This is a genomic window from Paenibacillus sp. GQ49, from assembly GCF_059759055.1.
In genome coordinates this window covers 57,672-115,342 of sequence record NZ_JCAXEL010000010.1, presented here as the reverse complement: position 1 = coordinate 115,342, position 57,671 = coordinate 57,672, and the positions used below count along the sequence as shown (strand labels likewise).

The 57,671-nt window shown below is 45.7% G+C and carries 51 protein-coding genes (2 of these 51 cut by a window edge); 39 read left to right on the top strand and 12 right to left on the bottom strand.

What is annotated here, in order from left to right; translation table 11 throughout:
- Positions 1 to 792, top strand: the 3' end of a protein-coding gene (locus tag AC6CIF_RS18460; RefSeq protein ID WP_498200940.1) for an ABC transporter ATP-binding protein. It extends 867 nt beyond the left edge of the window; 792 of the gene's 1,659 nt are visible here — the last part of the coding sequence; the start codon falls outside the window, past its left edge; it ends in the stop codon at positions 790 to 792.
- 252 nt (positions 793 to 1,044) lie between these two features.
- Here AC6CIF_RS18460 and AC6CIF_RS18455 read toward each other — a convergent pair whose 3' ends face one another.
- Genes AC6CIF_RS18455 through AC6CIF_RS18445 form a run of 3 tightly spaced genes read right to left on the bottom strand, consistent with a single transcriptional unit; the run spans position 1,045 to position 4,041 of the window.
- Entirely contained in the window at positions 1,045 to 1,824 is a 780-nt protein-coding gene (locus tag AC6CIF_RS18455) for a MerR family transcriptional regulator (protein WP_498200938.1), read from the bottom strand.
- Positions 1,799 to 2,725 (bottom strand): DUF2268 domain-containing putative Zn-dependent protease, encoded by a 927-nt coding sequence (locus AC6CIF_RS18450; RefSeq protein WP_498200936.1) that lies wholly within the window; start codon positions 2,723 to 2,725, stop codon positions 1,799 to 1,801. Before AC6CIF_RS18450 ends, AC6CIF_RS18455 begins: the two co-directional genes overlap by 26 nt.
- A gap of 59 nt (positions 2,726 to 2,784) precedes the next feature.
- Entirely contained in the window at positions 2,785 to 4,041 is a 1,257-nt protein-coding gene (locus AC6CIF_RS18445; RefSeq protein WP_498200935.1) for an MFS transporter, read from the bottom strand.
- A 274-nt stretch (positions 4,042 to 4,315) separates the two neighbouring features.
- Between AC6CIF_RS18445 and AC6CIF_RS18440 the strand changes: the two genes are divergently transcribed.
- Positions 4,316 to 5,617: a galactokinase gene (locus AC6CIF_RS18440; protein WP_498200933.1), complete on the top strand. Its 1,302-nt coding sequence runs from the start codon at positions 4,316 to 4,318 to the stop codon at positions 5,615 to 5,617.
- Between the two features lie 98 nt (positions 5,618 to 5,715).
- Here the strand turns inward: AC6CIF_RS18440 and AC6CIF_RS18435 are convergent, their stop codons facing one another.
- Positions 5,716 to 6,729 carry a DUF7309 domain-containing protein gene (locus AC6CIF_RS18435; RefSeq protein WP_498200931.1) on the bottom strand — a complete coding sequence of 338 codons (1,014 nt, stop codon included), beginning with the start codon at positions 6,727 to 6,729 and terminating at the stop codon, positions 5,716 to 5,718.
- 229 nt (positions 6,730 to 6,958) lie between these two features.
- Between AC6CIF_RS18435 and AC6CIF_RS18430 the strand changes: the two genes are divergently transcribed.
- From AC6CIF_RS18430 to AC6CIF_RS18410, 5 genes are all read left to right on the top strand, one after another.
- On the top strand, positions 6,959 to 8,293 hold the full coding sequence (locus AC6CIF_RS18430; protein WP_498200929.1) for a DUF2399 domain-containing protein: 1,335 nt from the start codon (positions 6,959 to 6,961) through the stop codon (positions 8,291 to 8,293).
- The gene (locus AC6CIF_RS18425; RefSeq protein ID WP_498200927.1) at positions 8,278 to 9,702 is read left to right on the top strand and encodes a hypothetical protein; all 1,425 of its coding nucleotides are present in this window, start codon (positions 8,278 to 8,280) and stop codon (positions 9,700 to 9,702) included. The genes AC6CIF_RS18430 and AC6CIF_RS18425 overlap by 16 nt, the downstream gene beginning before the upstream one ends.
- A complete protein-coding gene (locus tag AC6CIF_RS18420) occupies positions 9,692 to 10,399 on the top strand; it encodes a hypothetical protein (protein ID WP_498200925.1) in 708 nt (235 codons plus the stop codon). The genes AC6CIF_RS18425 and AC6CIF_RS18420 overlap by 11 nt, the downstream gene beginning before the upstream one ends.
- A gap of 6 nt (positions 10,400 to 10,405) precedes the next feature.
- On the top strand, positions 10,406 to 13,648 hold the full coding sequence (locus tag AC6CIF_RS18415) for an SMC family protein (RefSeq protein ID WP_498200923.1): 3,243 nt from the start codon (positions 10,406 to 10,408) through the stop codon (positions 13,646 to 13,648).
- Positions 13,649 to 13,856: 208 nt separating this feature from the next.
- On the top strand, positions 13,857 to 14,138 hold the full coding sequence (locus AC6CIF_RS18410) for a hypothetical protein (protein WP_498200921.1): 282 nt from the start codon (positions 13,857 to 13,859) through the stop codon (positions 14,136 to 14,138).
- 835 nt (positions 14,139 to 14,973) lie between these two features.
- On the opposite strand, the gene AC6CIF_RS18405 is transcribed toward AC6CIF_RS18410, so the two are convergent.
- Positions 14,974 to 15,225: a hypothetical protein gene (locus AC6CIF_RS18405; RefSeq protein ID WP_498200920.1), complete on the bottom strand. Its 252-nt coding sequence runs from the start codon at positions 15,223 to 15,225 to the stop codon at positions 14,974 to 14,976.
- Positions 15,226 to 15,380: 155 nt separating this feature from the next.
- On the opposite strand from AC6CIF_RS18405, the gene AC6CIF_RS18400 reads away from it, so the two are divergent.
- Positions 15,381 to 16,733 (top strand): lipase family protein, encoded by a 1,353-nt coding sequence (locus AC6CIF_RS18400; protein ID WP_498200919.1) that lies wholly within the window; start codon positions 15,381 to 15,383, stop codon positions 16,731 to 16,733.
- A 42-nt stretch (positions 16,734 to 16,775) separates the two neighbouring features.
- Positions 16,776 to 17,072, top strand: coding sequence for a hypothetical protein (locus AC6CIF_RS18395; RefSeq protein ID WP_498200918.1), 297 nt, complete (start codon positions 16,776 to 16,778; stop codon positions 17,070 to 17,072).
- 92 nt (positions 17,073 to 17,164) lie between these two features.
- Here the strand turns inward: AC6CIF_RS18395 and AC6CIF_RS18390 are convergent, their stop codons facing one another.
- Positions 17,165 to 17,698, bottom strand: a complete 534-nt coding sequence (locus AC6CIF_RS18390) for a hypothetical protein (RefSeq protein ID WP_498200917.1) — start codon at positions 17,696 to 17,698, stop codon at positions 17,165 to 17,167.
- A 139-nt stretch (positions 17,699 to 17,837) separates the two neighbouring features.
- Between AC6CIF_RS18390 and AC6CIF_RS18385 the strand changes: the two genes are divergently transcribed.
- Both AC6CIF_RS18385 and AC6CIF_RS18380 read left to right on the top strand, forming a co-directional pair.
- Positions 17,838 to 18,200 (top strand): hypothetical protein, encoded by a 363-nt coding sequence (locus AC6CIF_RS18385; protein ID WP_498200916.1) that lies wholly within the window; start codon positions 17,838 to 17,840, stop codon positions 18,198 to 18,200.
- Positions 18,201 to 18,634: 434 nt separating this feature from the next.
- A complete protein-coding gene (locus AC6CIF_RS18380) occupies positions 18,635 to 19,039 on the top strand; it encodes a hypothetical protein (RefSeq protein ID WP_498200915.1) in 405 nt (134 codons plus the stop codon).
- 134 nt (positions 19,040 to 19,173) lie between these two features.
- Here AC6CIF_RS18380 and AC6CIF_RS18375 read toward each other — a convergent pair whose 3' ends face one another.
- The 3 genes from AC6CIF_RS18375 to AC6CIF_RS18365 are packed head-to-tail and all read right to left on the bottom strand — an operon-like array spanning position 19,174 to position 22,929.
- Positions 19,174 to 20,337: a Ger(x)C family spore germination protein gene (locus AC6CIF_RS18375; protein ID WP_498200913.1), complete on the bottom strand. Its 1,164-nt coding sequence runs from the start codon at positions 20,335 to 20,337 to the stop codon at positions 19,174 to 19,176.
- The gene (locus AC6CIF_RS18370; protein WP_498200912.1) at positions 20,334 to 21,836 is read right to left on the bottom strand and encodes a spore germination protein; all 1,503 of its coding nucleotides are present in this window, start codon (positions 21,834 to 21,836) and stop codon (positions 20,334 to 20,336) included. The genes AC6CIF_RS18375 and AC6CIF_RS18370 overlap by 4 nt, the downstream gene beginning before the upstream one ends.
- Positions 21,808 to 22,929, bottom strand: coding sequence for a GerAB/ArcD/ProY family transporter (locus AC6CIF_RS18365; protein WP_498200911.1), 1,122 nt, complete (start codon positions 22,927 to 22,929; stop codon positions 21,808 to 21,810). Before AC6CIF_RS18365 ends, AC6CIF_RS18370 begins: the two co-directional genes overlap by 29 nt.
- A 194-nt stretch (positions 22,930 to 23,123) precedes the next feature.
- On the opposite strand from AC6CIF_RS18365, the gene AC6CIF_RS18360 reads away from it, so the two are divergent.
- The 20 genes from AC6CIF_RS18360 (at position 23,124) to AC6CIF_RS18265 (ending at position 45,466) form a co-directional block, all read left to right on the top strand.
- Entirely contained in the window at positions 23,124 to 24,017 is an 894-nt protein-coding gene (locus AC6CIF_RS18360) for an NAD(P)-dependent oxidoreductase (RefSeq protein ID WP_498200910.1), read from the top strand.
- A 277-nt stretch (positions 24,018 to 24,294) separates the two neighbouring features.
- Complete coding sequence (locus AC6CIF_RS18355) at positions 24,295 to 25,026, top strand: nuclease-related domain-containing protein (protein WP_253430802.1); 732 nt, start codon at positions 24,295 to 24,297, stop codon at positions 25,024 to 25,026.
- A 265-nt stretch (positions 25,027 to 25,291) separates the two neighbouring features.
- Entirely contained in the window at positions 25,292 to 26,185 is an 894-nt protein-coding gene (locus AC6CIF_RS18350) for a hypothetical protein (protein ID WP_498200909.1), read from the top strand.
- A 351-nt stretch (positions 26,186 to 26,536) separates the two neighbouring features.
- Positions 26,537 to 26,983: a tellurite resistance TerB family protein gene (locus AC6CIF_RS18345; protein ID WP_076253393.1), complete on the top strand. Its 447-nt coding sequence runs from the start codon at positions 26,537 to 26,539 to the stop codon at positions 26,981 to 26,983.
- A gap of 35 nt (positions 26,984 to 27,018) precedes the next feature.
- Positions 27,019 to 27,612: a TerD family protein gene (locus AC6CIF_RS18340; RefSeq protein WP_315938033.1), complete on the top strand. Its 594-nt coding sequence runs from the start codon at positions 27,019 to 27,021 to the stop codon at positions 27,610 to 27,612.
- A gap of 90 nt (positions 27,613 to 27,702) precedes the next feature.
- Positions 27,703 to 28,278, top strand: coding sequence for a TerD family protein (locus tag AC6CIF_RS18335; protein ID WP_062837432.1), 576 nt, complete (start codon positions 27,703 to 27,705; stop codon positions 28,276 to 28,278).
- 93 nt (positions 28,279 to 28,371) lie between these two features.
- On the top strand, positions 28,372 to 28,953 hold the full coding sequence (locus tag AC6CIF_RS18330) for a TerD family protein (protein ID WP_482072723.1): 582 nt from the start codon (positions 28,372 to 28,374) through the stop codon (positions 28,951 to 28,953).
- 30 nt (positions 28,954 to 28,983) lie between these two features.
- Positions 28,984 to 30,240 carry a TerD family protein gene (locus AC6CIF_RS18325; protein WP_498200907.1) on the top strand — a complete coding sequence of 419 codons (1,257 nt, stop codon included), beginning with the start codon at positions 28,984 to 28,986 and terminating at the stop codon, positions 30,238 to 30,240.
- Between the two features lie 119 nt (positions 30,241 to 30,359).
- Positions 30,360 to 31,580, top strand: a complete 1,221-nt coding sequence (locus tag AC6CIF_RS18320) for an HpcH/HpaI aldolase/citrate lyase family protein (protein WP_498201054.1) — start codon at positions 30,360 to 30,362, stop codon at positions 31,578 to 31,580.
- A complete protein-coding gene (locus AC6CIF_RS18315; protein WP_498200906.1) occupies positions 31,510 to 32,943 on the top strand; it encodes a phosphoribosyltransferase family protein in 1,434 nt (477 codons plus the stop codon). The genes AC6CIF_RS18320 and AC6CIF_RS18315 overlap by 71 nt, the downstream gene beginning before the upstream one ends.
- Positions 32,940 to 34,091, top strand: a complete 1,152-nt coding sequence (locus tag AC6CIF_RS18310) for a cysteine protease StiP family protein (protein WP_498200905.1) — start codon at positions 32,940 to 32,942, stop codon at positions 34,089 to 34,091. The genes AC6CIF_RS18315 and AC6CIF_RS18310 overlap by 4 nt, the downstream gene beginning before the upstream one ends.
- Positions 34,091 to 34,939 carry an HAD family hydrolase gene (locus AC6CIF_RS18305; protein WP_482074396.1) on the top strand — a complete coding sequence of 283 codons (849 nt, stop codon included), beginning with the start codon at positions 34,091 to 34,093 and terminating at the stop codon, positions 34,937 to 34,939. Before AC6CIF_RS18310 ends, AC6CIF_RS18305 begins: the two co-directional genes overlap by 1 nt.
- Entirely contained in the window at positions 34,940 to 35,989 is a 1,050-nt protein-coding gene (locus AC6CIF_RS18300) for an ATP-grasp domain-containing protein (protein WP_482072727.1), read from the top strand.
- Positions 35,990 to 36,072: 83 nt separating this feature from the next.
- Positions 36,073 to 36,825 (top strand): hypothetical protein, encoded by a 753-nt coding sequence (locus AC6CIF_RS18295; protein WP_340902427.1) that lies wholly within the window; start codon positions 36,073 to 36,075, stop codon positions 36,823 to 36,825.
- An 11-nt stretch (positions 36,826 to 36,836) separates the two neighbouring features.
- Positions 36,837 to 37,940 carry a toxic anion resistance protein gene (locus tag AC6CIF_RS18290; RefSeq protein WP_036606281.1) on the top strand — a complete coding sequence of 368 codons (1,104 nt, stop codon included), beginning with the start codon at positions 36,837 to 36,839 and terminating at the stop codon, positions 37,938 to 37,940.
- 134 nt (positions 37,941 to 38,074) lie between these two features.
- On the top strand, positions 38,075 to 38,641 hold the full coding sequence (locus AC6CIF_RS18285; protein WP_498200904.1) for a hypothetical protein: 567 nt from the start codon (positions 38,075 to 38,077) through the stop codon (positions 38,639 to 38,641).
- A 1,283-nt stretch (positions 38,642 to 39,924) separates the two neighbouring features.
- Entirely contained in the window at positions 39,925 to 40,983 is a 1,059-nt protein-coding gene (locus tag AC6CIF_RS18280) for a CotH kinase family protein (protein WP_498200903.1), read from the top strand.
- Between the two features lie 245 nt (positions 40,984 to 41,228).
- A complete protein-coding gene (locus AC6CIF_RS18275) occupies positions 41,229 to 43,037 on the top strand; it encodes an ABC transporter ATP-binding protein (RefSeq protein WP_498200902.1) in 1,809 nt (602 codons plus the stop codon).
- Positions 43,018 to 44,856 (top strand): ABC transporter ATP-binding protein, encoded by a 1,839-nt coding sequence (locus AC6CIF_RS18270; protein ID WP_498200901.1) that lies wholly within the window; start codon positions 43,018 to 43,020, stop codon positions 44,854 to 44,856. Before AC6CIF_RS18275 ends, AC6CIF_RS18270 begins: the two co-directional genes overlap by 20 nt.
- Before the next feature lie 274 nt (positions 44,857 to 45,130).
- The gene (locus tag AC6CIF_RS18265) at positions 45,131 to 45,466 is read left to right on the top strand and encodes a hypothetical protein (protein ID WP_498200900.1); all 336 of its coding nucleotides are present in this window, start codon (positions 45,131 to 45,133) and stop codon (positions 45,464 to 45,466) included.
- A gap of 93 nt (positions 45,467 to 45,559) precedes the next feature.
- Here the strand turns inward: AC6CIF_RS18265 and AC6CIF_RS18260 are convergent, their stop codons facing one another.
- Complete coding sequence (locus tag AC6CIF_RS18260; protein ID WP_498200898.1) at positions 45,560 to 47,164, bottom strand: bifunctional metallophosphatase/5'-nucleotidase; 1,605 nt, start codon at positions 47,162 to 47,164, stop codon at positions 45,560 to 45,562.
- A 258-nt stretch (positions 47,165 to 47,422) separates the two neighbouring features.
- On the opposite strand from AC6CIF_RS18260, the gene AC6CIF_RS18255 reads away from it, so the two are divergent.
- The 5 genes from AC6CIF_RS18255 to AC6CIF_RS18235 all read left to right on the top strand — a co-directional run bounded on the left by AC6CIF_RS18255 (position 47,423) and on the right by AC6CIF_RS18235 (position 51,621).
- Entirely contained in the window at positions 47,423 to 48,418 is a 996-nt protein-coding gene (locus AC6CIF_RS18255; RefSeq protein ID WP_440131253.1) for a phosphate/phosphite/phosphonate ABC transporter substrate-binding protein, read from the top strand.
- 177 nt (positions 48,419 to 48,595) lie between these two features.
- Positions 48,596 to 49,393 carry a phosphonate ABC transporter ATP-binding protein gene (gene phnC / locus AC6CIF_RS18250; RefSeq protein ID WP_062837418.1) on the top strand — a complete coding sequence of 266 codons (798 nt, stop codon included), beginning with the start codon at positions 48,596 to 48,598 and terminating at the stop codon, positions 49,391 to 49,393.
- A complete protein-coding gene (gene phnE, locus AC6CIF_RS18245; RefSeq protein WP_498200895.1) occupies positions 49,390 to 50,241 on the top strand; it encodes a phosphonate ABC transporter, permease protein PhnE in 852 nt (283 codons plus the stop codon). The genes phnC and phnE (AC6CIF_RS18245) overlap by 4 nt, the downstream gene beginning before the upstream one ends.
- Positions 50,238 to 51,044, top strand: coding sequence for a phosphonate ABC transporter, permease protein PhnE (gene phnE, locus AC6CIF_RS18240; RefSeq protein WP_139331943.1), 807 nt, complete (start codon positions 50,238 to 50,240; stop codon positions 51,042 to 51,044). Before phnE (AC6CIF_RS18245) ends, phnE (AC6CIF_RS18240) begins: the two co-directional genes overlap by 4 nt.
- A gap of 316 nt (positions 51,045 to 51,360) precedes the next feature.
- A complete protein-coding gene (locus AC6CIF_RS18235; RefSeq protein ID WP_498200893.1) occupies positions 51,361 to 51,621 on the top strand; it encodes a hypothetical protein in 261 nt (86 codons plus the stop codon).
- Between the two features lie 80 nt (positions 51,622 to 51,701).
- Here the strand turns inward: AC6CIF_RS18235 and AC6CIF_RS18230 are convergent, their stop codons facing one another.
- Both AC6CIF_RS18230 and AC6CIF_RS18225 read right to left on the bottom strand, forming a co-directional pair.
- The gene (locus AC6CIF_RS18230) at positions 51,702 to 54,488 is read right to left on the bottom strand and encodes a chitinase N-terminal domain-containing protein (RefSeq protein ID WP_498201052.1); all 2,787 of its coding nucleotides are present in this window, start codon (positions 54,486 to 54,488) and stop codon (positions 51,702 to 51,704) included.
- A gap of 222 nt (positions 54,489 to 54,710) precedes the next feature.
- Positions 54,711 to 55,187 carry an RNA polymerase sigma factor gene (locus AC6CIF_RS18225; RefSeq protein WP_498200891.1) on the bottom strand — a complete coding sequence of 159 codons (477 nt, stop codon included), beginning with the start codon at positions 55,185 to 55,187 and terminating at the stop codon, positions 54,711 to 54,713.
- A 215-nt stretch (positions 55,188 to 55,402) separates the two neighbouring features.
- Here AC6CIF_RS18225 and AC6CIF_RS18220 point away from each other — a divergent pair, with 215 nt between their 5' ends.
- The 3 genes in view from AC6CIF_RS18220 to AC6CIF_RS18210 are tightly spaced (each overlapping or abutting the next) and all read left to right on the top strand, a layout consistent with a single transcriptional unit that may run on beyond the window.
- Positions 55,403 to 56,116 (top strand): response regulator transcription factor, encoded by a 714-nt coding sequence (locus AC6CIF_RS18220; protein ID WP_036606313.1) that lies wholly within the window; start codon positions 55,403 to 55,405, stop codon positions 56,114 to 56,116.
- Positions 56,113 to 57,579, top strand: a complete 1,467-nt coding sequence (locus AC6CIF_RS18215) for a sensor histidine kinase (RefSeq protein WP_498200889.1) — start codon at positions 56,113 to 56,115, stop codon at positions 57,577 to 57,579. The genes AC6CIF_RS18220 and AC6CIF_RS18215 overlap by 4 nt, the downstream gene beginning before the upstream one ends.
- On the top strand, positions 57,576 to 57,671 hold the 5' portion of the coding sequence (locus AC6CIF_RS18210) for a hypothetical protein (RefSeq protein ID WP_498200888.1). The gene runs 1,068 nt beyond the window's last position; the window shows 96 of its 1,164 coding nt (coding positions 1-96); the start codon lies at positions 57,576 to 57,578; its stop codon lies beyond the right edge, outside the window. Before AC6CIF_RS18215 ends, AC6CIF_RS18210 begins: the two co-directional genes overlap by 4 nt.

Sequence of the window (57,671 nt, the reverse complement as noted above, 5' to 3'; positions counted from 1 at the left end):
TTAGGCAACCTTCAAGTCTACTCAACAGCTGGGATTACTATTCAACCAATACTTGTAAGCATTCGCAGAATTCAAGAATTTCTTAGCTATGGCGATGAAGGAGATGAAAGAGACAAGAGTCTTATTGGTGGTATTGAAAAAATTGAATTTATAAATGTTACTTTTAATTATGCAGACAAACGGGAAGTCATTAGAAATTTTAATCAGACAATTAACAAAGGGGAGACCATTTTGATTGTGGGGTCTAACGGATCAGGAAAATCAACTTTAGTTAAATTATTATTAGGTCTGTATAATCCCAGTGGTGGTCAAATTATGCTTAATGATGTTGATCTTACTAAAATTAAGCTGAATGAATTAAGGGAAAAGATAGGCGTAGTTTCTCAAAATATTCATTTATTTAAGGGAACCATACTAGATAATATACTTTTAGGGAGTGATGATTCTAAGTTGAGTTATTTAAATAAGCTCATTAATGATTATAACTTAGATGTATTCTTGAATTTCGAAAATAAGTTGGATACCGAGATAGGGAACGGAGGCAGTAATTTGTCTGGAGGGCAAAAACAATTAATTGGCCTCTTAAGAGCCCTTGTTTTACAAAAAGAAATTCTTATTATGGATGAGCCAACTTCGGCTTTAGATACAGCAGTCAAGGAATGTGTTATCGACATTATAAAAAATAGATCCATCGCAGATATTACCATAATTATTTCTCATGATCCTAGTTTTTATTTTATTGATCATATAATTTATATGAATAAGAACTTTGAAGATATGGTGGCGAAATAAAGGATCAAACTAACAATCAGAAGGTTGATCGATATAGGTCAACAAATTGGGTGGTCAGAGGGATTCTGGAGCAAAGAAATAACTTTTGATCTACATTACATTAACGATTTTAAAAGAGAGGAAAAGCAAAACGTTGGAACGTTTAAGTCTTGGAAAAACCTTTGGATGCATTCCCGGATCCATGAAGAATACAATCAAAGGTTCTTTGTTTTGTTTGGAATCACCGATATGCTCTCACGTATTTCGTTAAGACTAGAAGAATCTTATGCCTTCCCGACCCTCCACATAAACCATAATCGCTTGATACAAAAACCTCAAAAATTCCTCATCACCAAACTGATCAAAATAACCCGCATAGCGACGATCCGTCGTATAGGCTTCAGCAATACACCTCAGAATCTCATCATCACAGACCATGAACTGCTCCAGACAACTTTTCCATTCACGCACTAGCGCTTGTACCTCAGCAGAAGCAGGAGACAGATCCTGATGTTTCGCCAACTCCCGAAATACCTGCTCTATGTTGACCGAGAACTGCTGGTAGGCTTTTTCTTGCTCTTCCGCAGACAGCTTGCTCACATTAGCTTCAAATTCCTGATATTTATCGGTGTCTCCATATACAAACCTCGCCTCGGATTCATATTGTTCTTGAATGGACAGAATGGAAGAGTCGTCAAACAGATTAAGATGAGAGATATCCGTCCCATCTACATACTCATCCAATTGATGGATGATGGTTTCGAGCTTTTGTTTTCGTTGAACGAGTGTACTGCGGTGCTCTCTTAGGATATCCTTCTGTTCTTTTTTGGAGAGTTGCATCACGGCTGCAATGTCTTTCAATGAGAAATTCATTTCTTTGAACAACAGAATCATTTGCAGATTCCCCAGTGCCTCTTGATCGTAATACCGATAGCCATTGTCCTCGACTTTGCTCGGTTTTAATAGATCCGTTTTATCGTAATAATGTAATGCGCGTTTGGTGATGCCAGTAATCTGAATAATATCTTTAACGGTGAAATAGGGTGTCTTCATTCCAAAAGTCCTTTGTTTCAGCAAGGATGACACTTGCCGGAGTAATGGTTGCTTCGGTAATCGGTGTACCTGTTTTGTTCAGATAATATTGGATTAGGTGATAACCGCAGGCATAGCCAGCCGCATAGGGCATACCTACGGGCGTGAAGTTTTGCATGATGGCAAGTTCATCGCCGTATAGATACGGATTAATTTGGTCAAAACCGGTGACATGCAGCTGGTCTTTCATCTTCGGTTTGATTACGGTATTCAATGTCTCCATGTCCGTTTTGGCTACCCAGGGGCCTAGCAACTTTTCTCCATACAGGGATGTCGCAAAACTCTCGGCCAGCCCCTCGCTAACAACCATCTCGCCAAGCGTAATCTGAGGATTCCACTGGATATATTGATATCTCACATTATGATTGCATTCATGGGCTAACACGGATTGGATACGAGGTAGAGTATACCCATTGGGGATCAGGTTCGCAATAATATAACCCGGGATTCCACCATCTCCGCTGATACCTTCGTTCATCATGAGTGAGGGGCTGTTCTTATCGCCTAATAAAATCGTATATAGATACTCGGAGACTGATAGCTCAATCCCGTGATCTGTAAAGGTCGATAGACTCCTACGGACAGCTTCATGACACTGTTGCCAAAATGCTTCAGACGAGATCGCTGCTAACGATTGGTTAATCTCAGGTGTGATATCTGCGGGAGCGATATTCATAAAGTTATTCATCATAATCACATCGAAGCCGTGAGGCTCTTGAGAGCGAAACGGGATCTGTTGAATGTTCCATTTGTTCATGAATGGACTCATCATTCGCTCGCGGTATAACTCCAATTTCTCATCAGGTGCAGCCTGGATGATCTCCTCATAGATTTGATCTGAACGTAACGCGGTAATCTTCATCCTTAATCTCTCCTTCATGTAAGCTTGAGATCATTATCAAGTATGACCTAACGTAACAGTCAAGTGTTGATGTTACGCTGCTGGCTCTCTGAGTGATTCTTCATCTTCATTGCGAATATCAGAGCAGACAGGATATAGATCAGGCTTAACAAGAGATAAGGGAGTTGCAGCGAGAATACGCGATCAAAAGTCGTTTCACTAACCCGCACCAATAATCCGCCGAGAAGCGTACCAATAGCACTAATCCCAAAGGACAAAAAGCGAAACACACTTCCGACCCTACCAAGTAGCTCATTAGGAACGGAACGTTGCAGGATGGAGGAACGGGTAACATTGTACACAATAATGAAAAATGCAGCACAGAAGTACAGGCCGCCTACCATATACGCATTTGTAGTTAGACCCACCACACCGTAGATCATTCCCATGCACAGAATGGAGGAGATAATTAATTGTTTTGTACTCCATTTCTTACGCATATATGCAACAGCCTGGCTCCCTACAATGCTGCCGATTGTTGCAATGGAGATGAGAATACCAAATGCAAAAGCATCCAACTGAAGCACATCTCGTACAAAAAAGATCTGAGTAGCCAGGATAATCGAATACATCAGCGTAATGGTGACAGATAGAATGGCTAATCCGCGGAGAAAACGATCATGATAGACATATTGAATACCGGACCACATCTCGCGTTTCCAATTTTTCATCGGGCGAACTTCTCTCTTAGTTGTTTCCGTATCCCCTGGATAGAAGTTTCCCTTCAAACTGATCAAAAAGAGTAGAGCAATAACAGCTGTTACGGCGTCTATGGCAAAAGGAAAAACAATATGCAGGGTTATGATGAACCCTCCCAGGGCAACGCCCAGAATATCACTTGTGATTAACTGTCCGGCGGTGAACTGCCCATTTGCTTTCTCCAACTTACTCTCATCTACCAGTTGTGGGATCACCGTCTGTACTGTACTGTCGAATACAACTCGGCTCAGGCCAATCCCAAACATGAACAGTGCCAGAATCGGAATGCTCACCCATCCTCCCCAGATACATAACGTCAGGACAAGCAGTAGGATCATTCGCGTAAAGCCTGCCCCAATCAGCATATGTTTGCGTGAGTAACGGTCGATGAGGACACCTACAGGCAGACTGAATAGTAGCCAGGGTAAACGAAGTGCCGTCATGGTGACAGAGGCATACAGCGTATCGCTCGTAAGTGTTGATATGAGCCAAGGAACCGCAGCAAGTGTAAGTCCATCACCCAAAAATGTAAGAGAAAATGCACCAAATAACTTGGTATAGTTCGACTTAATTTTCATCGTTCCCTCCACCAATAAGATGTTAAGTATACCCACTTTGAGGTTGGAAAATAATGTGTTTTCACTTAAACCCAATTTAAGTTATTACAAAATGGTTTTCAATCCTATTTTTACATTAAATAACTTCACAAAACGCTTACAAACTTTCAATTCTACCCTACCTTTTCCGCTAGGAAGCTGAGATAATGGGAGAGGAATAAGGCATGAAATAGACGCGACAACCATGTTCACCAACAGCCAAAATAAAAGCTGCATATTCATAGGAGGATTATTAATGACGACACAACCATCGAATCTGATCCAATCCACGGAGGGCCAAGCATTGCTTGCCCAAATGTATGGACAATCACAAGTAGAGGAACAGACTTCACGTTACACAAAGCTGAACGCAACATTTGAAGAGTACTTTGGCGCGCAAGAGGGAAGCAAGTTGTTCAGCGCAGCAGGACGCAGCGAGATTGGCGGCAATCACACGGATCATAACCATGGTAAAGTGCTGGCGGGCAGCATTACGCTGGATACGATTGCAGTGGCAGCACCAACTGCGGAGTCAGTTATTACGTTTTACTCAGAAGGTTATGACAAGAAATATGTAATCGATCTCACGGACCTCACGCCAAATACAGAAGATGATGGCACAACAGCATTGATTCGCGGTATGGCTGCGGGATTTGGAGAATTCGGATATAAAATAGGCGGCTTCCAGGCGTACCTGTCAAGTAATGTGTTCTCAGCATCTGGGGTGAGTTCCTCGGCTTCATTTGAGATGCTGATCTGTACGATTTTGAATCATTTCTATAACGATGGAGCACTGGATGTTGTGACTTTGGCCAAAATCGGTCAGTATGCGGAGAATCACTATTGGAACAAACCTTCGGGTCTGCTGGATCAGATGGCTTGTGCGTACGGCGGACTCATTGCTATTGATTTTGAAAATCCTGCACAGCCAGTCATCGAGCCTGTTCAGTGGGATTTCCAACAAAACGGTTACTCATTGGTCATTGTGAATACGGGCGGTAACCACGCCGATCTGACAGAAGATTACGCTGCTGTGCCATATGAGATGAGAGCGGTTGCTCAGGCACTGGGCAGTGAGTATGTTCGGGAAATTACAGCTGACGCCATCTATGCCAACCTCAAGAAGGTTCGTGAAGCTGCTGGGGATCGTGCCGTGCTGCGTGCACTTCATTTCCTGGAGGAAAATAATCGTGTTGATGGTCAGGTTCAGGCGTTGCGTGATGGACGTTTTGCTGATTTCCTCAAACTGATTACGGCGTCCGGTAACTCGTCATGGAAGTGGTTGCAGAATGTATATCAGAGTGGTGCTGTGAAGGAACAGGAGATTGGCATTGCGCTGGCACTGACCGAGAATTATCTGCAAAACCTGGGTGATGGCGCTTGTCGTATTCATGGTGGTGGATTCGCAGGAGTTATTCTGACGATCCTTCCGAACGAAAAAGTAGAAGAGTATATGTCATGGATGCACGACATGTTAGACACACCGATTATTGTTGTTAATGTGCGTGCACAGGGTGCGGTATGCTTGAATGCATTGGTGGATAGCGTGAACGAATAGGAGCGTAGCCAATAAAACTACGTGTAATCAAAAAGCGATGATCTTCCCGGACTAAAGTCAAGGTAGATCACCGCTTTTTGTCATACCCAACGTAAGGATTAATGCAAGAACTGATTCATTTCTTGTAAAACGTCCTCTACCATCGGTAGCTGCTCCGCCGTGTACACTTCAATATCGATAGAGCTAAGCAAGGGCAACAGGGCTTGTGCCAATTCTGGTCGTGACAGAATTAGCTGGGAAGGCCTGTACCCTCGTTGCAAAAGAAGATCAACCAACTCTTCTGCGCATTGCTGCATACTGCGTTTTTGTTCTGCTACGGCAGAGTGGATAATCATGCCGGAGGCTGGCTCAGTGACGATGATAATCTGTGGGAAATAAGGGCGTTCCTTATCACCAATCGATGTTGGTAGATAGGATAATCCAAATTCCCAGAATGATTCTGGCGGGCAAGGCAGCTTGCGCAGACGCGTTTGATGAAATTCATCAATGAATATAGATGCAATTTCTTCTACAACGATAGGCTGTGGTTCAAGCCACTGACTGTTCCAATTCAATGCTTGTCCGTCAGAGGAAAGCTCTGGCACACGTGTGAGGAACAGACGCTGATCAGAAGGAAAGAGCTGATCCGGGTCAGACCGTACTGCTGAAGCGACTTCAATGGCCTGCTCAACACAGGTGGCGAAGAATCGAAGGTCCTCGGCTTTCCGAACAGGTCCCGGCACGTATCCCGGTTCATACAGATGAAAAGTAGGCCAGGCGTTTCGTCCGCGGTAAGAGAAACCTAATGTCTTTAACTGTTTGTATTCCTCACTGGATAGCTCGTCTCGATTTTCGAAGGACAACAGGAAGCAGTGCTGGGTGAAAACAGGGTCTTCCGTTATGATCCCTTGCATCAGATTAGCCAAGGTATTCAGTCCTTCTGTACCCAGGTAGACAGCCATTCCATACATCTCGCCTCCGTTGCCCATCACGGTGCAGTAGCCGATCTGTCCGGATTCCGGGTCCTGGACACCAAAAGTATGGGAGTTGCTCAGCCATTGCCAGCTTGCTTGTTGTTTGAAACGGTTGGCTGCTTCGTATAGTGGACGTGCTTCTTCAATAAGTAATTTCATGAATAATGTGTACTCCTCTCATATTAAGTGGATAGTGAGTGGTCGTTAGAGTGAGTCTACCACATCTGTATTTGATTCCATAGTCATGGGACACGAGACGACTATGCCTTAGGGAGAAGATAACAGTTTAATCAATATCAGGTTTTATACAGGTTAGCTTATAGCTGATACAATAGAGATAATCTAGTGAATGAGGATGGAGCGAGTAATGAGGGGATCAGAGCCAATATTGAATTACATAACGAATTATCTATTAAAGAAGGGCGAGGAGATAAGGAGCACAACGCCAACTCGGACGGAAACTGAGGTTGAAACGTCACTTCATGAACTTCACATCATCCGCAAAACAGCCCGGACATTCCGTCATACAGGTACACTTATTCTGGCTCTGGATTGTTCAGAAGAAACTGCAGAGGGCGGGGGCGAAACTGGCTACTCGGAACATACGCTGGCTCCGACCATTCTGCAAGGATGGACACCTAGCAAGAGGGTAGACATGGATGAATCGGAAGCATTTGATCTGATGCAACAGGGCTGGATTATCAAAGAAATTCGATTGAAGCGAGATGGAAAGACGGTAGAGCGTGCCCATTATCGGATGGGATATCGTCTTTTTAACGATATGGAGAGACGGGTGTTATGTGATCAACAGGCCCAATCGGCTGAACTGGAGAAGTATCAATTACGTGTAGGTAATCTGATGGAACTATACAAAAACAATCCAACCGGAAGGGCAACAGAACTCTTCAAGCTTGTACTTTTGCTGAATGTGAGTCTTCAATGGAACGTCGCTAAACTGCTGGAGAGCGAACACTTCCCTGCTCGTTGGAATGTTGAAAAGAGAATAAAGGGGTTGCATTTCATACGAGCGATCACAGAGATTGCGTTATCTGCTCCTGTCTTTGACTGGAAGGAAGTCGGTTCCCGCTACTATGGAGCAATTGGAGGCTCTAAGGCATTTGATATACATCGGGAGGAATTCCTGTCATGGCTTGAGCATAGCTCAGGCACATCTGCTGAATTGTTAGGCATGATTAGTCCTGGGAGAATAACGCCAATGTATTTTGCTGGTCACTTGGAGGGGCAGTGGTCTACCTATAAAGCTGGACCAGTCCATGCACTGACGGATCTGTCCATTGCCCAGGATCATTACAAAACAAACGCTGAAATATTGTGGCTGGTGGAAAACCGGGCTGTGCTTACCCGAATGGCTGCTGAACCGGATTTCGTAGAGCAAACCAATTCACTTATCGTCTGTGTGGATGGACATATGCGCAGCTCGCACAGGACATTCATTCAACGTTTACTGGAAGAAGACAGGTCAATTAAACAAGCCATTCTGTGGAGCGATTATGATGCAGATGGACTTCTAATTACTGGTGAGATGAGCGCTGCTTTGGCTGGCCAAGAACTGGTGTTGAAATTCATAGCTCACGATCATCAGGTTTATCAGGATCATGCTGCATTTAAAGCATATATGGACTTACTACTGACGACTACTCATTTAGAACAGGAGCAGGTACTCGGTAAGCGGGAGGAGTGGACCAGATGGATCAATCTTTAATCTCTATATTTCAGCATAAGGATTCAGCACCCGAACTTCTTCAGACCATGCGGGATATTTCCTCCTTATCCGGTGTTCTTAGTGATCTAGGGTCACAGAATTTTTTTCAGACGCCCATCGAAATATTACGATTTTTACGGATCATCCAGTTGGTCAATGAGGCTGCCTTGGGGCTTGATGAACCCATTGAGAACGCAAGTACACTCTACTATCGTTATCGAAATAAATATCATGATGCTGAACCACCAGAGATCAAGAAAGTAGAACAGATTGTAGGTGTACTCGTTAAGCATAACTGGATTTCGAAGCAGACTCGTCAGATCAAGATGAGAGATGTGGGTAAACGAATGATGGATGCCCTGATCCGCTTGGCGAATGACTCCTTGGCCTATTATATGCATGATGATATAGGCAGATCTCTTTTTCAAGCGAGACGGGATGCTGAGCATAGTGAGGCATATGACGATCACGGTATATCAGGGGGCAATAAAATCGCAAGCATGATTCGTAATGTGGAGCATGCGCTTCAATTACTGAAGGAAAGAGAGTTGGAATTACTGGCTGATCGCAATGCGCTGCCACAACTGGAAATTATACATCAGCTTATGCAGGAACTTGAGCACAAGCTGAGTGAGCGGCTTCATCAGTTTCAGACACTGGAAGACAGTCTTGTTTTAAGTCATCTTATGCAGCAGGGAACAGCCGTATTAGCAGAAGGTACCCACTTGAGTATAGGGATGATTAATAAGTACTTGAAATTCACAACCATGCAACAAACCATGTTGTCGTCTACGATTCATCCCGAGAAAGTCCGTGAATTTATTGTCAGTATGTATGATCCTCCGTTGGACTCTGACACGCCTAATGTTTACCAGCTACTTAGTTTTATGGAACAGAACCAGTATGCTGATGAAGCGATGGATGGTATATGGATCCCCGTTAAATTTGCCTCGCCGTTATCCGGTGCATCTGTGAGTGAGTCAGTACAATACCTGGAGACATACGAACCTCTTACTGAACCTATAGATATGTCCGCCCCGGCTGAATTGCTGTTTGTAGAAGAAGAAGTATCTCTTGAGCAACTAAGTGAATTGATGGGAGATACCGAGTGGTTATTGACCAAATCCATGATTCAGACAGAAGCAATTGAGCAATATATGGCTGCTGTGGAAGAAGCACCTGTAGAACAGGTCATCATCGAAGCTACATCATCTGAATGGGGCGATGCAATAAATGCGCTGACTGCCATCTCTGCCCTGATCGGTAACAAAACATTGGATATGGAACAGATCAATGCCGTCGCATCAGGTCCACAATATGCTAAGTTATGGGACTGGATCGAGCCTGATGATCGGAATCAAAGGATAACCAGCCGTAAGCTGCGAGAGGAGAATCAGAATGACAGATGAGACAACAAATCTCTCTTTCGAAGAGGTAAACCAAGAGCAGGCTACAGACAACATTAATGCTCTTCATGTAATGCAGGCGCTCAAAGGTATGCTTACAGAGCAGGAAGAGCTGGTGTTTATGAACCTGTTGTTTTCTTCGTCTGCCACAATTCGGGCAGGGAACTTTGGCTTGTCACGCCGAGAGGTTGAGAAGCAGCTGAATATTACAGGTCAGGAGGAGGCCTTTTATTCGTTTATACAGCGAGTGAATCAGGGCGTAAGCCGTTATTTTCAATTGATCTATGATGAGGATCGGGATCAGCTTGTCGTCATGATGAGAGTTCCGGCGAGAGCCGCCCGAAGTACGCTTTCCAAGGAAAGTCTGGCGATATTATTGTTCATGTTCTATCAACAGGAAGTATTGCAGCATGAGTATACACTGTTTGACCAACTTCTTGATGCATTTGGACATGAAACGACCAAGGCTAATCAGCGATTGCTCATGAATCTGGACCCTTTACGTAAAATTGGTGCTATCGAGGAGTATGATACCCGTTCACCCGAAAAGGCGTATCAATTAACGGCAATAGGAGTACATATGTTTTCCGATTCATTTTTACGTCGTACAGTCGAATTCAGTCAATCGAATCAGTTGAACAAAGAAGAAGTCATGAAATTTTTCAAAAGATATAATCTTCAACAGCAAGGAGCGGAATAATAAGAGATGATACCTTATAAAATGTGGTTCGCCGGAATTCGTGACTATGATAATACGGTAATGGATTTGTCGGGCAGACAGGAACATATATTGATTACTGGACCTAATGGGGCAGGGAAATCGACGATCACGTATTGCATGGGAGCGGTCTTGTATTCATCCAAAGTAGAACTGGAAGGTTTGAAATCCCGGAATCTGTTACCCGATCATACATGGAATGCACAGATCCGGTTGTTATTTCGCAACGAAGGGGACATGAAGATCGACGCTCCTGAATGGATTGAATTTGCGATATATATTTCGCAGGAGCCCGGATCAGGCCAGCCCATCAAGCGGGAGTATGTTGTATATTCTGGGGATCGTCCTGGAGAGTGGTTACACGAAACACGATATAGCTCAGGGGATCGGCAATATAATTTTACGGCATATAAAAGAGATCTGGAATACAAATATAAAATTGACCCTGATTTATTCTATTTGATCTGGTATCAGCAGGAGGTTAATCAGTTCGCGGTTATGCATTCGGAGGAAAGATTTCGGATATTTGCTGAGATGCATGGTATAGATGCAGTGCAGCGAAACTGGGAAGAAAGTGTGGAACAACTGCAGGAGACAAGGCAAACGCTGATTCAGGCTGAAACCAATGTGAGTAACAAAAAACAGTGGTTGCATATACAGAAGTCCAGTTTGGATCGATATGAGGATAACCGGAAACGTCTTCTGGAAGGTGGGAAATTATATGCTTCCTCCTTGCTTCAACTGGAGGATTACTACAAGCGTGAAGAAAAGGATCTCAAGGACCAGTTGGAACAACTTGAATTAGATCGGGAGAATTCGGAGGATCAGCTTGCTCGCATCAGGCTACAAGTAACACAAATACAATTGAGGCAATCGGACAGCGAGCAACAGATGCAAGCTCTCACGGTTGAACTGCAGCAACGTTCTAGCTGGCAAGAGGAGTTAAATGTTGAACAGGCACAAATGGTGGAGGTTATCCAGCGTTTGGAATCTGATCTGGCAGCAATCCAACAGGAGCAGCTACGGATTACCCGGACAGAGAACGAGGTGCAGCTACAGCTGGATCAGGTCGGTAAACAGTTGCAGAAGCGTAGTCTGGAATATGAGCAGTTACAGAATATGTTAAGCGCAGCTGATGATCGAGTTACCCAACATATCAAGGCAATTGCGTCACTGGAAACGGAAGCTGAACGAGATCGAGAGGCTGAACAGGAGCACAGTGATTATTTGCAGCGGTATACCGGAAGTTATCAGGTACTGGAAGAGATGACAGTGCTGGAAGAGCAACTGAATGTGAACAAGGATCTTAAACGTGATCTGCTGCATCAGCGACAAGAGCTTCTGGATGAAAGGGAACGTCTTGCATCCAACCGGGATTGGTCCAGCCGTCAGCGTCAATCTTTGAGCTATTTCGATAAACGCGGGGTTCAGGCTTATCCGCTGCGAGATCTTGTGGAGATGGATGAAGAAGCTTCGCTTCAATCTGAGGAATTACTTGAACCCATTAAATATGCCGTGTTTTTTGATGGTCGATATGCCAGTGTCCCCAATGATCTGTATCATGTGCCATTGAACAGTGTGATTCCGGATAAATCAGTGATGAGAATTCCTTCTCTTCACTTGAAGGTGAAGCCAGGTTTGACTGAGGAATTATTGCCTTTTGCAATGAAAGCCCTATGGTGGGTAGAACAGTTTTTCCATGAATTCGAGCCCAGAATTAAAGAAGGTGTTTTGTTGGATAGCATGGGCATCCGAGGACCGCAGGAGGAACGAAGGTACATTTTGAGTGAACAGGCTCTTGTGCTCCGAAGGGCGCAATTGGAGAAAAATATTACAATTCTGATGGAGAAGGTTGAACGGACAGATGGAGTCATCACACGCCTAGCCAGTAGACTACAGGAACTAAACTCTATACTGCCTATGATGAAGCGTGCAGAGGCATTCATGACGCGTGTACATGAACGCAATCATCGTAGAGACAAGCTGATGGAGGAAAATAGCTTGCTGGCGGCAGAACAACAAAGCATCCGGGAAATGAAGAAGCTGGAGTCCGGTATCATAAAACAACTTGTACAATTGGAAGAAGAACTTCGCGTATTGCAACTGGAAGCTGACTTTTATGTACGTCTCGGTAACCTGAAGGGAAAATACGAACAATTGAATGTAAGCCAGCGCAGATTGGCTGATCTGAAGGCTCAGATTGGGGATATTCAAGATCAGATGAAGGAGTATGAGGATCAGCAGGATGCAATCAGCATTCGCTTACGGCGGTTGAAGCGTGAAGATCATGATGCGCAGGCCCAATTGGAATCCGAGACGAATAAGCTGAATTGGATCAATAAACAGATGGAGAATCGTCGGGAGTCGTTTGTTACCGTAGAAGCGGAGCATGTGAATATCATTTTGGAGATTGAGGATTTTAAAGGGGTTTCTTCATTACTAATGGAGCAGGTTCTCGAGGAATTGCAGATTTTGCAATTGGATGAAGGTCAGGATATAGAACAGTCATCTCGTACAATACCTTCCCTTTCCCAGATTCGAATGGGCTATGAAACGGGGAAAACGAAGTATAATCACGCCCGTAATGAAGCCAACATTGATCCAGCAGCACCGGAAAACTACAGGGTAGTGAAAGAGGAATTTGAACGACTTCAAGATGAATACAAGCGGACCAAACTGTTATTTGAACAAGATGAAGAGCGGACCATTCAATTAAAGGATCAACTAGAGACAACGATACAGATGAGGGTCCTTGAGATCCAACAGCAATTTCGTTCGTACATGACGCTATTTCAGTTCGAAGGCGAAATCAACTGGGAGCAATATGCGGACAAAAAAGGGAGAACCCACTTTCATCTGTATATCCGTGCACGCAAGGAAGGACATCGAGGAACGATGGAAGATGTGAGTCTCAAGGCACGCGGAGGACGAGTTGGAAAAGGGGTATCGGGTGGAGAAGAGTCTCTGAGTTCGTTGTTATTCGCACTTGCGTTGTTGCGTAACTTGCAGACAAGCCCAGGCTTCATCGTGCTTGATGAGTTCGACAGTGCATTGGACGAACAACGCAAGCTGAAGGTCTTCGATCTGTATCATAGGGAACTGTCACGGAAATTAATTATCCTGACGCCCAAATCTCATGAGAATACCTATCTGGATCGATTCAAAAAAGCGTATGTTGTTCACCATAATCCGATTCTTACTCGAAGTAGAGTCGCAGGTATAAAGGTGTAAAGGCAAGAAAACAATAAATTTCAATGTGCAGAGCAGTTTGTACGTGAATAATTACCAAAATGATGATAAGAAACCTATAGTCGATTCCGGGCTTGCCCGGAATTTTGGTGTATTCATTTATAATAAAACCCCAAACTTTGAAGGTCCTTACCGTGTTAATTAAGTAGCGGCTGTATCTCAATAATATTCTCATGGGAGGAAGGGTCAGATGATTACACCTACAGTGGCTGGTCAGGAAGAGGCTCAATTATACGAGGAGTTGCGGCGTGCGATCGATGAATTCGAAGAGGGCGAGCAGCGGCAAATAGTTCTGAGTCGGATGGTCAGACTGCTCAGGTTCGCCAAGTGGCGCAAAGATCGGATGCGCAAGATTGATACATACTGCCAAAGGATCAAACCCGCGACACTTTGGATCATACTAGCCACAGGAGCTCTTGCGCCGGTCTTGTTATTTAGCGTGTTCATCTGGGTGTCGTTGTGGGTGGAATGAAGCTGTAGTGAAGGAGGAAAGGTGTGAAAGAAAGATCGCTGCGGTAGTTTATAGTGAATTACTGTGTCTGCTGCTCGTTATCCAATCGATGAATCAGGAAGGCTTCGTATATCACGTATCTGGTTCGAGTGAGGAGCTAGCATTATGAGTGAGGCAGTGACGAGTGTAAAGGTTTATCTAGAGCGTCGCTGCCTGACAAAGTTATAAACCATTACTTTCACATATTTATGCAAATTGCTGAAATTATTCTGGTAACAACGTCCTATAACTTATAATCTGTAAGGTTTAATGCCTGAAATTTATAAAGACTTTGTGCTCATTTCTTATATGTCATATACACGATTCAGAGAAGATGGACTATAATGATTCTACTTCTTTGGAAAAAAGAGGATAAGATTAGGATATGAAATCCCTATTATTACATATGAAAGAGCCATGTATCGTACAAGGCCCCAAAGTTTTAAAAGTTAAAATTTCTTATAAACTACTTAAGAGGTTTGATGTCTTCGGGCAATGAGCCTGTTTTGACTTCATAAGTATCATAATCCACCATTTGAGATATTTCTTGGGTCTTATTTCCTTTTACGTACCCTGTCAGTGTGACACCGTATGAGACAAGTCAGATGGAATGAACTTGTGGCCTGTAAACTCAACATCAATTCCATAGGTTACTTTAAAGTAAGCTAGGCTTGCGATTTCGGATTTTTGTACAATTTCTTTTTGCTCGTTCGATATGCAACCGTAAAATACAGTGATACTTAAACTAATCATTATTAATAGGGTTAGAGGTGTACGAAATTTAATATTGAGCATAACCACTACTCCTTACTGGAACCTACTTAATTTTTTTGTCAAGTAACTCTTTCGGTACAACGGCTGTTTGAACTTCGAACGTGTCATAATCAATAAGGATGGTGATTTCAGTTTCTTTATTATTTTCAACATGTCCACTCAAACTGATATTGTGACTAAGATCTTTTGGTAGAAATTTATGATCAGTGAATTCCACTTCAGTATTATAGTGATCAATAAAGTATTGATGACCCACTTGAGTTGCTTCTTCAATAATTTTATCTTGATTCGGCATAGAATTACATCCTCCCAATATAAGGGCTAAGATTATAAGTGTAATAGATACAAATTGAATATTTTTAAAAATATTCTTCAACCTCCTATATATGTGAACTTAACACTTTATAATATACTTTAACTTTTTAGTTCAGTAAACAGAGAGGAGTTTTTATGGATAACTATATAACTGATAAAACATATAAGGAAATTTCGGAACTGGCCTATCTTAATTTAAATGAAGGGGATTACCCTGATACGCTGGATTCAGCTAGTTGGAAAGTGGTTGAGCCAGATGGAGCAAAATTGCACAGAAAGTCTGGGTTCGACGCAATTGTTTTAAAGAATGATCTTACAGATCAGATTGTCATCGGTTATCGCGGAACTGAACCAGAAGGGAAGTTGACAGATAAATTCGCGGATTGGGAGACAGATGCTTTTGATGTCGTAGGAGGAAGAACGAGAAAGCTTGAAGATTCCATAACCGACCCAGAGCGGCATAATATCTTCAAAAATAGTCCTTTTAAACTCATGATGGATAATACAAGTTGGGAAAACAATCAGTTTCATCAAGCTGAAGAATTGTATGAGGCAGTACAGAAAGCATACCCTGATTCAGATATTTCGCTAACAGGGCATTCTCTTGGTGGTGGTTTGGCTCAATATGTAGCTGCTCGTCATGATGTGTCTGGTATGACGTACAGTGCTCCAAGTGTAATGAATCTGCTGGATGATATAAGTTTGGCTAAAGTGAATGAAGGTCACTTTGACAACAAAATGGTTAATGTGGTTCATCCGAGTGATTCTGTAGGAGCTGGCGGAATAAGTGAATATGATAGGCACGTTGGACTTACGGTGTACAAGGGACAGGATTTTGACACTGCTAATGCGATGTATCAGAACTGGAAGTTTCAATTACAGTTAAAGGTCCCTTTTCAACCTCTCGGTGCAGGCTCGCCGATGTTGGTTCATGACGTTGGAATAGATATAGATCTAGATAAGCTGTACATTGGAAATATCGTTAGATTATTGGATTCCTTCTCGAAGGACGAAGGCAAGGGGTACCACTCCATGAAGCAATATGAGTTTGATAAGGATGGCAACTTAACTGGCCCGTTAATCGATCGGAGTACGGGAGAGACGCTTGATATTTCTCCAAGATGGACTGCACATCAGAAAGCAATAGCTGTGTTCTCTAATGTGATGTCTGGTGCAGTAGCTTCGTTTATATCCGGAGTAGGTAGTTCTGGTGGCGGTAAGATTCAATTAACACCGGAAGAATTAGCGCAGTCTGCTCGGGAAATGAGACTGAGTTTGAGCGGATTTTCCAACGATGCGCAAGCTTCTATTCAGATGTTCCAGACCCATATAGCAACGAGCGAAAGTCAGTCTTTTACACCGATTGCTTATAATGCAACAGCTACTTTGCAAAAAATTAACCGTTGGTACCAAGAGTCCATAAGTGAGATTGCAGATTATATTGAACGAAAGAGAGAAGATTTTGTAATCGCTGATCAGCAACAATAATAATGGGATTTATATAGATAGATTAACAGGAGGAAAGTAGACATGGGCAGAATATCCGTATCCCTGTCGGATCTACGAAGAGCCGTTCAACAATGCGAACAATTGCAGCAACGGCTTATACAACAGGAACAGAAGATGCGTACGATTCATGGAAGGTTGCAGCAGGATTGGGTAGGGACATCAGCATCGGTGCTAACTTTCAAGGTGCAGTCTTTTGTTGAAGGAGCTGCTGTGAGATTAAGTGAACTAGAAGCTCATAAAGAGGAATTGAAGCGATACATTCGCAAGATGGAAGAAGCGGACAGAGAAGATCAAAGAAATCGCAGCAGGATGCAGTAATTGTCTATATCTGCTCAAAAGTAAATAGTCAGATAGGAAGTAATCCTCCCACCTAACTATTTACTCCCTTGGGTAAGCAGTACTATAACTGATTAGTGTGTATCAGTATTATTCTTGTTCAATGTTTGAATTTTCTCTTGAATATACTGGTGGTAATCGCGGAAGCTGCTGATGTGATGCAAGGAATCAGAATTCTCGGACTGGATCTTAATTTTACCGTCCTGAGGCAATTTTTTCATCTCAGCAATGACGGATTTGGAACCTTGGATATCACCGGACATGTCCTGGATTCGCTGTAATAATGCTGGATGTCCTTCATGCTGGAGCATTTCGGCGAGCGGTCGCATTTCCTCCAACTTTTGGCTCGACCGTTCAAGTGTGGTCATCACTTTGTCTCCATCTGTACTTGCGCTAAACGAAACCATTCGGTGAATATGATCTTTCTCCATACGCTCAAGCGCCTCAAGATGGGAAGCTTCCAGTCGTTTGGGATCGCTCCAACTCTCCGACCGAACGGTGTCATTCTGCTGCTGAGAAGCATTATTCGCGGTGCCATTACCACAGCCCCATAACAGAGTTGAGCAAGTTAACACGGCTCCAACGGCGATGATACTTTTTAACCTCATGCTGTCACTCCTTCGATATTTTCCTGAAGGTAGTATGAGCTATAATATCCAAAATCATGCTTCATCTTGTGATAAATGTAGCAAATGATCCAAATAAGTGAAGTTACAATTGCAACGTTATGTAATGAGGTGAAGCTTTATGAATCTTTATACTAATAACATATGGCGCTGGACCATAAATCTTCTGTATCCCGCCATTATCTTTGTATTCCAGAGCTGGGGCCCGATATTGGATTCTTGGACAGGTCCTATTTTGTTCGTCGCGGTGTTCTGCTTTCTATGGAGCGATGTGAAAGACTTGTTCGTCTCGACGGGATTGACATGGTTTATTGCCATCCCGTGCTGGTGGTATTGGATTGAACGTCCGAAACCATCGTTCGGTGCAGAACATTTTGCCGCACATCTATGGTTAATTGTACTTATGTATATTGTCTTTGTGCTCATTCCTCAGACCTTAATCCTAACTACTCGGTTGCGGGTGATGCATTATTATAAGAAGTGAAAGTTAGTTGAGAGAAGGCGGCCGTTGGCCGTTTTTTTAAAATAAAATGAACGCATGGGAGAGAGTTCATTGTTAAGCAAAGATATAATAAGAAGTAAAGAAGAACGAAAAGATACATCTTTCCTTACTGGATCATGCAGTTGTCATTGTTATGGATCGCTGCATGGATGCTGGTAAATTACTTCGGGGCAGCACTATCTGACATACTATTTCTACGATAATTAATTGTTTATAGAGATTCAATTTTAAGGAGAGGTTAATCTATGCCCAAGACAAGCAACCGTAAACGGGTAGCGTACGTGTTGTTCTTTGTATTGGTCGCTCTGTTTTTGATCCGCTCTTGTGGTCCGTAGGACATCGACACAATCTTAAGCGAAAAAGGTATTCCCCCAGAACAGGTAAAGCTAGTTACACCTATTGAAACGCGAACTCAATTGGTATTATATCAAGATCTCACTACGAATAACCTGACTCCTGCTTTGATCCAGCAAAAGATGTGGTTCTCCGAACTGGCCAGAATAGGCGGTGGTCTGCAGGATAATCCGGTCGAGCCGCTTTCTTCTCATATATCAGGATACGAGGAGTCTAAAGGCAAAATGATCTATATTATATACGGGTATCTCCACGATGCTGACATTACCCAGGTGCACATTCGCTACGAACCAAATCTGGCATCTTCACGGTTGGAAGCGGAAATCGTGGAATCATCTTCCGATCAATCCAGCGGCAGGTTGTGGTATGCGGTAATCCAGCAGCCGATTCACGAGATGATATGGGACATAAAAGGATTGAACGACGAAGGTCACGTCATCTACTCATCTCTCGATAGTGAGGATTAGGAAGCAGGCTGGCTTATGGAATGGAAACTTCGCAGTCACAGATCCGCATGACCCGAACTGCAAATGAACGACATCTTAAACTTAAAACCCCTTATCCGTCGTATCATACGGACAAGGGGTGTTTCACGTTCTTGCTATACTTTCCGTTTATATTTACCTGTATACGGAATAGTGAGATGAATTTTTAATTCCTGAATCGAGTCTTCGGTAAGCATCATCTTGCTCCCATTGTTGGATAACTTACGCCAGAGTTTCGGATTTTTGCGATATAGCTTCTCCTGAAGACCGTAAATATCCACACCACGCTCAAGGCCGTGACGATAGGTCTGCATGATCTGCTCCCGTAACTTCACTTCACTAATCTGGATCATCTCTTCATAAGAGGTGGGCACCAGGTATTCGTACAGGGCGGTGAGGTATTGGGCGTCAATGTTGAACGTAACGTCTTCTCCATGAATGACAGGTTTAATCTTGATCTTTGGCAATCCTACACTGAGTGCCCCATAGATCGTTCCATCCTTCTGCACAAGCAAGGGAGCACGCCGCATGTCCTTGATTAGCCAGTGATAACCGGGAAGCTGACTGCGTGGAAAGTATTCAAAGTCATAGCCAGTCTTTTCGAAAAAGGCCCCTTCCACCAGAAACAAATCATGTTTCTTCTCATTCTCAGCCCACTGGGTATCGTTCAATGCAATACTCGGCAGATACGTCGTTGTAGCGGGATCATTATGTGTTGCAATGAGCTTAAAGCTAAGCACAGGCGGGTACAACGATTCTTCCATGTACGTGGGGAGCGGATTGTGAAGAATGCTGTCCAAGGGCGACATATTATAGATGGACGTTGCACTTAGGATTTTCTCCAGAGGCTCTCGTGTTCCGTACACCCAGGTTGTATAACGGGATTCTGGAAACCGTCCCAGCATGTCGAACACTTCTTTGATATGTTTGCTGGTGAGCACACCTTCGGCCATAACGATGGCTGTCACATGCCCCCAAGCCATGTGTAATTGAGCCGTACGGAACAATTCGTTTAGCGCCAGACTCATGGTTTTCCCTTCGGCATGTCCAACCCATACAGGCGGTGTCTCGGCACTTTTGGTTGAACTTTCACTTTTGGCGACACTGGCAAAATCCAGCGTTTGTACATACAGGTGATACATGCCGTCCTTATAATCAATTCCAAAGGCTTTGGCGTAGTCTACCTGTTGGATTTCAAAGGCACTCCAGCACCCACTCGTCATCACGCACATCGATAGGCTTAACAGACCCAGCAAACATCGCTGTAACAAGTGTTTCATCGTCCGTTTCCTTTCTTACGCGGTTCTTGAGTCTCAAGATAGACGGGTCTTCGTTTACCTAACCCTTTTGGCAGTTTGAATAATGAAGCTATCGCTTGTTTGAGATGAAGCGGTGTTAACGGCGTGAGATACGGAATGCCAAATGATTTGAGATCGGTCAGGTAGATGAGGAACAGAATCAACGACAGGATGAACCCATAGATGCCGAGGGATGCCCCCAGGACAAAACAAAGGAACCGCAGGATCAGCACAGAACTGGTCATGACCTGATTCACAATGGTTGCACCAGCTACGACGGTAACTGCAATGATGACAATCATGAGGGGAGAGACCATGCCGGCTCGAATGGCGGAATCCCCGATGATCAAACCTCCAACGACAGTTAATGTCTGGCCGATGGCACTTGGCAAACGTACCCCCGCCTCTCTGAACAGCTCCATTAGCAGCATAATGAGAAACATCTCCACTCCCGATTCCATCGGAAGTCCCATGCGTCCAACCGATATCGTCGCGACTAGAGGAAAGGGGATCTGATCCATATGAAAGGATGTCAGCGCAATATAAAAGCCAGGCAGGAACACGGTGATCATCAGGCCAAGAAAGCGCAGCATCCGCCCTACGTTGACAGGCAGGAAGGGAAAGCTGGCATCCTCCGGTGATTTCAGCAAAAGAAACAGATTAACTGGCCCAATAATGGCACTGGGATTGCCGTCTACAATGAGGATAAAACGTCCATTCAGGAGACATTCTGCAGCAAAGTCAGGCCTGCCCGTATAATGGGTGACGGGAAACAAAGTAATCTTCGAAGGCGACAGCAATTCTTCCAGTTCATTAGCGGTCAAGATTCGTTCGGTCTCAATTTTACGCAACCGATCCTGAACGTCTTCGATCAGTTCCGGATTGGCAATATTCTTAATATACATCAATGCCACCTTGGTTGCAGAACGTGAACCGATCAGTTCGATATTACAGGCCAGCTGGGACGTACGCAGTCGGGTGCGTATCAAGGCAACATTGACGGCAAGGGGTTCAATGAATCCATCTCTTGCCCCGCGGATCGAAACTTCGGTGGTCGATTCCTCTGGTGTTCGAGTAGGGATGTTAGATATATCAATACTCCACATGGTTTGCAGGGAAGGAATACAGATCAACATATGGCCTTCAAAAACACGGAGAGACATCAGTTCAGTTCCAAATGCCGGATCTTGCAGATCCATTCGGGTCCAATCCAGGCTGATGCACTTTTCAATGTCCGATGTACGAATAAAGTGTGTATTTTCATATGTTCGTTTGAGTTCCGGGAGAATAATATCGTAGATCGCTTCACTATCTACCATACCGCTGCAATAGGTCATAAGGAGTTGCATCGGAGGTTCTCCGATCATATGACTATTGATGATGACATCATCAGATCCGGCAAAAAAGGTATTCAAGTTGTGCTCGTTCATTCGGAACGGTTCAACGTCAGGATTATTCTTGGGTTGAGTTGAGATCGGCACGTTTGGGAGCCTCCTTGTCCTTTTTATGGATTAATGCGGCAATGGTCAATATTACGGTAACGATGGATACATAAGCGAGCATGACCGGGAACTGAATATGATCCACGTAATAGTCGACGTAATCAATGCGCCACCATTGCATCGCCATGAAGCTCATGAGGACGGTGATGGTGAGAATCGCGATATATCGTTTCTTCGGCCTGCGGAAATTCAGCAGATCCACGATGAGATACATGGATATAGCGACCCTTGCGAAAGAACCACTGAGCCACTGATAGATGGACAAAAAATCAACGTGCTGCAGCAGCTTGCCTATATTCACAAGTTTCCATTGCTCATAGGGACTGTTTCGTTGTTTTGCTGCTTCTTCGGGACCGAATTCCACGATGGCTCCGATCGTTGGTCCTATCGCCATACTGAGCATAAACACGCCGAGGATCAGGACATACCACCAACGAATCTTGCCTTTGACTTCATGTTGGAACAACATAAGAATCCAGATCTCCATAAGCCCGGCTAAGGAGTAAATCATGCCCCGCCACACGGGACCCATGCCGTTCTCCATAATCGGGAACAATAGACCGTAGTCTTTATATTTCATATTGGCGGACATTACAAAATAACCAAGCAAAATCACAAAGGGCAGCAGCAGACTGGAAGTCATCGCAATGGAGCGTATGCCTTTAGCCGCTGCCCATGCTGCAACCAGTGCTCCGCCACCTGCCAGAACATAGGGAGGCGTAAATTGAAGATATGTGGACACGGTCCAGTTAGTTGTCTCATACAGCGTATGCGTGCCAAGCGTGAACAGCAGAATGGAAGCGGAGATTCGGAAGATCCAGGAAGGGACCGCACCGAATTCTCGCGTGATCCAATCTGTTAATCGCTGTCCACGTACCCGCCGAATGATGATATACATCATACATAGAAACAACATGAAAAAAGGGCCAGCCGCCACGACAGACAACCATCCGTCTCTACCGCCAGCTTCGAGAATTGCTGGGATGGACAAGACATGGCAGACCAGTCCGGCACTTAATAAAATGATGGAAAAGGACAACCAGATGGTAATTTGACCTTTTTCACGACTCATGCGAATCCTCCTTTCCAATGAAGGAAGTTTCCGTTAGGTTGTACAGCATATAGGAAGTTGATTCCTTTTTCAGATTTTTTCACAGAAAGCTGCAAACGAGATGGACGAGCTAGACAGAAAGCTTTAACATACAGATATAGCAATGTCGAAGACAAACACTGAGCGAAGCATAGAGAAATAGGGAGGAACCTACGATGACAAATACAACGAAGGCACCTGAAGAGACAAAAGTTGGCTTTATTGGTACAGGCGTGATGGGTAAAAGCATGGCTGGGCACATCCAGAGAGCAGGGTATCCGCTGCATGTGTACACGCGAACCGCTGCCAAAGCGGAAGCGTTGATGAAAGAGGGTGCCGTATGGCATGACACACCAGGCAAACTGGCTGCCGCGTGTGATGTCATCATCACGATGGTGGGGTATCCGAAGGATGTGGAGGAGATTTATCTCGGTGAGGATGGACTCGTAGCTAATGCCAAAACGGGGTCATATCTGATTGATATGACAACCTCAAGTCCGTTACTGGCTGCACGAATCTTTGAAGCTGCGGAAGCCAAAGAACTGCATGCACTGGACGCGCCTGTGTCGGGCGGTGATATCGGAGCGCAGAACGCCAAGCTGTCCATTATGGTTGGTGGTAGTTCGGAGGCCTTTGAAGCCGTGCGTCCGCTGTTTGAGCAGATGGGCAGCAACATTGTGCTGCAAGGCAAGGCGGGAGCCGGACAGCATACCAAAATGTGCAACCAGATTGCTATTGCCTCTGGCATGATGGGTGTATGCGAAGCACTTGCCTATGCCAAGACGTCTGGTCTGGACGCGGAGACCGTGCTGAAGAGCATTGCTACCGGTGCAGCCGGAAGCTGGTCGCTCAGCAATCTCGGTCCGCGTATGATCGCAGGCGATTATGAGCCTGGATTCTATGTGAAACATTTTATCAAAGACATGGGAATTGCACTGGAGTCTGCAAAGGCGATGGGCATGAAAACGCCTGGGCTCGCTCTGGCCGAATCTCTGTATCGGGAAATAGCGAATAATGGTCTGGAAGAGAAGGGTACTCAGGTACTCTACACCTATTATCTTCAGGCTTAACATCAAGAGAACAGCAGCGTATTCTTTTTCTATTCAGGAAAGGGTTGCGCTGTTTTTTTTCAATTTTGCGGTTTGTTTATGCGTCTAAAGTCACGGAATTGGTTAAATGTTCATATATACTTTGCGTATTGGAGAGATTTTGATCGTTTTCCCTTTATTTTTACCCCGCTTTATCCGACATAAGTAATAGAAGTTTACATAATGAATGTGTCAAAGGATGTTATTCCTCCTGTAATGGTCACCCGTAACCCACACTATAATAGAACGGAGCTTGCCCATGTTCAAGAAAATCCTGTCTCTGTTCAAGACACAGCCAGAGCTTGCGAACCAGATTACAGCCTCCGCTTCAGCGCTACCAGCGACGACAACCATTCCCCCGCGTATGGTCCGCAGTAAGCGCAAGAAAAAAGCGGAAGGGGATTGGACACGCCAGCCGGAGGAGCCTAGTACAGCAGATCAACTGATTGGTCTTCCAAGTCAATATAAAGTGCTGAACGACCTGCTCGTTACCAATCCGAAGTCACGCTCCGGTTATTCGCAGATTGATCATGTTGTAATCGGTCCGCGGGCAATTTTCGTGATCGAAACCCGAAATCTGACGACAGGTGAGATTCGCGGCGGAAGAAGAGAGGCCAATTGGTCGGTCAGCAGCAGCCGGGTCAAAATGTACAATCCACTCATGCAGCATCGTGCACATGTGGAAGCCATCCATGCACACCTCGGAGACTACAAAAGAGTACGTCTCGTCTCCATGGTGACTTTCACCAACCGTTGCCGCATCAGTGTTGATCCTGCTGTGAGGTATGTGAATTCGGATGAATTAATCATCTACGATCATGAATTGGTGGAAACGATTCAGCGTAAGACGGAACGACTTGAGACTGAGGTTCCCGAAACCGTATTTCAAGAGAAGGATATCCAGGCGATTTACGCCCTGTTATCATCGGTCAATTCCACGGATCCTCAGATTCGGTCAGAGCATATGGAGAAGGCTAAAGGTATCAAATAATTTCGCTTCACGAACACTGTTGTCCATACGGGCGGCAGTGTTTTTGTGTTGCGGTGGTAGTTAATGTGTGCATAGTAAAAGGCTTTAGACACAGGTATATCGTCGTATACAACCGATTTTTAACTTATGATAGAATGTAGACCATGTCCAATTGTGTGAATCAAGCATGTTATATGAAAGGATATTTTTGTAAGTGGGTGTTCAAGTCTTGGAGCAGAGGTTAATGGTTCTCAGGAATATACATACGATAGGGGAAGATTATACGATGAAATGGAATTATATGATAAAGACGTTCACAGTTATGCTTGGTTTGGCAGCGATTCTGACAGCTTGTGGTGGCGGAGCTAAAGAGACGTCATCGCCGGAGTCTGCTTCCGGTACAGAAGTTGCTTCATCAGAAACAAGCAGCCCGAATGCTGCTGTAACAGAAACCGCAGCAACCAGTTCGAAGGGGAGTGAGGAGACAGGTTCAGCTACAGAAGAAGCTTCTTCAGCTGACGACGGCAAGATTGGAAAGGACTCCACGCTGGAAGAGTTGAAGCAGCAGTATGCGGATAAACATGGTTATATCCGTATCCCTCTGAATGATTATCCGGTACGTCGGGTTAGTGAGGAAGGTTCCAAAAATATTAATGTCGCCAATTATAGCGATGCCGTTGTGGACATGAATGCAGGGGTGCCGATTCACTCCGATTCGCAGCGGTTGATTGATGATGCCTTTCCTTTTTTTACAACCGTACAAGCACCTGATGAATCTTATGTAACCTGGGAAGAAGCAACCAATCTCGAACGTGCCATGGTGAAAACGCTGTTTATCGCCCGTGAAGGTCTGCTGATTACTGAGGATGCGATGAAAAATAAGGATTATAACAGTACATCGTTCCAGGATTCGATGGATTTCTTCAGGGTCACAGCTAAATTTGAATCTATGGCACCTGTTGCACAGCATCCGCGTGACATTACGTTGAGTACGCTATACGACAAAGCCCGCACGTCGTGGGGCAAGCTTGCTGCGATGGACCCGGAGCAGGATGAAGTGGCGTTTGCTGAGATGTACAAGACTACTAGGACTGATGCCAATAATGCGATGGGATTGCTTAATGTTCTGTTGTCTACGAATGAGGAAGAACGGGTAGAGGAGATTTACGGAAAGGAATAGTAATATTATTGAATAGAATTTGAATGAGTTGAACGAAATATATAAATGCTGAGGTATTTCATAGAACCCTGACTGCCGGGACGATCGGTGGTCAGGGTTCTATGTGTTGTGTGTGAGAGTGGAAATAAGAAAAGAGGTGTTGAGCAATTTTTTAAAATTCGCTTGAAACTATATCCAGAACGATGCGTATCATAAGGTATTAATTGTTTTTTAATGTAGAATATTGCCGTATTTCAGAGTATAGTTAAGGAATAATTTAACTTATATTCAACATGATGTAGACATGAAAGTTACTGAAAAATCTTGAAAAGAATGTACGGTACACCAGGTTGAAACTATTGGAGGTTGAGTATGAGTTCATTTAAAAGCTGGTTAAATTCAACAAAACAAGGACTTGAGGAGCAAGTTAAAAAGTTTAAAAATAAAGATTTTATGGATGCCGTGGTTGCAGGTTGTGCACTGGTTGCTTTTGCAGATGGTTCCATTGACGAAGCGGAAAAGAACAAGATGGCCGGTTATATCAACCTGAGTCAGGAATTAAAAGTATTCGATATGGCTGAAGTGATTACACGCTTTAATCATTATGTCGCGAACTTTGAGTTCTCTCCAGAGATCGGGAAGCAGGAAGCGCTGAAAGCCATTGGGAAATTCAAAGCCAAGCCGGATGTAGGACGCGTTATTGTGGGTGTATGCAGTGCGATTGGTTCAGCTGACGGCAACTTTGATGATCAGGAGAAAAGAGTCGTTGCCGAGATATGCATTGTACTTGGACTGAACCCGGGTGAATTCAATCTTTAAGTAGCTATTTTACATATGAAGGGAGGTGAAAATCAGTGGCAAGCATTAATTTGGTCAAAGGACAGAAGATTGATTTAACCAAAGGCAATGCAGGACTTACTGAGGTGATTGCTGGTCTCGGTTGGGACCCGGTAACTGCCAAAGGTTTCTTTGGAAGAAAAAAACAAGCGGATATCGATTGTGATGCATCGGCGATCATGTTGAATGAGGAAGGCAAGTTGGTTAAGGACTCCAACCTGGTTTGCTTCCACAACAAGCAAAGTGCATGTCGTTCGGTTATCCATTCAGGTGACAATCTAACAGGACAGGGAGACGGTGACGACGAACAGATCAAAATGGATCTGTCCCGTATTCCTGCTGATGTTCATAAAGTATTAATCGTTGTTAATATCTATGATTGTGTCAATCGCAAGCAAGATTTTGGCATGATTGAGAGAGCTTATATTCGTATTCTGGATGGTAAAAATTCCAGTGAGCTCGTGAAGTTCAATCTATCCGATAACTACACAGGTTCAACAGCGTTGATCTGTGGTGAATTGTATCGTCATGGAGGTGAATGGAAATTCTCGGCAATTGGAGAGGGTTCCCATGCGGTACATATCAACGAACTCGCTCGCAGGTACTCCTAAGTACAAGATTTAACCTAAATCGACAATAATCCTGATATTCATATGTCACGATAACTACAATACATTTAAATAAGCGAGGATGATCATAAGATGGCAATTAATCTCTCCAAAGGTCAAAAAATCGATCTGACTAAAACTAACCCAGGTTTGACCAAAATCACAGTAGGTTTGGGCTGGGATACCAATAAGTATGATGGCGGAAAAGACTTTGACCTGGATGTATCGGTATTCTGTGCCAATGCAAACGGTAAAGTAGAAGGCGAGAAAAACTTCATCTTCTTCAACAATCCACAAAATGAAAATGGTTCTGTTGTTCACACCGGTGACAACCGTACAGGAGATGGCGATGGTGATGATGAGCAGATCAATATCGACCTGCCTAACGTACCCGCCAATGTAGAGAAAATTGCATTCTCCATTACGATCTACGAAGCTACAGAACGTAGCCAGAACTTCGGACAAGTCTCCCGTGCTTATGTGCGAATCGTCAACGAAGCAAATAGCGAAGAACTGATTCGTTTCGACCTGGGAGAAGACTTCTCCATCGAAACGGGTGTAGTTGTTGGTGAATTGTATCGTCATAACGGCGAGTGGAAGTTCAGTGCCATCGGTAGTGGTTATCAGGATGGATTGGTTGGATTGACACGCGATTACGGTTTGCAATAGGACGTACAGAACGACTTACAGGATGGGAAGAACCGTCTCCTGGACGGTTCTCCTTTTCATTTAATCACATATCTTGGAAAGGTGGAAAAACAAATGACGATCAGTCTTGCCAAAGGACAACGTATTGACCTGACTAAGACGAATCCGGGCCTTACCCGTGTGGTGGTTGGTTTAGGTTGGGACACAAACAAATATAGTGGTGGAGTCGATTTTGACCTGGACGCTTCCGCTTTTTTGTTGTACGAAGATGGAAAAGCCAAAGGTACGGATGACTTTGTTTTTTACAACAATCCAAGCGGCGGTGCGGGTTCAGTGACACATACCGGTGACAATCGTACGGGGGAGGGTGACGGCGATGATGAGCAAGTTGTCGTTGATTTCAGCAAAATCCCTACGCACATTCACCGGATCGGAATTACGGTAACGATCTATGATGGAGATGGACGAGGACAGAATTTTGGACAAGTCTCCAATGCTTTTGTTCGTGTTGTAGATGCTGCAAGTGATCGGGAAGTGCTTCGTTTCGACCTCGGAGAAGACTACTCTACAGAAACCGCTGTGGTGTTCTGTGAGTTTTACCGTGCAGGTGCGGACTGGAAATTCCAGGCGGTAGGCAGCGGCTTCACCGGTGGACTATCTGCTTTATGCAAAAATTACGGACTGGATGCACAATAACATAACTTGGCATAGAAAGGTGATTCTGCTATGGCGATTTCTGTCGTGAAAGGCCAGAAGAGTGATCTGACCAAAACCAATCCGGGCTTGTCCCGTCTAACGGTAGGCATTGGTTGGGAGGCAGCCTCGGGTGTAGAGCTGGACACATCAGCATTCCTTCTAGGTTCAGACAATAAAGTGGCTGGAGATGAGGATTTTATCTTTTATAATCAGCCCTCTACCTCGTTCATCACGTATATGGATGGTGGACAGGTTGGTGGCGAGAAGAAACAATTCGCCATTGATCTTGGCAAAATCCCTGCCCGAATTGAGAAAATCGCCTTCAGCCTGACGATTCATGACGGTGAAGCACGACGCCATCATTTTGGACAGGTTCAGCATGGTTTTCTACGGTTTGCCAATGCAGCTACAGGTCAGGAAGTGATGAGATATGATCTGGGAAGCGGTTTTACAGTGGAGACCGCGATTGTCATCGGTGAATTGTATCGCCATAACGGAGAATGGAAGTTCAATGCAATAGGGTCGGGTTTTGCAGGTGGTTTGAATGCACTCTGTGCCAACTTTGGTGTGGATGTGGATGGTGGATCAGACCCTGCACCAACGACTTCAACCGTTCCTCCGACAGCTGTACCGACTCCACCGCCGCCGCCCCCGGTACCCGCGCCGACGCCTGCTCCTGTGAATTCGATCAATTTCAGCAAAATTGAATTGAAGAAGAAGGGGGACACCATTAACCTCAAGAAAAATGCGGGGGGACTTGGTGAAATCCTGATTAACCTGAACTGGAATCAACAGGGTAGCAAAGGGTTATTTGGTCGCAGCAAGAGTGTGGATCTGGACTTGGGTTGCCTGTTCGAGATGAAGGATGGTACACGAGATGTGATTCAGGCCTTGGGACAGACGTTTGGTTCACTCAACCGTTTTCCTTACATTGCACTGGATGGGGATGACCGGACGGGATCGGTTAAGACGGGAGAGAATCTGCGGATTAATGGTGCCCGTATCTCGGAAATTGAGCGCATCTTGGTATTCACCTATATTTATGGTGGTGTGGCCAACTGGTCTCAAGTAGACGGTGTGGTAACTATCCAGCAGAAGGACGGCCCAGATATCATTGTCCGAATGAATGAATACGGGAGCCCCCTTGGCATGTGTGGCATCGCGATGTTACGCAATGTGAACAATGAGACATTCAGTATTGAACGAATTGTGCAGTTCTATAATGGACATCAGGCATTGGACGAGGCCCATGATTGGGGAATGCAGTGGGTTGCGGGAAGGAAATAATCATTCGTATTTATTCATTCAATCCCTCCAGATTAAGGAGGGATTGGTTTTTATGCCCCGACAGCTGGAATCAACTATTGCAGATTGGCTATTGCCAAAGGTGCGAGGAGGAGACAACCCTGAAATATTTTAACTTTTTGAGTCTGGAAGAAGAAGATACGTTATTTTTCTCTTCACCCGTCTCGTTCAATCACCGGACTTCCAAAGATCTACTGGCATATGCTGTTGGGGCTGCTTTATATATGCCCGCGACGCGCACACATATCGCGGACGACATTATGAATGGTAAACATGAAGGTCTGACGACCATTATTATTGATCTGGAGGACGCTGTGGGTGACGACCAAGTAGAGTTTGCCGAGCAGTGTCTGGTACAGCATTTAACTCAACTGATGACATATATGGAAACAGGCATGTTGAGTCAGGATCGAATACCTCTTCTCTTTGCTCGTGTACGTTCACCACAACAGTTGGAACGTCTGATGGATACGTTGGGAGAACTGGTATCCATGCTGACAGGCGTGGCTTTGCCCAAGTTTTGTGTGGGCAATGGAAGAGCCTATTTTGACCAGATCCGCAAGTATAATCAACGGAAACCGGATCATTATCCTGTTCTCTATGGAATGCCTATATTGGAAACGGCTTCAATTATATATCGGGAGACACGTTGGGAGACCTTACTGGGCCTTCGAAACATCCTCGATGAAAATGTTGAATATGTACTCAATGTACGCATTGGTGCGACCGATTTCTCCAGCCTGTTTGGACTACGCCGCAGCCCGGAATTGACCATATACGATATCGCCACGATCCGTGACTGCATCTCGGATATTATCAATCTGTTTGGACGGATGGACAAGCCGTATGTGATCTCAGGTCCTGTCTGGGAATATTTCAGTCAGCGGGAGCGTGTGTTCAAACCTCAATTACGACAGACTCCATTCGAAGAAACCCTGGGCAAATCAGGGCTGCATCTGAGAATGAAATATATTACGAACACAATGGATGGATTGATGCGTGAAGTCATGATGGACAAGGAAAATGGAATTGTAGGCAAAACGATCATTCATCCTTCTCATATCAAGCCCGTACAAGCGATGTACGTTGTTACACATGAGGAATATTCCGATGCCCAAGACATCATCGCCCGTAATGACGGTAGCCTGGGTGTGTTTAAAAGTAATTACTATAACAAAATGAATGAGATTAAACCACACTTGAGCTGGGCGAATCGAATTCTAATCCGATCACAAATATATGGGGTGTTACATGAACAGCAGCATTTTGTCGGGCTCTTGCCCAAGCATGAGCAACAACACAACTACGTTCCCAATTCTTGATCAATTCAGCCTGAACGTTCAGGTTACACATAACCCGCTGCAACTTCCACTAGAATCTCTATTTTCCATGGCTGCACGAATCAATAAGAAACGTTCATTTCTGTTTGTAAGCAGATTGCTGGGCAAACATATCCCAGTTAACCCGTATACTTCGCTTCTGAGCGGCGCGGCATTGGCTGTTCTGTTATATGAGCATCTGACTGAGGAGACGGAAGAGACGAAAGTTCAGATCACCGAGTGGAAACGGGAAATGGTCGAGGGACTGATTGATCCCCAGCAAGCCCGGCAAGTGTACAACATGCTGTTGCAAGAAAGCTTGAGTTTGCCGGAAACGATTCGTTTTGTTGGTTTTGCCGAGACAGCTACAGCGTTGGGCCACAGCATGTACGAGATGTTTGCTGATCAAGCTTCCTACATTCATACCACTCGCGAATATGTTCCAGCGATGCATCCGGATATTCAATTTGAAGAAGAACATTCCCACGCGATGGCTCATCGTTGTTATGCGCTGGATCATGAAGCCTTTGCAGGAGAGGGCCCGATTGTTCTGGTGGACGACGAGATTACGACGGGCAAAACCACGTTGAATATCATTCGGGATATTCAGGCTAGATATCCTCGGAAGCAATATGTGATTGCTTCACTGTTGGACTGGCGTATGGAAGCGGACGAACTTCGGTTTGCCGAACTGGAAGCTGAACTGGGAATTACCATTACACCGTTAAGCCTGTTGAAGGGCCGCATTGAAGTGGTGGGTACTCCACAGTTGGAACCAACACAGCAAGCTGATCAACCGTCCCTACACCCTGTAACCATTCAGACCTCTAGTGTTGCCGATGCCTTCGATCAGCTTCATGCCACTTCGGAGGATGGTGAAGGTAAACGTAGCACAGCGAGCTACGTCCAGCATACGGGCAGGTATGGTATGCAATCCCGGCATAATGGCGTATTGCGTCAGGAGATTAGCCGGATTGCCGAACGACTTCGGTCGCAGCGTGTGGGAGAACGGACTTTGGTGATGGGAACAGGGGAGTTCATGTACATTCCGATGCGTATTGCTGCCGAGATGGGAGAAGGCGTGTTGTATCAATCCACTACTCGCAGTCCAATCCATACACATCCGGCTCAAGAATATGCTGTTCGTAGTGGTGCAGGATATGCCTCACCGGAAGACGCATCCGTTCGTAACTTTATCTATAACATCGCTCCGGGACAATATGACGAGATTTTTGTTCTGCTGGAGAGACAGATGTCCGAAGAACGAATGGAACCGATGTTGAAAGTACTGGGGCAGTTGGGGTGCGGACACGTTCATATTGTATATTGCGGCTTGCCAGAGAAGACAGGGGACAACGAGCAATGAACTTAACTACACTGGAGCTAATCAGACAACGTGAGATTCCGTCTCCCGAGCCGATGGGCAGTTATGCTGCATCCGACGTTGTTTTCCTACTGAAGGATATCAGCCATGTGGATCTGGAAAAGGGAACGGGTGAACGAGAGCAGGCGATCCAATCCGGGGTTCATTATTCGGAGATGCTGCCCGTGGAATATCAGCCCACAGCCGAATACATCGGGCTGTTTCACCAGACTTTGGAACAATCCGCTGCAAGAATTGCACTTCATACCGCCATCGTGGCCGAGAAGATCGTAGAGCGCAGAGGCCTGAATCTTGTGCTGGTATCATTGGCTCGAGCGGGAACCCCTGTTGGCATCCTGATCAAGCGTTATATTGAATTGAAATACAAGGTGACGATTCCGCATTATAGCATTTCGATTATTCGTGGCAAGGGTATGGACGAGAACGCAATTTTATATATTTTACAGCAGCATGGTCTGGAAACTGCCATTCAATTTGTAGATGGTTGGACAGGAAAAGGGGCCATTCGCAAAGTGCTGAAAGAGTCCTGTGACCAAATGGAACGGACTTATGGTGTAAGCCTCGATGATGATCTTGCCGTGTTGGCCGATCCGGGACAATGCTCAGGCACCTTTGGGACGAGGGAAGATTATCTCATTCCTAGTGCTTGTCTGAATTCCACTGTCTCTGGACTGGTGAGCCGTACAGTACTTCGCGATGATCTGATTGGGCCGGTAGATTTTCACGGAGCCAAATGGTATCGTGAATGGTCCTCTTCAGATGTGTCGACCCAGTATGTGGATACCATCGCTCAGCATTTTCCGCAGATGATGGACCTGACGGAGATTCAAATGGAGGACAATGCTACTGGTACTTCGGAAATTACCTGGAAAGGTTGGCAGGATATTGAGTCCATCCAGCAATCCTTTGGTATTGCGAACATCAATTTGATTAAACCTGGAATCGGAGAAACAACCCGAGTGTTATTGCGTCGGGTCCCCTGGAAAATTCTTGTGGATCGACTGGATAATCCGGATTTACAACATATCATGATGCTCGCCAGGGACAGAGAGGTTCCGGTTGAGGTATATCCGGGATTAACCTATTCCTGTTGCGGCATTATTCAATCCATGGGAGGTGGAGGAGAATGATGATCTACGCAAGTGATCTGGACCAGACGCTGGTGTACTCCCGTCGTGCGCTCCGTATTCCCGAAGATACACCGGGACTTGTTCCCGCAGAGTGGATTAACGGCAAGTTGTCCGCTTTTATGTCAGCATATGCACTGGAGCGGTTGCAGTCTTTGCCACAAGACATTGTATTTATGCCTGTGACGACACGTACCGTGGATCAGTACCGGCGCATTCATATTTTTCAGACCGAATGTATTCCGAAATATGCGGTGACGAGTAATGGTGGCAACATCATTGTTGACGGTCAGGTAGACGATGAATGGAACTTGCATATTCGTTCTTTGCTTCGTCAGCAGGCAGCTACTCCTGAAGAGATCCTGGATTTATTTGACGATGTACTGAGCCCGGAATGGGTGATTAATCAGCGATTGTGTGATGAGCTGTTCTTTGCATTGCTGATCGAACGTGACAAGCTTCCTATGGAGCGCATTGCGGACAAGATTCGGGTGTTAGAGACGCTTGGATGGGAGAGTTCGATTCAGGGTCGGAAGCTCTATCTGGTGCCTTCGGCCGTGAACAAACGAGCTGCAGTTGAGCATATTAGGCAACGTATCGGTGATGTACCTGTAATTGCATCGGGCGATTCCTTGCTGGATCGCTGTTTGCTGGACTTTGCGCACCATGCCATTGCTCCATCTCACGGAGAGCTGCATGTGGAGAGACAACGTGCACCTGAGCAAGTGCCATATCAATTTACGGAACAATTCGGTGCTTTTGCAGCAGATGAGATTCTCGATTACGTTCACCGTATTCATAACGATCAACAGACCCAGATAGACCATGCCGAGATAAGGGAGACCGTATAAATGAAAAAAATGAAGATTTACTTCAACCGTTGGTTCTCTGTAACGTATCATTATATGAATGCAATTCGGGACAATGAGGACGGCATGGAATTTGAGATCTACGGTACTCATCCTGATCCGGGACATATGGCATTACAGGGCTGTGATGTTGCAGAAGTTGAACCGCGTGTAACGGGCCGGGAATATGTTGATTTTTGCCTCGACTTTTGCCGTCGTCATCAGATTGATGTGTTTATTCCACGCTGGAACATGCTGGACATCAGCAGACATATCTCCCTGTTCGAAGAGATTGGTACACGGGTTATCGTATGCTCGGATACGGAATTGCTGGAACAATTGATGGAGAAAGACCGGTTCTATGAATCCGTGCGTGAGAAAGGCATTATGGAGATTCCGGATTATTTCACGGTCAGTAATGCTGCCCAATTTCAGCAAGCCTATGAGGCGCTGCGTGCACATGGACATGATGTATGTTTCAAACCATGCAATGGTGAGGGCGGCATGGGATTCCGGGTGATCAACAATGAAGGTGATCCGTTGCAGGAGTTGTTCGGATATGCGCTGAACTCGATTTCATATGAAGATGCCCTGCGCGCGTTCTCTTCTGCTCCGTCCTTTCCCAACGTCATGGTGATGGAGGTACTGGAAGGATATGAATACAGCATTGATTGTCTTTCGGACCGCAATGGGAAACTATTAACGGCTATTCCGCGTAGAAAAGAAAGAGGACGTTTGCGCTTGCTCGAAGAAAACGAGGAACTGCTGGCGATTGCCCGCAATGTGGCAGAGGTATATCGGATTCCTTATAATTTTAATATTCAGATGAAATATCGCAAGGATACACCGAAGCTGCTTGAGATCAATCCGCGTATGTCGGGTGGGTTGCACATGTCTTGTTTGTCGGGCGTGAACTTCCCGTATCTGGCGGTCAAGTCTGCACTTGGCCATGATATTGGACCACTTCATCCGAAGTTTGGCATTCTGGGAAGTCATATCGAGCAGCCGTTTATAATCGACGTTCAGAAGGTGAGCGGAGTACACCACGTCTAGCTGAGAATTTCCCTCAACATTGACACCTTCTGGATGGTTTTTTTACAATACGGGTATGTGTTGTTAAGGCAGGAGGACAAGTAATGTTACGGAAAACGAAGATAGGTATAGGCGCATTGGTTGGTTATGGTCTCGCGGCGATCTCGAGTCCCTTTCTACCGGATGTCATCACGTGGGCAATTCCGGCACTGGCAACTGTGGTCGGGGGACTGATTCCTTCACGTTCCACGCCACGTACACAGGTCCAGGGCTCGTCATCAGCCCCTGTACCCATTACAGATATCGGAAATGAACCATCCCGCTTGAATGGTGGACAAGCACCGAGCACAGTGCCAACAGGGGCGCGAGAAGCTTCTCTGGCAGAGCCCCAACCGAGTTCCACTCCCGCACAGCATGCGGGCACAGAACAAGCGAAGCCTTCCCGGACTGAACCAGATCCTGTATTTGATCCTGTGATTGAGTACCTGGAAGTTCTGGAAGACATGATCATCTCAGAAGGTCAGAAGAACGAGCTGGATAATGAGATCGTGGAGAAATCATTGGCGTTGTTTGCCCGTCTGCAGCGTGTGATTCCTTCCCTTCAGGAACTAAACAACGGGGATATTAACCATACGGTGCGCAGACTGATTTTGAAAGACTTGAACGGTTTTATTAATCCATTTCTACGTTTAAGTGGAGAAGCGAAACGCAATAATCGGCGTATGCTTCTGAATGGTCTTCGAGACGTGGATTCCAAGATATCGGATATTGTATCAACGATTGAACATAAAGACTTAATGGAGCTCCAGAACAAAGCGGAACTAATACATCAGCGGTATAACAGCTCTGAATTATAGGAGGGATTGGCATGGCAACGGAATGGGCTCAGTTGAAGCAGGAAGATGAGCAACGGATTAACCAGGAAGCAACGCAGCTTATTCAGAAAGTGTCCCAAAGTGATCCGGCTCACCTGGATACCTTAATGGATGATATCGGCAAGTTGGGCGTGAAAACACAAGAGAGAGCAGGACAGACTCTCAAGCTGCTTGATCGTCCAGTCAATGAACTGATGTCCGGGAATCGGGCAGAGGTATCCAACATGATCCTGAAGCTCCGTGATGAATGTGAGAGTTTGCAGCAGAGTAAAAATGTGAGCTTTGTCGGGAAGTTGTTACGTAAAAGCCCGCTGAAAAACTACGTATACCGTTATCAATCCGTTCGCACGAACATTGATGCCATCATTAACGGGTTGCGCGACGGTAAGGATAACCTGGAAGAAAGCATCGTGAACATGCGTCAGCTGAAACGTTCTTCGATTCAGGAGATCTACAATCTGCAGACCAAAATTTCCTTCGGTAATCAATTGAAAGCATTGTTTGAAACAGAGATCGCCAAGCCTGAAAACGAGAATCGCAAAGCACATCTGGAGCGTGGGTTGCGCAAAGTGGTAACACGTACCCAATCCATGACAGAGATGATCATGCTGTACAATCAGGCGATTGCAGCTACCGACATCATTAATGATAACAATGACAAGCTGATTGATTCAGTGAATAACGCCATTGATAAAACAGCGAATCTGATCACCGTTTCGGCCATGATTGCTATGGCACTCAATGATCAGGAGAAGGTCATTTCTGCTGTGGAAGCTACGAATAAGACGATTGAAGATCAATTCAAGGAAAACGCCAGATTGTTGAAGACAACAACAGAGAAAACAAATGAACTGTTGTCCAAACCGGCCATGTCCCTTGAAGCGGTCAATCAGGCGATGGGTGATCTAATGTCTGCGCTGGATCTGTCCGAGCAGTCTAATCGCCGGATTATCGAGAGCTGTAATGACTATACCAACAAGATGACAACACTTAACGCCAAAATGAGTGATCGACTGGGTCTGGAAGGGCCGAAGGCTGCTGCCATTCCGGAGAAAAACAAACCGGATTCCAGTGCATTAGGATCTTTCCTGGATTAGGGTAGGACTCGCTGCATATCGTATCGAGATTGCTACATGGTTTTATTTTCTACGAGGGACGCCGAGTGCGTCTCTTTGTTTCATTTGATAGAATAAAGCTAAAATCTAGGGTTATACAAAGGAGCTTGCTGAACATGCTGGACTTTTCATTTGAGATTATTGATGAGACCAAGATTAATATTCAATACAAATATGGCAGTGAGTTCTTTAACTTTAACCTGTATTATGCGAACGGGGAGTGGACGCTGCATCCTTTTGACGGCATACTGATCCAAAATCGTGAAATGTGCAGTCTGATTGTATCGGAGCTGCTCCGTAACAAAGATTTTCATGTCATGTTGGCTAAAGAGAAAATTATCTTATCCCAATTACGCACCAGTGTTAACCTACAGTCCAATGAGCCGGATGAATGGGTTGCAGATCGAAGAAATGAAGATTATTCCAGTCCTGATGATGAGTTGATGGATTACATAGGGAACCACAGTTTCGAAGACATATTACAGCTTGAGCAGGAACAGATTGAGGCCAGAGTGCAATTCTTCCAACAGATTATTCAGAGAATGTTTATGGAGGGACTTGGACCGGAAGATGCTGATTTTATCAAAGTTCAGGCCGTGATTCGGATATATAAAGAGACATACGATCGCCTGGGCGAGTTGAATGATCATAATACGGGTGATCGTGGACGTAGAAGATGGTAGTGAACATCCCGCTTAGTATGTAAGCAGATAACTATATTTCTGCGAAGTTAGGCAGATAATCCTGATTTATATGTGTCATATGGAGGGCGATCTTCATATGTTATTTTACAGGGATCTCCCAGAGGGAGAAGTTCTGGCGGCGCCTTAAGGGCCCCACTGTTACTCTCCCTTTTATACTGGCAGATCACTAGCATTGCAGGCATGGCTTACTTTCTCCGGCCTGAGACATACCCCGTAGATTTATGAGGGTGCTTCTCACAACACTTGTGTCCGGAAGATTTATGAGGGTGCTTCTCACAACACTTGTGTCCGGAAGATTTGTGAGGGTGTTTCTCGCAGCACTTGTGTCCAGTAGATTTGTGAGGGTGCTTCTCGCAGCACTTGTGTCCAGTAGATTTATGAGGGTGCTTCTCGCAGCACTTGTGTCCACTGGATTTGTGAGGATGTTTCTCGCAGCACTTGTGTCCACTGGATTTGTCAGGGTGAGAAGGTTTCCCGCAGGACTTATTTCCGCTAGATTTATTGCCACCACGAACGATGCATATCGATTTGACGTGACATGTCGGAATCTGAACAATTTCCTGGCGAACTGTAATGATGATTAATGAATTTTGGTTAACCTCAGTTAGTACTCCTTCTACCTCATCCCGGCATCCCAGATTAATCTGTACACGTCTGAGACGCAATGCCTCTAACACTTCCAAAAAGGATTTAGAAGGTAGGGAGTTCATCATCGGAGTTGAGCTGCCACTGGAACGACCTGTGTCGGTGATGCTTTTGACATTTAATCCATTTACATATACGAGTCCGTTCTTACAACTAATAGCCATGTAGTCACCACGAACATCTATTAATTTCCCTTGAACTGCTTCCGGCCCCCGATTGACTTTGACTTCTCTCCCAAGCAAACCTCGTATTCCCTGACCATTCATAGACATTGTATTTACCCCTTCCAAAATATAAGTTCAGATCAACTAAAATGACGGGTGCTGTGATAATCTCTCAATCTGCATTCAAGTTTGTCTGTAGTTTAATCATATGTGGCATGCTCGTCGGAGGGTCTAGCCAACAAACCATTTGTATATCAAATTGGCTATCATCTATACAAAGTCTTGTATATTCATAGATGATAGATTCCTGATTTTGTTCGTATTTGAGTACACTACATTTGTATTTGCTTGCATGATCCTGTGCATATGCCCGTTCGATCTGCTGTGCTCCTGCATAGGATGCAAGAAGTACGTACCGGACTAATATCACAGGTCATTGAAAGGCGGATGAACATGGGTTTACCTGTCTACCGGATTGCTGTGCCTGCGCAGGAGTATCAACAACTGACATCCGATATATGGTCTGAACAACTGGTTAAAGGCTCCATGCAGATGGACGGCAAACAGATCCCGATCCGGATTCGTTATCGAGGAGGGCATACACGCGGTTATCCCAAAAAGTCATTTGAGATTCGTACATCCAGCCGGACGTATCATTTTAATGCGGAGTATGATGACCCCTCGCTGCTTCGAAATGCGCTGTCTTTTCATTTCTTCGAGTCGATCCGTGTACCGGCACCAGCGACTCGGCACTGTGTGCTCTACCTTAATGGGGAGCTGTTAGGGGTATACCTGCGGATCGAAGGGGTGAAATCCTTCTTTTTTCGCCAAAGGAAAATACCTGTGCGAAGTATCTTTTATGCGATCAATGATCATGCGGGGTTTACGATCAACTCGAACTCATCATCAACAAGCACGAGTACGGACCTGTTGTCAGGATACAGTTTGATTCGTGGCAAGGATGTGGATAAGGCCAGGCTGCGTACGTTTATTCAACAACTGAACACAAAGTCCAGACTCGAGCTGTTTCGCTTTTTACAGTCAAGGATCGATACGGACAACTATCTGCGCTGGTTATGCGGGGCTGTACTTACCGGCAACTTTGACGGATTTGATCAGAATTACACGTGGTATGAGAAAACAAAAACCAAAAAATACGGTATCCTGCCATGGGATTATGAAGGTACCTGGGGAAGAAATTGTTACGGGGCGAAGGTGGATGCCAGCCTTGTTCGTATCCAGGGGTATAATAAACTTACGGGCAAAATGTTGGCCTTCCGACATTTTCGTGAGCAATATAAAAAGCTGCTGCGCCAGCATCTGATGAAGGCTTTTACAGAGAAGCGAATTATGCCCTTGGTGAATCGGTTGCACAATGAGATTCGTGAAGATGTCAACAAGGACCCTTACATGAAATGGCCCATGGATGTATTTGCGGGTGAACCTGAGCGAATTCGTGCCTATGTGGCGGAACGGCGGGAATATTTGACCGAGAGAATACATCAGCTGTAAGCACTTAACTAGCGTGGGGGAGGGAGACCTTCCTTTTTTTAATGCCAAAATGAAGAGAAGTTTATTGTAATGGGAAAAGTAGGGTAATAAGAATAGAAGCGGCATTGTAAAATACGCTATAATAACCATATGTGTACATAGAAATGATTACATATTGGACGCAGTGGAGAAAACAACATGTCTAATGGAGGCTCTGAGCTGGAACGTGTTATCGGTTTAGGGTGCTTCAAGCCGGAGGAATGCTTATGATCAAGCTGTTGTACTACTTGAAGAAGTACCGAGTTGCCGCGATTGCAGCCCTGGTCATGATGTTAATTGAGCTTGCGGTGGAGCTGGCTCAGCCTTATCTGATCTCCAAGATCATCGATAACGGGATTCAGCAGGGAGACTTATCTGTCGTCTGGTTATGGGGTGGCGTGCTGGTTGGTAGCGCGGTTGTGGCTTTTGCTGCCGGAATTGCAAGTTCGTTCTTTGCATCCCATGCAAGTCTGGGGTTCGGATACGATCTGCGGGAGAAGCTGTATGAGAAAGTGCAAACGTTCTCTTATGCCGTCTTCAACCGGTTCGCGACGTCGTCCCTGATTACTCGATTAACGGGGGACGTGACCCAGGTTCAGGACACCGTCTTCATGAGTCTGCGATTCATGACACGTGTGCCCCTAGTGGTGATTGGTAGCATGATTATGGCAGTGATCGTGAACCCGAGGTTGGGTCTGCTGCTGGTTGTCATGGTGCCTGTACTGCTCATTGTTGTGGTGTGGATGATCAAAAAGGCAGCGCTGCTGTTCCGCAATGTGCAGCGCAGACTGGATGCCGTCAATGGAGTCATCCAGGAGAATCTGACAGGCATTCGGCTGATCCGTGTCTTCGTACGGATGGGCCATGAGATTGAACGCTTTGCCGGATTCAGCGGCAAGCTGATGAAAGGGACTATCTCCGCGCTGCGCCTGACGGAGACCACGATGCCGTTCATGCTGCTAATGATGAACGTTTGTATCATCGCCGTACTTTGGTTTGGACGAGTCGACATTGCCTCCGGTAATGCAACTGTGGGTGAAGTGGTCGCCGTCATTAACTACCTGCTTCGCACAATTGGTGCCATGTCTGCGTTGTCATGGATTCTGGTAACCTTCTCGAGAGCAAGCGCTTCGGCGCAACGACTGAATGAAGTGTTTAATACGGAGGACACGTCGGAGACTGAACAGAATAAGGCAGTATCAGCATCTGCACCATCTGCTAAATCTATGAAATCTTCGCATTTTCCGCAATCTGTATACCCGGCGAAGAAACAGCGAGCTGTGCAGGGAGCGGTTGAATTCCGCAGTGTAGGCTTCAGTTATCCGAATAGTGAAATTACAGTACTGGATAACATCACATTCACGGCAAAAGCGGGGGAGCGTATTGCCATTATGGGAGCAACAGGCTCAGGCAAATCTTCGCTCGTACAGCTCATTCCACGATTATACACAGAGGATCAAGGGAAGGTACGGATTGATGGTGCCGATGCATCCGAGCTGGATCTGTCCATGCTGCGTGGTGCGATTGGTTATGTGCCTCAGGAGGTTGTCCTGTTTACTGGTTCCATCCGGGAGAATATTGCCTGGGGTCAGGAAGATGCTACCTTGGATGAGATCGTGGAAGCTGCAAAGCGCGCGCAGATCCATGAAACGATTGAGAATTTACCAAACGGTTATGATACATTGCTGGGTCAACGGGGAGTGAATCTCTCCGGTGGACAGAAGCAGCGACTTTCCATTGCACGAGCACTGGTACGTAGACCAAGAATTCTGATTCTGGACGATAGCACAAGTGCGCTGGATGTGGCTACAGAAGGCAGACTGCTGGATGCGCTGGAGGAATTGTCGTGTACCACGTTTATCATCACCCAGAAGATCAGTTCAACCACTTCGGCGGACCTGATTCTGCTGCTTGATGATGGACAACTCATTGGGCAAGGAAAACATGAAGACCTGATGGAATCGTCAGAGCTGTATCGTCGAATCCATGAATCACAATACGGGGAGGGTGCACAGCATGTTCAAAGCATTCATTGAGCCTTTCCGTCAGCCGCCACCGCCGATTGATCCGGAGACGTTACGATCAGGTGGTGGTCGCAAACCCAAGGCACGGGCGAAGAACTGGTCCGGTACGTTAGGTCGTATCTGGACCTATCTGGCACGTCGCAAGGTTAAGCTGTCCATGGTACTGTTGATGGTGTTTGCCAGCTCCGCACTCGCTTTGCTTGGCCCTTACATGGTAGGGGTGGCCGTGGATGATTTCATCGCGGGTGAAGCCGGCTCAAGCTGGACTCGGTTTCTGATTGGATTAACCGCAGTGTATGTCTTGTTCTCTCTTACATCCTGGTTACAAAATATATGGATGATCGAAATTGCACAGGAAACCGTGTTCCGCATGCGGTATGATCTGTTCTCCCATCTGCACAAACTGCCGATTCCATTCTTCGGTAAACGCCAGCAGGGGGAGATTATGAGTCGGGTGACCAATGATATCGAGAATGTCAGCGGTACGTTGAACAGCTCGGCCATCCAGATTTTCTCGAGTGTATTAACACTGCTCGGAACGTTTGGGGTTATGCTCTGGCTCAGTCCGTTACTGACCTTGCTTACCTTTATCGTTGTGCCTTTGATGGCCATTGGTATGCGTTGGATTACGCGCAGAACAGGACCGCTCTTCAAGGAACGGCAACGCAACCTTGGTGAACTCAACGGTTATATCGAAGAGACGTTATCCGGGCAGCGAATCATTAAGGCATTCTCCCAAGAGGAGCGGGTGATTCGCGGTTTTGAGGAACGGAATACCCGCATCCGGATTTCCGGTTTCTGGGCACAGACGATCTCTGGTTTTATCCCGAAACTGATGAATGGATTGAATAACCTGAGCTTTGCGATTGTGGCGGGCATCGGTGGTATTCTGGCGATTCAGGGTTCGGTTACGGTCGGGGTGATTATTATCTTTGTGGAATATGCCCGTCAATTCACTCGTCCGCTGAATGATCTGGCGAACCAGTGGAATACGTTATTGTCCGCGATTGCGGGGGCTGAGCGCGTATTCGAGGTGCTAGACGAAGATGAGGAAGCGAAGGATGAAGGGGCAGCGGTATCTCTGGACAAGGTAGAGGGAGCCGTTTGCTTTGACAAAGTATCCTTTGGATACGATGAAGGACGTAACATTTTGCATGACATCAGCTTTGAAGCCAAACCGGGGGAGATGATTGCCCTTGTGGGTCCGACCGGAGCGGGGAAAACAACATTAATTCAGCTGTTATCCCGTTTCTATGATCCAACAGGTGGCACATTAACGGTAGATGGTCGCGATATGACCACCATTCGGCGTGAGAATCTGCGGTCACATATGGCATTTGTACTACAAGATTCATTTCTGTTTCAGGGCACGATTCGGGAAAATATTCGGTTTGGCCGTCTGGACGCAACGGATGAAGAGGTGGAAGCAGCCTCCCGGCTGGCGAATGCCCATTCCTTCATTGTGCGAATGAAGGATGGATACGACAAAGTGCTCCAGGCCGATGGGAGCGGCATTAGTCAGGGGCAGAAGCAACTACTCGCCATTGCCCGGGCAATCTTGGCAGATCCATCCATACTCGTACTGGACGAAGCGACGAGCAGCATTGATACTGTTACGGAGATTAAAATCCAGGAAGGGCTGCAACGCCTGATGCAAGGCCGTACCAGCTTTGTCATTGCCCACAGGCTGAACACGATCCGTCAGGCCGACCGAATTCTGGTGCTGAAAGATGGGCAGCTACTGGAGCAAGGCTCGCATAATGCCCTGCTGGAACAAGGCGGTTTCTACAGCGAGCTGTATTACAGTCAGCTGCGTAAAAAGGCGCAATAGTCATTTTGGATAATATGTGACATGTATTAGAAAGCTTGTAGGTATGTAAAAAGAGCAGGGATGAGGGCACGATGCTCCTCAATTCTGCTCTTTTTGCATATTCCCTTGAAGGAAAATGGAAAACGGAACTGTGATTGTATGTTAAAATAAGGATATATTGGAATAGGTCCGTTTTTGGAAGGTTGCCAGCGGTTTTGAAGCATGAGAATGAATTTTTACACGTATGCCTGTAGTCAGTCATGTGATGCATTAAAAGAGAGGAGGGCAATGTGGAATGGAATTCAAATTTGGGAATGCTGCTCTTCTTTTTCCCCCTTTACACATTATGATTATCGCAATCATTATTATTTTCATTCTAGTAAGGTGGAGCAAGCAATTAGAAACAAGACGTTTTACGGTTTTCTTTTACTTTTTGATTAGTACGTTCATTACTCCAATTTATTCTCAAAGTACAACAAAAGGTGTCTTTGAGCTATGGATCCCCGCAGGATTTATAGTGGTTTTCTTATATTTGATTCGCAGCGAAAGAAATCATTCATCTAAAATGAAAGCGAGTATCTTAGGATTTTCCATAGCCTTATATCAGTTAATTCTTCAATATATCGGATAACCGGACAGGATAGGATAATTCAAATAAGAACAAGTAAGTTATAGGTTGAAAACAAAAGAGCAGATCCTGATCTCAGGATCTGCTCTTTCTCATTTAACTGCCAACCACCTTCCAATTATCCGCCTGCTCCACCCTTAACGGCTGGTGTCTGCGGATGTAATCCTCCACCAGTGCGGCCATGTCCGTGGCACCTTCGTGCAGTACCTTTTTACCCGGATACATTGCATAATCCCCGCCGCCAGCAGCGCGGTAGCTGTTCATCACCACAGAGTACGTGCCATCCATGTCCATTGGCTTGCCTTCACGTTCCAACTTCACAACTCGACTGCCCACAGGTTGGGAGATATCCAGCTCGTACTCTAGGCCAGCCCACATATCGTAATTATAATGTTGGGGTTTGGGCTCCATATAAGCCGGATTGACTGCCACCTCGCCAGAAGCATTCACTTCAAAGTAACGAGCCGTTTGTTCCAGCGCTTCCCGGATATCTTGACCGCTCAGCTCCAGTACTGTAAGCGTGTTGGGATAGATGAAGTTGGATAACACGTCCCGAACAGTGATATGGCGTCCGAATCCCCGAGCTTCTTCACTCAGCATCGCGGTATTGGACAGCTCAGCCCCGGTCGCTTCCATCTGCACATGATGTACAAAAGCAATGAATGGATGTGCCTTGAGTCGCAGAGCCGTAGCATTGGTGATGGATAAATCCCCAGCCACCTCGCCAATGGGTTGATCAAGCCATGCTTGTGCCTCAGTTTCCAGCTCATCTGTCAGTTTCATGACGCTTGCATCAGGTTCAACCTCATGATGTTCATCCAGAAGTAATAACCGAGCCTTCTTATCTGTAATCTGCCATTTACCGCCCGATGATTGTTCCAACTGAACGGATACAAGCCCCGCACCATTTCCACTGAATCCCGGCTGAATGACGGTTACACCATGAATATTAGCGGTAAGCTGACGATGCTGATGTCCGGTAAGCAACACATCGATGCCTTCGATGTCCCGGCAGATAGCATAGCCTTGATTTTCTCCAGTTAACCGTTCAGCAGGTTCTCCTGTCTCCAAATCACTCTCAAATCCGCCATGATAGCTCACAACCATGACATCGGGTTGTTCATGCTCGCGTATATAGCTAACCCATGTACGAATGGTCTCCAAGGCATCAAGGAACTGTAAACCCTCAATATTTTTCGGATGCTCCCAGTTCGGTATATAGTGCGTAGTTGCGCCCAACAGGGCTACTTTGACACCCGTAGACAAGGTTTTGATTAGATACGGAGGACCGAAGGCAGGTACGTCTGGTTGCTCATCTTTTACAATATTGGCAGACAGCCAGGAGAAATTGGAAGCTTCAACTGCTCCGCGTAATAATGCCTGACCATAGTTAAACTCGTGATTTCCCATCACCGCAGCATCATAACCCAGTTCATTCAGTACTGTTATGAATGGATGAACTTCGTTTGTGGAAACCTGTGAAGCTGCATAAGAGGCCAAGGGCGATCCTTGCAACAGATCCCCGTTATCCACGAGCATCAGTTCAGGTGAACGTTCGCGTTCCTTACGAATCAGGGAAGCCAGCAAGGCAAGCCCAGCCGGGCGGTAGGCATTGGTGTTGTAATGAATGGGGCGGATGGACCCGTGCAGATCACTGGTGAACAGAATGTCGAAGCTTGCCGTATGGTTTGTGGATGTCATTTTACAATCTCCTCTAATATATAAGTTCAGATATATGGAATTACCATAAAACGGAGAAGAATGAATAGCCTGAAGAACCGAAGTATACGCCGTTATCTCCGATGTTCTTCTTATATCTTCAACCATAATGAGCCTATTCTAACAGATACAAGTCGCGCTGACAGCCTGACAGGAAACTTTACAAAACTCCAAATTTCGTTTCACATCGCGCTAATATTTGGCAACTATAGTAGATAAGTACTGAAAAATAGAAACTCTTTGGAGGGTGTTCGTTTGAAGAAGTCTGCTTTATTTTTACCATTGTTGATTTTGGTTATGTTTCTGAGTGCTTGTGGGTCTAGTAGTACAACTGGTTCGGCTAACGGGGATAATACGAGTTCCAATGCATCCGGTACGTCTACGACAGAGACAGAGAAACCTGTCGAAGGTTATGTGCCAACTGAACTGACGGTTCAATTCGTACCTTCCCAGAATGCAGACACGCTTGAAGCTAAAGCAAAACCGCTTGAGAAGTTGCTTGGTGACAAACTGGGTATTCCGGTAAAAGTCAGCGTATCCACCGACTACAACACAATTATTGAAGCAATGGCTTCCAACAAAGTAGACGTAGGTTTCTTGCCTCCGACAGCTTATGTACTGGCTAAAGAAAAAGGCGCTGCACAAGTTATTTTGCAAGCACAACGTTTTGGTGTAAATGATGAGACAGGTGCTCCAACGGAAGAGTTGGCGGATTCTTATAAATCCATGTTCATTGTGAAAAAAGATTCTCCGATTCAATCCATCGAAGAGCTTAAAGGTAAAAAGGTTGCTTACCAAAACGTAACGTCTTCCGCAGGTTATGTATGGCCAGCAGGTCTGTTGCTGGACAGAGGCATTGATCCATTAAAAGATGTATCACCTGTAACGTTGAAAGGTCATGACCAAGGTGTTATCGCTGTATTGAACGGTGACGTTGACGCAGCAGCTATCTTCCAAGATGCCCGCAATACGGTAGCCAAAGACTATCCGACTGTATTTGAAGATACACGTGTACTGGCGTTCACTGAGCCTATTCCTAACGATACCATTGCCGTTCGTACAGACATGAATGCAGATTGGACTGCGAAGATCAAACAAGCCTTCATCGATATCGGTAAAGATACTGAAGGTCACCAGATCATCAAAGAAATCTATACGCATGAAGGTTATGTAGAGTCCGATGATAGCAAGTTTGAGATCGTTCGTCAGTATGGCGAAAAAGTGAAAGGTGAATAATTCTGATACAAAAGTAATTCGGAATCTGTTCACTTTGTAGTCGCTTTCTTGGATGGGAACAGCTTAATCGTAGCAATGGACAGGCCAGTTCAGCGTGATCTACGCTGCGCTGGCTTGTGCCATTATAGCAAGGACTCATGTATGGTTGATCATTATGAATGAAAGAAGGATATTGTCATGATTGAGCTTCATAACGTTACCAAAACTTACGCTAACGGCACCAAGGGCCTGGATAATATTAATTTGAAATTTGAGCAGGGTGAATTCATTGCTGTTGTGGGTCTGTCCGGTGCGGGTAAATCAACGCTTTTACGCTCCATTAACCGACTGCACGACATTAGTGAGGGCGAGATTCTGATCAACGGAAGTTCCATCACGAAGGCACAAGGCAAACGGTTACGCATGATCAGACGTGACATCGGCATGATCTTCCAGAGTTTCAATCTGGTGAAGCGGTCCAGTGTACTACGTAACGTACTCGCTGGACGGGTTGGATACCATTCCACCATGCGTACCATTCTGGGTCGTTTTCCAAAAGAGGATATTGAACTGGCATTCACTGCGCTGGATCGTGTGAATATCTCGGAGAAAGCTTATTCCCGTGCAGATCAGTTGTCTGGTGGACAACAACAGCGTGTGGCTATTGCTCGTGTACTGGCACAGGAAGCAAAAATCATTCTGGCCGACGAACCGGTTGCTTCACTTGACCCGCTTACAACGAAGCAGGTCATGGATGACCTGAAACGCATCAATCAGGACCTTGGGATTACGACCATCGTTAACCTTCACTTTATTGATCTGGCGAGAGAGTATGCGACCCGTATTGTCGGATTGCGAGCAGGCGAGGTCGTATTCGACGGTCCGGTGGAAGAGGCAACGGATGAGCGCTTTGCAGAAATATACGGCAGACCAATTCTGGCTGACGAATTGCTGGACAAGCAGGCTGTACATGAGCAGGGAGAAGTTGTGGTATGAAGGGGCAGTCCAACGTTCCACTTCAGAATTCAGGCGGAGTAGGGAAGGGACCTGGTTCCAGCGCAGCTCAGGTTGTAAATCGCCCAAAACCACCTGGGCGTACGAAACATTTGCTCACCTTAGTGATCATTCTGCTCCTTCTGTGGGCCAGTGCAAAACAGACCGATGCCGGCTTCACAGAGTTATTTCAGGGATTCCCTGAAATGTGGAAATTGTTAAAGGATATGTTTCCACCTCGTTGGTCCTATTTTGATAATATCGTTCAAGGCATGCTGGAAACGATCCGGATGGCCTTGATTGGAACAACTATTGGTGCGATTATTGCGATCCCGATCTCTATCATCTGTGCCGGTAACCTGATGCCAAGTCGCTGGATCTACTATCCGGCGCGCTTTCTGCTGAACCTGATTCGGACCGTGCCGGATCTGCTGCTTGCTGCTTTATTTGTCGCTGTGTTTGGTCTGGGGCCAATCCCCGGAATCTTGGCACTGGCTGTGTTCTCCGTAGGTCTGATCGCAAAGCTGACGTATGAGACGCTGGAAACCATTGATCAGGGGCCGCTGGAAGCGATGACGGCTGTTGGTATGAACCGGATTCAGCTCATTGTATATGGCGTGGTGCCACAACTGGCTGCCCAGTTCACATCCTATGTGCTGTATGCCTTCGAAATTAATATACGTGCTGCTGCCATTCTGGGACTGGTGGGAGCCGGAGGAATTGGACTCTACTATGAGGCCACACTTGGATTCCTGGAGTATGACAAGACCAGCGTAATCATTCTGTTTACCCTCGTCATCGTCCTGGTCATTGATTATGTAAGTACTAAGCTGCGGGAGAAATTGCTATGATGAAAAATGAAACAAGCCGCATCCGGCCAAAACCACGGAAAAACCCGCTACGCTGGGTTATTGTATTACTGCTAATCCTTGTGTATGCTTGGGCGCTTGCCGGTGTACCGTTCACTGGTTTCAAGGAAACCGCCGCTCAGATTATGAAGGCCATTGTAGCCGGAATTTTCTCACCGGATTGGGATTTTGTATATTTGCCTGAGGGAGAAGACTTGCTGCGCGGACTGCTAGACACGTTGGCAATCTCCGTACTAGGTACTGTAATCTCGGCTGTGCTCTGTATCCCGTTTGCCTTCTGGTCTGCCCGTAATATGAGTGGACATCGTTCCATCTCGGGTGCAGGTAAAATGGTACTCAGCTTCATCCGTACGTTCCCCGAGATTATCATGGCTCTGATGTTCATCAAGGCAGTAGGTCCCGGATCGTTTGCAGGGGTACTCGCCCTTGGATTGCACTCCATCGGCATGTTAGGCAAATTGTATGCGGATGAAGTTGAAAATATCGACTATGGCCCATCTGAGGCGCTGCTTGCTTCCGGAGCCAATCGTATGCAGCAGTTGTGGTTTGCCATCCTGCCACAAGTTATGCCTGGATTCCTGAATTATACGTTGTATCGTTTCGAGATTAATGTACGTTCCGCGACGATACTGGGTGTAATCGGTGCAGGGGGGATTGGTACACCGCTGATCTTTGCACTTAGCACACGGAACTGGCCGCGAGTAGGTATAATCCTGCTGGGTATAATCGTGATGATCACGATTATCGACTTGATCTCGGGGTATATTCGTAAGAAGCTGGTGTAGTGTTAATGTGGCGCTACGAGAATATTAGATGATAACTTAAGATAAGTTGATAGCGTAAGAAGAGAGGGCTATTCGGTGCCAGAATATTGGCAGGGATAGTCTTTTTTGTGTCTGCAAATAAACAACGGTACGTTCTTGTTGCTCACCTAACCGTTGAGGAATAAGAGGGTTCCAAGAATATGTATAAGAATGATTGAATTATTTTCCAAATTCATGTAATATTAATAGGTTTCTATATAAAGGGAATTAAGGATATTAATCAATACTCCTCATAGATACCAATACAAGAAGTGAATTTTTAAAAGGAAGGTGACTTATGGAATTATTTCAGTATATATGGATTGTCTTTATGGTACTCCTATTGTTATACAGAATGATCTTTCAGAAGTTTAAAAAACATAACAGAGAAAATATTGGGCTCAGTGCAATCCTGATTATTTTCACAGGAAGCAGTTATACGTTTACACAGATGAACTTAATTTTTGTCATTAGTGTCATCGCCGTCGCCGCTTATTCTGCTGTACGGAACAGCATTCTATTTGTTAGAAATGGATATGAGCCGGAACGCTTGAAATGAAACTTATAGTATTATTTTAAAAAACGAGACCATGTTGCCCATTGAATCAGGCAATGTGGTCTCGTTTTTTTATTCATTTCTTAGCTAGCCAAAGGCAATGCTTTGGTTACTTGAACTGTAATTGTCTCGGTGCTGGTTACGCCTGCGGCGTTGATCAGCTCAGCACGGTACGTGTACGTTCCGTTAGCGCGACCCGACAATTCAGTTGTAGCACTTTGAGAAGCTGGTGTTGCCGCGTTCAACGCTTGTGTATCAATCAATACTTCATTCTCATAGAGACGGTATTCCGTTGCGTTTGTACCCCACCAGAGGTTCATGGATACGTTGTAGTTGCCATCACCATCCCAGTTGTTTTGGGACAACGTAGCTTTCCCAGGAGCAGCGTTCGTTACTTGAACTGTCAGCTCGTCACTGCGTGTTGTGCCTTTGTCGTTGGTCAGCTCAGCTACGTATGTATACGTGCCGTTAGCCTTACCTGTGATGGTGGTTTTGGAGGACTGAGCCGATGGTGAAGCTGCAGTCAACTTCTGTGTATCGATCAGAACGCCGTTCTCATACAGTTTGTACTCAGAACCATTTTCGCCCCACCAGAGGTTCATGCTTACGTTGTACGAACCTTCGAACAGGCCAGTGGTATATCCATTATCAGAAGAAAGCACCGGTTTACCCGGTGCTCCTGCAGCTGGAGTGGAAGGCACTTCGCCGCCACCTTGCTCTTCCGCAGGTACAAAATCATTCAAGCTTCTAGGTTTCAATTGATATACATCTTTGAAAATAGCGGAAACGCCTGTGATATCGATTTTGTCACCCGCAGCATAAGGGAAGGAAGTCTCCGTCACACCTGTACGGGTGTCTACACGGATGTGTGTGCTCGTTCCATCTGCTGCTACCGCGTCGAATTCAAAAGATCCAACTGGTGTAGCACTGATGATATTCTCGATCGTTACATCCTTCAATTGAACCAGTTGACCCTGGTTCGCATCTGTAATTGCTGTAACTTCGATTGGAGCAGGTACAGAAGCCGTACCTGTTTTCTCAATCGCAACGATATCCGTAAGCTCGAACTCGCTGTTATAGATGGTTGTTGCTGCCGTTACTTTCACCTTGTCACCTGCATGGAAGCCGCTAGTATGCTGGAATACGTAAATTCCGGCAGTTTCATCTTGAAGATAGAAGGCTTGTCCACCAAATGCACCCGGCTCTGTCGTCACAACACCTTCGATAGTTACGGTCGTACCAACAGCTTTGGTGCGTGCTTCAGCAACTGTGATAGCCGCTGGAATCGGTCCTTCTTCTTCCGGAAGCTGTTCTGCTGGCACATTGCCAACAGTGACGGCATTGGTGATCAGGTTACTGCCGTTCAGACGCAGACGCAAGCTCGCAGCGCCAGTTGTACCCGGTTTGATGCGGACGTTCAGGTCTTTGATCCCGCGACCTTTGCTGTCTGAGGTTACACTGAATGCGGAGCTATAGCCGTACGAAGTTGGCCAAGTACCACTTTCATTCTGAATCATGGCGACCTGTGTTCCGCCAGTCAGATAGATACCGGCACTATAACCGGATACGGTTGTGTTCGGAGCCATGTTCTCCACAACTACACGAATCTGGAAGTCTTCTGCATTCGGAAGAGTATCCTGTTTCACGAAGCTGTAAGCAGCATTTGCACTGGATGCAGGGCCGCCGTAAGAACCAGCCTTAAACGTGGAACGATCGTACCACTTATATCCGGCAGCAGGTGCGGACCAAGGTTCAGTCTGTGGTTCTGTGGAAGCAGCCGGCTCTTCGAATGGCAACAGCGCTGTAGCTGTGTCCAGTTCAAGTCCGTTGACTTCAGTCAGGCTTGTGTAGTTCTCTTGTGTAGCAAGCCAGTTTACGGTGTTCACGAGCAACACGGCATCATCGGCTTCTTTAAAACCGTCATAAGTTGTTTTGCGTGTGCCTGTTTCTTCACGCAAGTATTTAGGTGATGCATCTTCTACTGGAGAAGAGTCACCGATGAAGGCAGCCTTACCTGCGCCCAGCTTGGATACGGCTACATAAGGACCTTCTTCGATCCCGCCGCCGTTGTAGACACCTTGGTCTACCGCGTTATTCCATTTTGCGTTGGTTTTAGGCAGGTATACAATACCTTTTGCCTTTTCTGGATCGGTGATTGCAATTGTTGAACCGGCGTGCATGGCTACAGCCGATACGCCTTCTGTGATGCCGAAGGCTTGATCTGCCGGTACAACGATATTAGCGTTGATATCGCCAAGTGCGTTATAGCGGAATCGTACGCCGAAGTTATCGGACAACCAGTCCGAGCTGGTTATATTTTGCATCGCTTCAGAATTACGCTCATCTGTGCTCATGCCTTTGGCCGGATCTTCGAACGCTCCCCGACGGTAACCGTTGATGACTTCAGAGCCATCCCATCGGTTTTTATTACGGTCGGCATTATAGTGATCTCCGACGAAGAAGATGCTGCCGCCTGTTTCAACATATTGTTTGAGGGCTGCTTGTTCAGATGTTTTGAAAGGAATTTGAGGCTCAGCAATAACGAATACGTTATACTCTTTCAGATCATCATAGGTAAATGGAGTTGTCTTGCGAAGTTCTTTGACATAATAACCATCATTCGCGAGTGCATTCCCGAAGTCGGAGAAACCTCCATCAATGACCCAGTCTGCAGCTCCAGCCGTCTGGCCGTGAGAGTTGTCGAACAATACTTTTTTACCTGCATTTTGGTTCACAACCTTTGCCTGGATGAACGGTGCCGGGTCTGTCGGTCCTTCCGCATGAACCGATGCATCTCCGTTCCATAATCCGACCTGAAGCGGCAAAGCCATGGACAATGCCAGGAGTGATTTTAAAAATACTCCTCGCATACCTGTTAATTTACCCAACCAAATCCCTCCCAAATATTAGTTGATTCATGAGTTCGTCCATATTCTACCACATGAAAATCTCACATAGTCATAACAATTTGTAAAAATTAACTCGATATTTGTAAAATTGGGTCTTTTGACATATCCATAGGTAATTCGATCCTGTCTTTATTTATCCAATCTACCCTCGTATATTGATTTCGGCATAAAAAAAGCCATCTCTTATGAGATGACTTTGGCCCGAATTCGATTGACGGCATGGAAGACAGAGGATTTAATCATGCCTTCACTGCGGTTCACCAGCTCTGCCGTTTCCTTAATGGAGTATCCATGGATGAGGCGAAGTTCTAATATTTTACGATGTTCGGTGTTGTTAATATGGGAGACAAGATCATGAACGCCTTCGCTAATTTCAAGGTGGGGTGTATCGAAGTGATGGGTAGGTACCTCCAAACGACTGTCTCGTCTGAGTGTGCGGGTCCGCCTGCGGAAGCTGTCCATCGCGAGGTTACGGGCAATGCGTTTGAGATAATAGAGAAGCCGATCTTCAGGGATATCCACGGTAACGTTCATCAGTCGAATGAAACAATCCTGTGCCAGATCTTCTGCGTCTTGCGGTTGTTTGACGATATGGGATAGATACCTTGTGATTTCTGATTTATAGTTGACATAAGCATCATTAATTTGTGTGCTGTTCATATGATGTGAATCCCCCTTGGATACAGATCAGGCTTGGGTCCGGTCTGGTATGAGTCTCTTATGATTCAAGTATATCGGGAGGTTGTTTCCAAAAGGTTCAGAGTTGTATCGGAGTTGTAACATTTCGTGCTTCCCTCTATTCAAGCATACGGCTTGGGATACAAAATATAGGCAGATGAAGGAAATTCATAGAGCAGGGAGATTACGAAGGTATCATGAGACAAAAAGAGATTTTAATTATTGAGGACGAGGAGTCCATTCGCGATATTTTGTCCTATTCGTTACGTAAGGAAGGATTTGAGATCAAGGAAGCAGCTACGGGAAAAGAGGGTCTGGATCTGCTTCGGGATTCGAAGCCGGATCTGATCCTGCTGGATTTGATGCTGCCGGATATGAGCGGTTTTGATGTGTGCAGGCAACTATCTGTGAACTCCAAGATACCCGTCATCATGATCACTGCGAAGTCGGACATGCTGGACAAGGTACTTGGCATGGAGCTTGGAGCGGATGATTATATCACGAAGCCTTTTGATATCCGTGAGGTGGTTGCGCGCATTCGGGCGATTTTTCGCCGGATTGATCTGATCAGCGAGACACTGGAGAATCAGTCCTATGAGGTGGTAAGGCTAGGCAAGCATATTGAGATCCGCAAGGATGAACGGGAAGTGTGGAAAGACGGGGAACGGGCAGGACTCACGAATAAGGAATATGATCTGTTGTTATTTCTCGTGACCCATCATCGTAAGGTTCATACACGTTCTGAACTGCTGGACAAGGTATGGGGATTTGATTTTGCAGGGGACACTCGAACGGTGGATATTCACGTGCAACGGATTCGCAAGAAACTGGATAGTGGTGTGCAAGGCATTTCGATGATTGAAACAGTATTCGGTGTGGGGTACAAGCTGAATATTCAGGTACAGACATGAAGTGGACGATCCAGTTCAAAATGGTGGTGCTATTCTCGGTCATCGTCTTTATCGGATTCTCCGTCCTGCTGATTCTGTCCAATAAGGTAGCTCAGGAGAATATGTACCGGGAAGTGCATGAGGATATGGTGCAATCCAAAAGAAATCTGGACATCGCGCTGAATCAGTACTTCCTGATACATAACAAACGCATGAGCAGAGACTCGCTCGAAGCAGGGAGTCGCGAGCTCGCGGAGCAGATTGGATCAGCCGTTGGTGGGGAGATTACGGTATACCGTCCCGATGCTTCGCCCTACGGATCTGCTGGTAGCAAGGTTAACGTTGCCAAGCGGTCTGACCATCCTGATGTGGAGGAAGCCATACAATCCCGGATCGCTTATACCACAGTAGTGGATAAAGGTCGGGTCACAGCAAGTCTGTCCTTCCCGCTTCAGATGGATCAACAATTGATTGGAATTGTGCAGTTGGAGAAGGATTACACCGACTTGTACAAACGCAATCTCCGGTTCCAGAATACGATCAAGCTGTTTGCAGCGGTTATTTTCGTATTTGTATTTATCGCATCCATCTTTATTTCCCGGAAAATTACACAACCCATCCGTGTACTGACAAAACGTTCTGCGGAAGTGGCCCAGGGGAGTCTGAATGCAGACATTCAGATTACAACCAAGGATGAGATCGGTGAATTGGCTTCAAGCTTTACCGTCATGATTGATCGGGTTCGGGAGCAGATTGATGTGATTGAGCGAGAGCGGGACGAAGTGAAGCAAGTACAGGCGAGAAGCAAAGTCTTTTTTGACAATGTGACACATGAATTGAAGACACCCTTAACGACGATTCTGGGATACGCCCAGATTTTACGGGATAACGGATTTACCGACCAGGACTTTTTTGACAAGGGCATGAATTATATCATCAAGGAAAGCCGGCGTCTCAACACGATGGTTGCGGATATTCTGGAGGTCTCGGTCTCCTCTGCGGTCATTCAGGCATACCGGTTCGAACGTATCGATATATCAGATATTATTCGTGAAGCTTGTGAGGATATGTCGATTAAGGCGAGCAAGTACAATATAGGCATTCACTATGAGCTAGAGGAACATCAGTATTTACAGGGAGATCGGGATAAGTTGAAGGAGGTCTTTCTCAACATCCTGGATAATTCGGTCAAGTACAGTGATGTGAACTCCATTATCGAAGTACAATCCTTCCGGTTAGGTGATTCCATTGCTATTGTGATCCGTGATCAGGGGGAAGGAATCGGTGCTGAAGCGCTCCAACATGTATTTGAACCCTTTTACCAGGATAAAGGAATCAACAGGGCCGAGAAAGGCAGTGCCGGGCTGGGTTTGTCTATTGTGAAGAACATCGTTGAGCGTCATGGAGGAACAGTGGAGATGAAGAGCATCATGCGGGAAGGGACACAAGTGAATATCAGTCTTCCGGGGGAAATGAACGCATGAGACATCCTGGATTTTGGCGTAAAAACCGTGACAGATTGATGCTGTCAGGGTTGTTGATCGCATTTGTCAGCGGGATTTTTGGGATTGGGAGC

Excerpts from the sequence above, each read along its gene's own strand:
- AC6CIF_RS18455 (WP_498200938.1), bottom strand. The coding sequence starts at position 1,824 with ATGAAGACACCCTATTTCACCGTTAAAGATATTATTCAGATTACTGGC.
- AC6CIF_RS18450 (WP_498200936.1), bottom strand. The coding sequence starts at position 2,725 with ATGAAGATTACCGCGTTACGTTCAGATCAAATCTATGAGGAGATCATC.
- AC6CIF_RS18445 (WP_498200935.1), bottom strand. The coding sequence starts at position 4,041 with ATGAAAATTAAGTCGAACTATACCAAGTTATTTGGTGCATTTTCTCTT.
- AC6CIF_RS18440 (WP_498200933.1), top strand. The coding sequence starts at position 4,316 with ATGACGACACAACCATCGAATCTGATCCAATCCACGGAGGGCCAAGCA.
- AC6CIF_RS18435 (WP_498200931.1), bottom strand. The coding sequence starts at position 6,729 with ATGAAATTACTTATTGAAGAAGCACGTCCACTATACGAAGCAGCCAAC.
- AC6CIF_RS18425 (WP_498200927.1), top strand. The coding sequence starts at position 8,278 with ATGGATCAATCTTTAATCTCTATATTTCAGCATAAGGATTCAGCACCC.
- AC6CIF_RS18420 (WP_498200925.1), top strand. The coding sequence starts at position 9,692 with ATGACAGATGAGACAACAAATCTCTCTTTCGAAGAGGTAAACCAAGAG.
- AC6CIF_RS18415 (WP_498200923.1), top strand. The coding sequence starts at position 10,406 with ATGATACCTTATAAAATGTGGTTCGCCGGAATTCGTGACTATGATAAT.
- AC6CIF_RS18410 (WP_498200921.1), top strand. The coding sequence starts at position 13,857 with ATGATTACACCTACAGTGGCTGGTCAGGAAGAGGCTCAATTATACGAG.
- AC6CIF_RS18405 (WP_498200920.1), bottom strand. The coding sequence starts at position 15,225 with ATGCCGAATCAAGATAAAATTATTGAAGAAGCAACTCAAGTGGGTCAT.
- AC6CIF_RS18400 (WP_498200919.1), top strand. The coding sequence starts at position 15,381 with ATGGATAACTATATAACTGATAAAACATATAAGGAAATTTCGGAACTG.
- AC6CIF_RS18395 (WP_498200918.1), top strand. The coding sequence starts at position 16,776 with ATGGGCAGAATATCCGTATCCCTGTCGGATCTACGAAGAGCCGTTCAA.
- AC6CIF_RS18390 (WP_498200917.1), bottom strand. The coding sequence starts at position 17,698 with ATGAGGTTAAAAAGTATCATCGCCGTTGGAGCCGTGTTAACTTGCTCA.
- AC6CIF_RS18385 (WP_498200916.1), top strand. The coding sequence starts at position 17,838 with ATGAATCTTTATACTAATAACATATGGCGCTGGACCATAAATCTTCTG.
- AC6CIF_RS18375 (WP_498200913.1), bottom strand. The coding sequence starts at position 20,337 with ATGAAACACTTGTTACAGCGATGTTTGCTGGGTCTGTTAAGCCTATCG.
- AC6CIF_RS18365 (WP_498200911.1), bottom strand. The coding sequence starts at position 22,929 with ATGAGTCGTGAAAAAGGTCAAATTACCATCTGGTTGTCCTTTTCCATC.
- AC6CIF_RS18360 (WP_498200910.1), top strand. The coding sequence starts at position 23,124 with ATGACAAATACAACGAAGGCACCTGAAGAGACAAAAGTTGGCTTTATT.
- AC6CIF_RS18355 (WP_253430802.1), top strand. The coding sequence starts at position 24,295 with ATGTTCAAGAAAATCCTGTCTCTGTTCAAGACACAGCCAGAGCTTGCG.
- AC6CIF_RS18350 (WP_498200909.1), top strand. The coding sequence starts at position 25,292 with ATGAAATGGAATTATATGATAAAGACGTTCACAGTTATGCTTGGTTTG.
- AC6CIF_RS18345 (WP_076253393.1), top strand. The coding sequence starts at position 26,537 with ATGAGTTCATTTAAAAGCTGGTTAAATTCAACAAAACAAGGACTTGAG.
- AC6CIF_RS18335 (WP_062837432.1), top strand. The coding sequence starts at position 27,703 with ATGGCAATTAATCTCTCCAAAGGTCAAAAAATCGATCTGACTAAAACT.
- AC6CIF_RS18330 (WP_482072723.1), top strand. The coding sequence starts at position 28,372 with ATGACGATCAGTCTTGCCAAAGGACAACGTATTGACCTGACTAAGACG.
- AC6CIF_RS18325 (WP_498200907.1), top strand. The coding sequence starts at position 28,984 with ATGGCGATTTCTGTCGTGAAAGGCCAGAAGAGTGATCTGACCAAAACC.
- AC6CIF_RS18315 (WP_498200906.1), top strand. The coding sequence starts at position 31,510 with ATGAACAGCAGCATTTTGTCGGGCTCTTGCCCAAGCATGAGCAACAAC.
- AC6CIF_RS18310 (WP_498200905.1), top strand. The coding sequence starts at position 32,940 with ATGAACTTAACTACACTGGAGCTAATCAGACAACGTGAGATTCCGTCT.
- AC6CIF_RS18305 (WP_482074396.1), top strand. The coding sequence starts at position 34,091 with ATGATCTACGCAAGTGATCTGGACCAGACGCTGGTGTACTCCCGTCGT.
- AC6CIF_RS18300 (WP_482072727.1), top strand. The coding sequence starts at position 34,940 with ATGAAAAAAATGAAGATTTACTTCAACCGTTGGTTCTCTGTAACGTAT.
- AC6CIF_RS18295 (WP_340902427.1), top strand. The coding sequence starts at position 36,073 with ATGTTACGGAAAACGAAGATAGGTATAGGCGCATTGGTTGGTTATGGT.
- AC6CIF_RS18290 (WP_036606281.1), top strand. The coding sequence starts at position 36,837 with ATGGCAACGGAATGGGCTCAGTTGAAGCAGGAAGATGAGCAACGGATT.
- AC6CIF_RS18285 (WP_498200904.1), top strand. The coding sequence starts at position 38,075 with ATGCTGGACTTTTCATTTGAGATTATTGATGAGACCAAGATTAATATT.
- AC6CIF_RS18280 (WP_498200903.1), top strand. The coding sequence starts at position 39,925 with ATGGGTTTACCTGTCTACCGGATTGCTGTGCCTGCGCAGGAGTATCAA.
- AC6CIF_RS18275 (WP_498200902.1), top strand. The coding sequence starts at position 41,229 with ATGATCAAGCTGTTGTACTACTTGAAGAAGTACCGAGTTGCCGCGATT.
- AC6CIF_RS18270 (WP_498200901.1), top strand. The coding sequence starts at position 43,018 with ATGTTCAAAGCATTCATTGAGCCTTTCCGTCAGCCGCCACCGCCGATT.
- AC6CIF_RS18265 (WP_498200900.1), top strand. The coding sequence starts at position 45,131 with ATGGAATTCAAATTTGGGAATGCTGCTCTTCTTTTTCCCCCTTTACAC.
- AC6CIF_RS18260 (WP_498200898.1), bottom strand. The coding sequence starts at position 47,164 with ATGACATCCACAAACCATACGGCAAGCTTCGACATTCTGTTCACCAGT.
- phnC (WP_062837418.1), top strand. The coding sequence starts at position 48,596 with ATGATTGAGCTTCATAACGTTACCAAAACTTACGCTAACGGCACCAAG.
- phnE (WP_498200895.1), top strand. The coding sequence starts at position 49,390 with ATGAAGGGGCAGTCCAACGTTCCACTTCAGAATTCAGGCGGAGTAGGG.
- phnE (WP_139331943.1), top strand. The coding sequence starts at position 50,238 with ATGATGAAAAATGAAACAAGCCGCATCCGGCCAAAACCACGGAAAAAC.
- AC6CIF_RS18235 (WP_498200893.1), top strand. The coding sequence starts at position 51,361 with ATGGAATTATTTCAGTATATATGGATTGTCTTTATGGTACTCCTATTG.
- AC6CIF_RS18230 (WP_498201052.1), bottom strand. The coding sequence starts at position 54,488 with ATGCGAGGAGTATTTTTAAAATCACTCCTGGCATTGTCCATGGCTTTG.
- AC6CIF_RS18225 (WP_498200891.1), bottom strand. The coding sequence starts at position 55,187 with ATGAACAGCACACAAATTAATGATGCTTATGTCAACTATAAATCAGAA.
- AC6CIF_RS18220 (WP_036606313.1), top strand. The coding sequence starts at position 55,403 with ATGAGACAAAAAGAGATTTTAATTATTGAGGACGAGGAGTCCATTCGC.
- AC6CIF_RS18215 (WP_498200889.1), top strand. The coding sequence starts at position 56,113 with ATGAAGTGGACGATCCAGTTCAAAATGGTGGTGCTATTCTCGGTCATC.